Origin of the sequence: Telmatospirillum siberiense (assembly GCF_002845745.1) — a bacterium.
GTDB classification, from domain to species: Bacteria; Pseudomonadota; Alphaproteobacteria; order Rhodospirillales; family Magnetospirillaceae; genus Telmatospirillum; species Telmatospirillum siberiense.
The window spans coordinates 1-50,850 of record NZ_PIUM01000042.1; the positions used below are offsets into that span (position 1 = coordinate 1).

At 62.0% G+C, this 50,850-nt stretch carries 56 protein-coding genes and 3 tRNA genes; 54 read left to right on the plus strand and 5 right to left on the minus strand.

The window, feature by feature from the left end; genetic code table 11:
* The first annotated feature begins 195 nt into the window (after nt 1-195).
* The 53 genes from CWS72_RS24425 (at nt 196) to CWS72_RS24685 (ending at nt 45,514) form a co-directional block, all read left to right on the plus strand.
* Nucleotides 196-281, plus strand: a tRNA-Tyr gene (locus CWS72_RS24425).
* A gap of 42 nt (nt 282-323) precedes the next feature.
* A tRNA-Gly gene (locus CWS72_RS24430) sits at nt 324-397 on the plus strand.
* A 52-nt stretch (nt 398-449) separates the two neighbouring features.
* Entirely contained in the window at nt 450-1,640 is a 1,191-nt protein-coding gene (tuf, locus tag CWS72_RS24435; protein WP_101253277.1) for an elongation factor Tu, read from the plus strand.
* A gap of 98 nt (nt 1,641-1,738) precedes the next feature.
* Nucleotides 1,739-1,814 (plus strand) — tRNA-Trp (locus CWS72_RS24440).
* 54 nt (nt 1,815-1,868) lie between these two features.
* Nucleotides 1,869-2,066 (plus strand): preprotein translocase subunit SecE, encoded by a 198-nt coding sequence (secE, locus tag CWS72_RS24445; protein WP_101253278.1) that lies wholly within the window; start codon nt 1,869-1,871, stop codon nt 2,064-2,066.
* Between the two features lie 2 nt (nt 2,067-2,068).
* Nucleotides 2,069-2,599 carry a transcription termination/antitermination protein NusG gene (gene nusG, locus CWS72_RS24450; protein WP_101253279.1) on the plus strand — a complete coding sequence of 177 codons (531 nt, stop codon included), beginning with the start codon at nt 2,069-2,071 and terminating at the stop codon, nt 2,597-2,599.
* A gap of 149 nt (nt 2,600-2,748) precedes the next feature.
* Nucleotides 2,749-3,177 carry a 50S ribosomal protein L11 gene (gene rplK, locus CWS72_RS24455; RefSeq protein WP_101253280.1) on the plus strand — a complete coding sequence of 143 codons (429 nt, stop codon included), beginning with the start codon at nt 2,749-2,751 and terminating at the stop codon, nt 3,175-3,177.
* A 4-nt stretch (nt 3,178-3,181) separates the two neighbouring features.
* A complete protein-coding gene (gene rplA / locus CWS72_RS24460; RefSeq protein WP_101253281.1) occupies nt 3,182-3,874 on the plus strand; it encodes a 50S ribosomal protein L1 in 693 nt (230 codons plus the stop codon).
* Nucleotides 3,875-4,187: 313 nt separating this feature from the next.
* Nucleotides 4,188-4,706, plus strand: a complete 519-nt coding sequence (rplJ, locus tag CWS72_RS24465) for a 50S ribosomal protein L10 (protein WP_101253330.1) — start codon at nt 4,188-4,190, stop codon at nt 4,704-4,706.
* Nucleotides 4,707-4,754: 48 nt separating this feature from the next.
* The gene (gene rplL / locus CWS72_RS24470) at nt 4,755-5,132 is read left to right on the plus strand and encodes a 50S ribosomal protein L7/L12 (RefSeq protein WP_101253282.1); all 378 of its coding nucleotides are present in this window, start codon (nt 4,755-4,757) and stop codon (nt 5,130-5,132) included.
* 255 nt (nt 5,133-5,387) lie between these two features.
* Nucleotides 5,388-9,557 (plus strand): DNA-directed RNA polymerase subunit beta, encoded by a 4,170-nt coding sequence (gene rpoB, locus CWS72_RS24475; RefSeq protein WP_101253283.1) that lies wholly within the window; start codon nt 5,388-5,390, stop codon nt 9,555-9,557.
* 73 nt (nt 9,558-9,630) lie between these two features.
* Nucleotides 9,631-13,806 carry a DNA-directed RNA polymerase subunit beta' gene (gene rpoC, locus CWS72_RS24480; protein ID WP_101253284.1) on the plus strand — a complete coding sequence of 1,392 codons (4,176 nt, stop codon included), beginning with the start codon at nt 9,631-9,633 and terminating at the stop codon, nt 13,804-13,806.
* Nucleotides 13,807-14,305: 499 nt separating this feature from the next.
* Complete coding sequence (rpsL, locus tag CWS72_RS24485) at nt 14,306-14,677, plus strand: 30S ribosomal protein S12 (RefSeq protein WP_101253285.1); 372 nt, start codon at nt 14,306-14,308, stop codon at nt 14,675-14,677.
* Between the two features lie 12 nt (nt 14,678-14,689).
* Nucleotides 14,690-15,160 (plus strand): 30S ribosomal protein S7, encoded by a 471-nt coding sequence (gene rpsG / locus CWS72_RS24490; RefSeq protein ID WP_101253286.1) that lies wholly within the window; start codon nt 14,690-14,692, stop codon nt 15,158-15,160.
* A gap of 24 nt (nt 15,161-15,184) precedes the next feature.
* Nucleotides 15,185-17,263, plus strand: coding sequence for an elongation factor G (gene fusA / locus CWS72_RS24495; protein WP_101253287.1), 2,079 nt, complete (start codon nt 15,185-15,187; stop codon nt 17,261-17,263).
* A 31-nt stretch (nt 17,264-17,294) separates the two neighbouring features.
* Nucleotides 17,295-18,485, plus strand: coding sequence for an elongation factor Tu (gene tuf, locus CWS72_RS24500; protein ID WP_101253277.1), 1,191 nt, complete (start codon nt 17,295-17,297; stop codon nt 18,483-18,485).
* Nucleotides 18,486-18,562: 77 nt separating this feature from the next.
* Nucleotides 18,563-18,871, plus strand: coding sequence for a 30S ribosomal protein S10 (gene rpsJ / locus CWS72_RS24505; protein WP_101253331.1), 309 nt, complete (start codon nt 18,563-18,565; stop codon nt 18,869-18,871).
* Nucleotides 18,872-18,881: 10 nt separating this feature from the next.
* Nucleotides 18,882-19,628: a 50S ribosomal protein L3 gene (rplC, locus tag CWS72_RS24510; RefSeq protein WP_101253288.1), complete on the plus strand. Its 747-nt coding sequence runs from the start codon at nt 18,882-18,884 to the stop codon at nt 19,626-19,628.
* Nucleotides 19,629-19,633: 5 nt separating this feature from the next.
* Nucleotides 19,634-20,254 (plus strand): 50S ribosomal protein L4, encoded by a 621-nt coding sequence (rplD, locus tag CWS72_RS24515; RefSeq protein ID WP_101253289.1) that lies wholly within the window; start codon nt 19,634-19,636, stop codon nt 20,252-20,254.
* Nucleotides 20,251-20,559 carry a 50S ribosomal protein L23 gene (locus CWS72_RS24520; RefSeq protein ID WP_101253290.1) on the plus strand — a complete coding sequence of 103 codons (309 nt, stop codon included), beginning with the start codon at nt 20,251-20,253 and terminating at the stop codon, nt 20,557-20,559. The genes rplD and CWS72_RS24520 overlap by 4 nt, the downstream gene beginning before the upstream one ends.
* 4 nt (nt 20,560-20,563) lie before the next feature.
* Entirely contained in the window at nt 20,564-21,394 is an 831-nt protein-coding gene (gene rplB / locus CWS72_RS24525; protein WP_101253291.1) for a 50S ribosomal protein L2, read from the plus strand.
* 11 nt (nt 21,395-21,405) lie between these two features.
* Complete coding sequence (gene rpsS, locus CWS72_RS24530) at nt 21,406-21,684, plus strand: 30S ribosomal protein S19 (RefSeq protein ID WP_101253292.1); 279 nt, start codon at nt 21,406-21,408, stop codon at nt 21,682-21,684.
* A 4-nt stretch (nt 21,685-21,688) separates the two neighbouring features.
* The gene (rplV, locus tag CWS72_RS24535) at nt 21,689-22,084 is read left to right on the plus strand and encodes a 50S ribosomal protein L22 (RefSeq protein WP_101253293.1); all 396 of its coding nucleotides are present in this window, start codon (nt 21,689-21,691) and stop codon (nt 22,082-22,084) included.
* Nucleotides 22,084-22,782 carry a 30S ribosomal protein S3 gene (gene rpsC / locus CWS72_RS24540; RefSeq protein WP_101253294.1) on the plus strand — a complete coding sequence of 233 codons (699 nt, stop codon included), beginning with the start codon at nt 22,084-22,086 and terminating at the stop codon, nt 22,780-22,782. Before rplV ends, rpsC begins: the two co-directional genes overlap by 1 nt.
* Before the next feature lie 17 nt (nt 22,783-22,799).
* Nucleotides 22,800-23,219 (plus strand): 50S ribosomal protein L16, encoded by a 420-nt coding sequence (gene rplP / locus CWS72_RS24545; protein ID WP_101253295.1) that lies wholly within the window; start codon nt 22,800-22,802, stop codon nt 23,217-23,219.
* Nucleotides 23,220-23,221: 2 nt separating this feature from the next.
* The gene (gene rpmC, locus CWS72_RS24550; RefSeq protein WP_101253296.1) at nt 23,222-23,422 is read left to right on the plus strand and encodes a 50S ribosomal protein L29; all 201 of its coding nucleotides are present in this window, start codon (nt 23,222-23,224) and stop codon (nt 23,420-23,422) included.
* A 13-nt stretch (nt 23,423-23,435) separates the two neighbouring features.
* Nucleotides 23,436-23,681 (plus strand): 30S ribosomal protein S17, encoded by a 246-nt coding sequence (gene rpsQ / locus CWS72_RS24555; protein WP_101253297.1) that lies wholly within the window; start codon nt 23,436-23,438, stop codon nt 23,679-23,681.
* Nucleotides 23,682-23,718: 37 nt separating this feature from the next.
* Complete coding sequence (gene rplN / locus CWS72_RS24560) at nt 23,719-24,087, plus strand: 50S ribosomal protein L14 (protein WP_101253298.1); 369 nt, start codon at nt 23,719-23,721, stop codon at nt 24,085-24,087.
* On the plus strand, nt 24,084-24,404 hold the full coding sequence (gene rplX, locus CWS72_RS24565; protein ID WP_241911880.1) for a 50S ribosomal protein L24: 321 nt from the start codon (nt 24,084-24,086) through the stop codon (nt 24,402-24,404). The genes rplN and rplX overlap by 4 nt, the downstream gene beginning before the upstream one ends.
* A 14-nt stretch (nt 24,405-24,418) precedes the next feature.
* Nucleotides 24,419-24,961, plus strand: a complete 543-nt coding sequence (gene rplE, locus CWS72_RS24570) for a 50S ribosomal protein L5 (RefSeq protein WP_199175956.1) — start codon at nt 24,419-24,421, stop codon at nt 24,959-24,961.
* Between the two features lie 25 nt (nt 24,962-24,986).
* Entirely contained in the window at nt 24,987-25,292 is a 306-nt protein-coding gene (rpsN, locus tag CWS72_RS24575) for a 30S ribosomal protein S14 (RefSeq protein WP_101253301.1), read from the plus strand.
* A 12-nt stretch (nt 25,293-25,304) separates the two neighbouring features.
* Nucleotides 25,305-25,700, plus strand: coding sequence for a 30S ribosomal protein S8 (gene rpsH, locus CWS72_RS24580; RefSeq protein WP_101253302.1), 396 nt, complete (start codon nt 25,305-25,307; stop codon nt 25,698-25,700).
* 12 nt (nt 25,701-25,712) lie between these two features.
* Entirely contained in the window at nt 25,713-26,246 is a 534-nt protein-coding gene (gene rplF / locus CWS72_RS24585; RefSeq protein WP_101253303.1) for a 50S ribosomal protein L6, read from the plus strand.
* A gap of 9 nt (nt 26,247-26,255) precedes the next feature.
* Nucleotides 26,256-26,618 carry a 50S ribosomal protein L18 gene (gene rplR, locus CWS72_RS24590; RefSeq protein WP_101253304.1) on the plus strand — a complete coding sequence of 121 codons (363 nt, stop codon included), beginning with the start codon at nt 26,256-26,258 and terminating at the stop codon, nt 26,616-26,618.
* 14 nt (nt 26,619-26,632) lie between these two features.
* Nucleotides 26,633-27,262 (plus strand): 30S ribosomal protein S5, encoded by a 630-nt coding sequence (gene rpsE / locus CWS72_RS24595; protein ID WP_101253305.1) that lies wholly within the window; start codon nt 26,633-26,635, stop codon nt 27,260-27,262.
* Between the two features lie 5 nt (nt 27,263-27,267).
* The gene (gene rpmD, locus CWS72_RS24600; protein ID WP_101253306.1) at nt 27,268-27,474 is read left to right on the plus strand and encodes a 50S ribosomal protein L30; all 207 of its coding nucleotides are present in this window, start codon (nt 27,268-27,270) and stop codon (nt 27,472-27,474) included.
* Nucleotides 27,475-27,485: 11 nt separating this feature from the next.
* Nucleotides 27,486-27,974 carry a 50S ribosomal protein L15 gene (gene rplO / locus CWS72_RS24605; RefSeq protein ID WP_101253307.1) on the plus strand — a complete coding sequence of 163 codons (489 nt, stop codon included), beginning with the start codon at nt 27,486-27,488 and terminating at the stop codon, nt 27,972-27,974.
* A 167-nt stretch (nt 27,975-28,141) separates the two neighbouring features.
* Nucleotides 28,142-29,485 (plus strand): preprotein translocase subunit SecY, encoded by a 1,344-nt coding sequence (secY, locus tag CWS72_RS24610; RefSeq protein ID WP_101253308.1) that lies wholly within the window; start codon nt 28,142-28,144, stop codon nt 29,483-29,485.
* Between the two features lie 4 nt (nt 29,486-29,489).
* Complete coding sequence (locus CWS72_RS24615; RefSeq protein ID WP_101253309.1) at nt 29,490-30,149, plus strand: adenylate kinase; 660 nt, start codon at nt 29,490-29,492, stop codon at nt 30,147-30,149.
* 98 nt (nt 30,150-30,247) lie between these two features.
* Entirely contained in the window at nt 30,248-30,625 is a 378-nt protein-coding gene (gene rpsM / locus CWS72_RS24620; protein ID WP_101253310.1) for a 30S ribosomal protein S13, read from the plus strand.
* 1 nt (nt 30,626) lies between these two features.
* Nucleotides 30,627-31,019, plus strand: a complete 393-nt coding sequence (gene rpsK, locus CWS72_RS24625; protein ID WP_101253311.1) for a 30S ribosomal protein S11 — start codon at nt 30,627-30,629, stop codon at nt 31,017-31,019.
* 112 nt (nt 31,020-31,131) lie between these two features.
* Nucleotides 31,132-32,148 (plus strand): DNA-directed RNA polymerase subunit alpha, encoded by a 1,017-nt coding sequence (locus CWS72_RS24630; RefSeq protein WP_101253312.1) that lies wholly within the window; start codon nt 31,132-31,134, stop codon nt 32,146-32,148.
* A gap of 123 nt (nt 32,149-32,271) precedes the next feature.
* On the plus strand, nt 32,272-32,694 hold the full coding sequence (gene rplQ / locus CWS72_RS24635; RefSeq protein WP_101253313.1) for a 50S ribosomal protein L17: 423 nt from the start codon (nt 32,272-32,274) through the stop codon (nt 32,692-32,694).
* Between the two features lie 156 nt (nt 32,695-32,850).
* Entirely contained in the window at nt 32,851-34,260 is a 1,410-nt protein-coding gene (locus tag CWS72_RS24640) for a Do family serine endopeptidase (protein ID WP_101253314.1), read from the plus strand.
* Between the two features lie 288 nt (nt 34,261-34,548).
* The gene (locus CWS72_RS24645) at nt 34,549-35,850 is read left to right on the plus strand and encodes a replication-associated recombination protein A (RefSeq protein ID WP_101253315.1); all 1,302 of its coding nucleotides are present in this window, start codon (nt 34,549-34,551) and stop codon (nt 35,848-35,850) included.
* A gap of 30 nt (nt 35,851-35,880) precedes the next feature.
* The gene (locus CWS72_RS24650) at nt 35,881-36,879 is read left to right on the plus strand and encodes an RluA family pseudouridine synthase (protein ID WP_101253316.1); all 999 of its coding nucleotides are present in this window, start codon (nt 35,881-35,883) and stop codon (nt 36,877-36,879) included.
* A complete protein-coding gene (locus CWS72_RS24655; RefSeq protein WP_101253317.1) occupies nt 36,876-37,649 on the plus strand; it encodes a hypothetical protein in 774 nt (257 codons plus the stop codon). The genes CWS72_RS24650 and CWS72_RS24655 overlap by 4 nt, the downstream gene beginning before the upstream one ends.
* Nucleotides 37,650-37,752: 103 nt before the next feature.
* Nucleotides 37,753-38,430 (plus strand): HAD-IA family hydrolase, encoded by a 678-nt coding sequence (locus CWS72_RS24660; RefSeq protein ID WP_101253318.1) that lies wholly within the window; start codon nt 37,753-37,755, stop codon nt 38,428-38,430.
* Nucleotides 38,430-40,637: an AsmA family protein gene (locus tag CWS72_RS24665; RefSeq protein ID WP_101253319.1), complete on the plus strand. Its 2,208-nt coding sequence runs from the start codon at nt 38,430-38,432 to the stop codon at nt 40,635-40,637. Before CWS72_RS24660 ends, CWS72_RS24665 begins: the two co-directional genes overlap by 1 nt.
* A gap of 31 nt (nt 40,638-40,668) precedes the next feature.
* Nucleotides 40,669-41,385 carry an ATP12 family chaperone protein gene (locus tag CWS72_RS24670; RefSeq protein ID WP_101253320.1) on the plus strand — a complete coding sequence of 239 codons (717 nt, stop codon included), beginning with the start codon at nt 40,669-40,671 and terminating at the stop codon, nt 41,383-41,385.
* A gap of 91 nt (nt 41,386-41,476) precedes the next feature.
* On the plus strand, nt 41,477-43,009 hold the full coding sequence (locus CWS72_RS24675; RefSeq protein WP_101253321.1) for an acyl-CoA carboxylase subunit beta: 1,533 nt from the start codon (nt 41,477-41,479) through the stop codon (nt 43,007-43,009).
* Nucleotides 43,010-43,174: 165 nt separating this feature from the next.
* On the plus strand, nt 43,175-45,169 hold the full coding sequence (gene accC, locus CWS72_RS24680) for an acetyl-CoA carboxylase biotin carboxylase subunit (RefSeq protein WP_101253322.1): 1,995 nt from the start codon (nt 43,175-43,177) through the stop codon (nt 45,167-45,169).
* A 51-nt stretch (nt 45,170-45,220) separates the two neighbouring features.
* The gene (locus CWS72_RS24685; RefSeq protein ID WP_101253323.1) at nt 45,221-45,514 is read left to right on the plus strand and encodes an acylphosphatase; all 294 of its coding nucleotides are present in this window, start codon (nt 45,221-45,223) and stop codon (nt 45,512-45,514) included.
* On the opposite strand, the gene CWS72_RS24690 is transcribed toward CWS72_RS24685, so the two are convergent.
* The 5 genes from CWS72_RS24690 to CWS72_RS24710 form a co-directional block, all read right to left on the minus strand.
* Nucleotides 45,500-46,267: an amino acid ABC transporter ATP-binding protein gene (locus CWS72_RS24690; RefSeq protein WP_101253324.1), complete on the minus strand. Its 768-nt coding sequence runs from the start codon at nt 46,265-46,267 to the stop codon at nt 45,500-45,502. The two genes, CWS72_RS24685 and CWS72_RS24690, sit on opposite strands and share 15 nt — an antisense overlap.
* Nucleotides 46,251-46,904, minus strand: coding sequence for an amino acid ABC transporter permease (locus CWS72_RS24695; RefSeq protein WP_101253325.1), 654 nt, complete (start codon nt 46,902-46,904; stop codon nt 46,251-46,253). The genes CWS72_RS24690 and CWS72_RS24695 overlap by 17 nt, the downstream gene beginning before the upstream one ends.
* Before the next feature lie 13 nt (nt 46,905-46,917).
* On the minus strand, nt 46,918-47,580 hold the full coding sequence (locus tag CWS72_RS24700) for an amino acid ABC transporter permease (protein ID WP_101253326.1): 663 nt from the start codon (nt 47,578-47,580) through the stop codon (nt 46,918-46,920).
* 66 nt (nt 47,581-47,646) lie between these two features.
* Nucleotides 47,647-48,444 carry a transporter substrate-binding domain-containing protein gene (locus CWS72_RS24705; protein ID WP_101253327.1) on the minus strand — a complete coding sequence of 266 codons (798 nt, stop codon included), beginning with the start codon at nt 48,442-48,444 and terminating at the stop codon, nt 47,647-47,649.
* Between the two features lie 557 nt (nt 48,445-49,001).
* A complete protein-coding gene (locus tag CWS72_RS24710) occupies nt 49,002-49,901 on the minus strand; it encodes an alpha/beta fold hydrolase (protein WP_101253328.1) in 900 nt (299 codons plus the stop codon).
* Between the two features lie 149 nt (nt 49,902-50,050).
* Between CWS72_RS24710 and CWS72_RS24715 the strand changes: the two genes are divergently transcribed.
* Nucleotides 50,051-50,850: LysR substrate-binding domain-containing protein (locus tag CWS72_RS24715; protein WP_158240807.1), on the plus strand; the 800-nt coding region annotated here is incomplete at its 3' end.

Consider the following 50,850-nt stretch of genomic DNA (forward strand, 5'->3'; position numbering starts at 1 on the left):
GTGCGGGGGGGCGGGGGCGGCTCATTCCTTAACCTCATCGTGAGTGGAGCAACTGGGGACCTAATACACCCGTTCCTTACCTAAGCACTGTCCGGGATGTAAACCTGTCTTTTAACTTCTCTTTTGCGGTTGACAATAGCATCCAAATCCTCTTAGTTCCGTCTTCCCGTCGCACCGGCTAGCCGAGGCGGCAGTGGAGGGGTGGCCGAGCGGTCAATGGCAGCAGACTGTAAATCTGCCGACGAATGTCTACGTTGGTTCAAATCCAACCCCCTCCACCATACTTCTCTTGTCGAGCCATTTGGTGCGGCAAGCCGAATTCGGCGGGTGTAGCTCAATGGTAGAGCCCCAGCCTTCCAAGCTGGTTGTGCGGGTTCGATTCCCGTCACCCGCTCCATCGACGAGTTTTTTTGTATTTGGCCGTATAGAAACCGAGACGGATTTGACAAATGGCGAAGGCAAAGTTTGAGCGGACGAAGCCGCATTGCAACGTCGGCACCATCGGCCACGTTGACCATGGTAAAACCTCGCTGACCGCTGCGATCACCAAGGTGTTGGCAGAGACCGGCGGCGCGACCTTCACGGCGTACGACCAGATCGACAAGGCGCCGGAAGAGAAGGCGCGTGGTATCACGATTTCGACGGCGCACGTCGAATACGAGACCCAGAACCGTCACTATGCGCACGTCGACTGCCCCGGTCACGCCGATTATGTGAAGAACATGATCACCGGCGCGGCGCAGATGGACGGAGCGATCCTGGTGGTTTCGGCGGCCGACGGCCCGATGCCGCAGACCCGCGAGCACATTCTGCTGGCCCGTCAGGTCGGCGTGCCGGCGCTGGTCGTGTTCATGAACAAGATGGACATGGTCGACGATCCGGAACTGGTGGAATTGGTCGAGCTGGAGCTCCGCGAGCTTCTGTCGTCCTATGATTTCCCCGGCGACGAGATTCCGATCGTCAAGGGCTCGGCGCTCTGTGCGTTGGAAGACCGCGAGCCGGCGCTGGGCCGCGAGGCGATCCTGGAGCTGATGAAGGCGGTCGACGCCTACATTCCGCAGCCGGAGCGCCCGAAGGACCGTCCGTTCCTGATGCCGATCGAGGACGTTTTCTCGATCTCGGGTCGCGGCACGGTGGTGACGGGCCGTGTCGAGCGTGGCGTGGTCAAGGTCGGTGAGGAAGTCGAGATCGTCGGTATCAAGCCGACGGTGAAGACGACGGTGACCGGCGTTGAAATGTTCCGCAAGCTCTTGGACCAGGGCGAGGCCGGCGACAACATCGGCGCGCTGCTGCGCGGCACCAAGCGTGAAGACGTCGAGCGCGGCCAGGTTCTGGCGGCTCCCGGGTCGATCACGCCGCACACGAAGTTCAAGGCCGAGGCCTATGTGCTGACGAAGGAAGAGGGCGGTCGTCATACTCCGTTCTTCACCAACTATCGTCCGCAGTTCTACTTCCGGACCACGGACGTGACCGGGACGGTCGATCTTCCCGAAGGCACCGAAATGGTGATGCCGGGCGACAACGTGTCGATGGTGGTGACGCTGATCGCCCCGATCGCCATGGACGAAGGTTTGCGCTTCGCCATCCGCGAAGGCGGTCGTACCGTCGGCGCCGGCGTGGTTGCGTCGATCATCGAGTAAGTATATAACGCGTGGCTCGCCATGCCGAGAGGTGTGGCGTCGCCATCGAGATCCATCCCCGCCGTCGTTCCCAATCGGAGCGGCGGCGCCTTGGGTCTAGGAGTGTAGCTCAACTGGTAGAGCACCGGTCTCCAAAACCGGGGGTTGGGGGTTCGAGCCCCTCCACTCCTGCCACTCTTGGTCGGGTCCGGCGATGAAACGACGAGCCGTGCAGGTAAACGAGTAGTTATGGCAAAGATCAATCCAGGCCTGTTTCTCCGCCAAGTACGGCAGGAAGTTGTCAAGGTTACGTGGCCGTCACGCAAGGAAACCACCATTTCCACCGGAATGGTTTTCCTCATGGTGGTCCTTGCCTCTGTGTTTTTTCTGCTCGTTGATCAATTCTTCGCCTATGCCGTCAAATTGATTTTTGGGCTGGGAGCCTGACCATGGCCCATCGCTGGTATGTGATTCACGTTTATTCGGGATTCGAGAAAAAGGTTGCTCAGTCGATCCGTGAGCAAGCCGACCAGAAAGGTTTGGCCGAGCGTTTCGACCAGATCCTGGTGCCGGTCGAGGAAGTCGTCGAGGTTCGTCGCGGCGCCAAGGTCAATACCGAGAGGAAGTTCTTCCCCGGTTATGTCCTGGTGAAGATGGACCTGAACGACGAATCCTGGCATCTGGTCAAGGATACGCCGAAGGTTACCGGTTTCCTGGGGGGCAAAGGCCGTCCATCGCCGATTACCGACGCCGAAGCCGAGCGCATCATGAAGCAGGTGCAGGAAGGTATCGAGCGTCCGAAGCCTTCGATCACCTTCGAGGTGGGCGAGCAGGTCCGGGTTTCCGACGGGCCCTTCACCTCCTTCAACGGTTTGGTCGAGGAAGTCGACGAGGAGAAGGCCCGCCTCAAGGTGGCCGTGTCGATTTTCGGCCGTTCGACGCCGGTCGAACTGGAATATTCGCAAGTCGAGAAGCTTTAGCGTTTTTTCCGTCCCACCCTGTTTCCTAGAAAGAAGCAGAGTGGGTGGATAATTGCCACCGACGCACACCGGGGTGTGGGTGGTCAATAGGGGCGGGAGGCCAGCCATGGCCGGACCGCCCACCCGGCTGATATGAACCGAGGTATGAAATGGCAAAGAAAATCGTCGGCTTTATTAAGCTGCAAGTTCCGGCCGGCAAGGCCAATCCTTCGCCGCCGATCGGTCCCGCGCTCGGTCAGCGCGGTCTGAATATTATGGAATTCTGCAAGGCGTTCAACGCGCAGACTCAAGGTCTCGAGCCCGGCATGCCCATTCCGGTGGTGATCACCGCCTATGCCGACCGCACCTTCTCCTTCATCACCAAGACGCCCCCGGTGTCCTACTTCCTCAAGAAGGCCGCCAATCTGCAAAAGGGCTCGCAGACCCCCGGCAAGGGAACGGTCGGCAAGGTGACGATGGCGCAGATTCGCGAGATCGCCGAGAAGAAGATGCAGGATTTGAACGCCAATGACGTCGAGGCGGCTTCCGCCATGCTCGTCGGCTCCGCCCGTTCCATGGGCCTTCAGGTAGTGGAGTGAGACGATGTCGGTAGGTAAGCGCCTCAAGTCCGCTTATGCGGGAATCGACCGTGAGAAGTTCTATCCTCTCACCGACGCCGTGAAGCTCATCAAGACCAGCGCCGCGGTCACCAAGTTCGACGAGACCATCGAGATCGCGCTCAATCTGGGCATCGATCCCCGTCACGCCGACCAGATGGTGCGTGGCGTCGTCGATCTGCCGAACGGCACCGGTAAGACGATCCGCGTCGCCGTCTTCGCCAAGGGCGCCAAGGCCGACGAGGCCAAGGCCGCCGGAGCCGACCTCGTCGGCGCCGAGGAACTGGCCGAGGAAGTGCAGGGCGGCAAGATGGACTTCGACCGCTGCATCGCCACTCCGGACATGATGGGTCTGGTCGGTCGGCTGGGTAAGGTGCTGGGCCCCCGTGGCCTGATGCCGAACCCGAAGCTCGGCACCGTCACCCAGAACGTCGGTGAGGCCGTGAAGGCAGCCAAGGGCGGGCAGGTTCAGTTCCGCGCCGAGAAGGCCGGAATCGTGCATGCCGGCGTCGGCAAGGCGAGCTTCAGCGAAGAAGCCCTGGTGGCCAACATCAAGGCTTTCGTCGACGCCATCAACAAGGCCCGTCCGGCGGGAGCCAAGGGCACCTACCTTGAGAAGGTGTCCGTGAGCTCGACCATGGGCCCGGGCGTCAAGCTCGATATCGGCAGCTTGGCGTAGTTCGAGGCTTTGAAATTCCCGGTTTCCGTTTAAAGCGGAGACCGGGTGGCCGCCGGGCTTCGGCCGGGCGGTCACTACCTGTCCGAGACTGCTGGTGCTTGCCGGTTCGCCGGAAGCTTGAAGGGAAACCGCCCGCATAGACAGAGTCGAACCGTTTCCGAAATCCCGTTTGGGCGATCGGCCACGGCTTGAATTCTGGGACAGGCCAACCGGTGCCGCTTTGGCGGACGAGGTTCGCCCCGTTCGGCGAAGTGGGACCTAGGCGAAGTTGTCGAGGGGCTTGATGCCTTTCGGCACTTTTACGGAGACCAACGTGGACCGCAAAGAAAAATCTGAGCTGGTCGCAGCGTTGCACGAGAAGTTCGTCGAGGCCGGTGTGGTCGTCGTCACCCATAACAATGGGTTGACGGTGGCCGAGATCACCGCGCTGCGTCGGCAAATTCGTGACGCTGGTGCCAGTTTCAAGGTGACTAAGAACCGGCTCACGCGTCTCGCCCTGGCGGGCACGAAGTTTGAAGGCATTGGCAATCTGTTCACTGGTCCGACGGCGATAGCCTATTCGAAGGATCCGGTGGCGGCGGCCAAGGCCGTTTCGAATTTCGCCAAGGGCAACGATAAGCTCGTCATCTTGGGCGGTGCTTTGGGCGACAACGTGCTGAGTGTGGAAGGCGTGCAAGCGCTGGCCACTCTGCCGTCGCTCGATGAACTGCGCGCCAAGTTGCTGGGCATGATCCAAACCCCCGCTACGCGTATCGCCGGTGTGCTGCAGGCCCCGGGCGGACAAATCGCCCGTGTCATCAGTGCCAAGGCGAAAAAGGACGAGGCTGCTTGAAGCCCTCTATACAATCCCGGAAACAAGCCTTATCTGGAGTAAGTTACAATGGCTGATCTTGCCAAATTGGTTGACGACCTTTCCGCTTTGACCGTTCTCGAAGCGGCCGAGCTTTCGAAGTTGCTTGAAGAGAAGTGGGGTGTCTCCGCCGCCGCTCCGGTCGCCGTCGCGGCCGTTGCCGGTGCCGCCGCTGCTGCCGCTCCCGCCGAAGAAAAGACCGAGTTTGACGTGATCCTCGCCGATGCCGGCGACAAGAAGATCAACGTCATCAAGGAAGTGCGCGCGATCACCGGTCTGGGCCTGAAGGAAGCCAAGGACCTGGTCGAGGCCGCTCCGAAGCCGGTCAAGGAAGGCGTCAACAAGGACGAAGCCGAGAAGATCAAGAAGGTTCTTGAAGAGGCCGGTGCAAAGGTCGAGGTTAAGTAAGATCGCTTCACAGCGTCTTCAGACAAAGGTCGGGAGGCGGCGGATGCATTTGCTCCGCCGCACCCCGGCCTTATGTCGCTTGTTCAAAGACTGCGTTTCCGCCTCTTTTCAAGGCGGCCGGACCGGAACCGGTCCGAACGATTGGTTTTGAAATTTATGACATCCCCGGCGCCCTTGGGCGTTCCGGGGATGGCCCCGCCGAGAGGCGGGGCTGATATCACGGGACTCTAACCGACGAGTTTACGAGGAGCGGCAATGGCTAAATCCTATACGGGACGGAAGCGTGTCCGTAAGAACTTCGGGCGCATTCCTTCGGTCGCACCGATGCCCAACCTGATCGAGGTGCAGAAAAGCTCCTACGATCATTTCCTACAGATGGATACGGCCCCGGAAACCCGTGGCAACGTCGGCTTGCAGGAAGTGTTCAAATCGGTTTTCCCGATCAAGGACTTCTCTGAGCGCGGCACCCTGGAATTCGTCAAGTACGAACTGGAGCAGCCGAAATACGACGTCGAGGAATGCCAGCAGCGCGGCATGACTTTCGCGGCGCCCTTGAAGGTGACCCTCCGCCTGGTGGTGTGGGACGTCGACGAGGAAACCGGCGCACGGTCCATCCGTGACATCAAGGAGCAGGACGTCTACATGGGCGACATGCCCCTGATGACGGCCAACGGCACCTTCGTCATCAACGGGACCGAGCGCGTCATCGTCTCGCAGATGCACAGAAGCCCCGGCGTCTTCTTCGATCACGACAAGGGCAAGACCCATTCGTCGGGCAAATATCTGTTTGCCGCCCGGGTCATTCCCTATCGCGGCTCCTGGCTCGATTTCGAGTTCGACGCCAAGGACATGGTCTATGTCCGCATCGATCGTCGGCGCAAGCTGCCGGTGACCACGCTGCTCTACGCTCTCGATTCGCTGGCGACCGCGAAGCTGCGCGAGGAGGCCGGCACCAAGGTGCTCGATCACAGCCTCGTGCGGGGCATGTCCTCGGAAGAGATCCTCAATTATTTCTACGAGACCACCATCTTCACCTATGGTGCCCAGGGCTGGAAGACGGTGTTCGACGGCGAGCGCATGAAGGGCGCCAAGCTGACCAGCGACCTCATCGATGCCAAAACCGGCAAGGTGGTGGCCGAGGTCGGCACCAAGATGACGCCGCGCACGGCCAAAAAGCTGAAGGAAGCCGGACTGACCGAGATCGTCGTGGCCATCGAGGACCTTGTCGGTTCCTATGTGGCGCAGGACATCATCAACGAGCAGAGCGGCGAGATCTTCTGTGAAGCCGGCGATGAACTGACCGCGGCCCTTTTGGCCGATCTCGAAAAGGCCGGCGTGGTCGAGCTGCCGGCGCTGGCCATCGACCATATCAACGTCGGCCCTTACATCCGCAACACTCTGGCGGCCGATAAGAATACTTGCCGCGAAGAAGCCCTGATCGACATTTACCGCGTCATGCGTCCGGGCGAGCCGCCGACCCTGGAGACCGCCGAGGCGCTGTTCAAGGGCCTGTTCTTCGATAGCGAACGCTACGACCTGTCGGCCGTCGGCCGCGTTAAGATGAACTCGCGTCTGGCCTTCACCGACGTTCCGGACACCATCCGCACGCTCAGGAAGGAAGACATCCTGGGGGTCATCAAGGTGCTGACCGACCTCAAGGACGGCCGGGGCGAGATCGACGACATCGACCATCTGGGTAACCGCCGCGTCCGTTCGGTGGGCGAACTGATGGAGAACCAGTATCGGCTGGGTCTGCTCCGCATGGAGCGCGCCATCCGTGAACGCATGTCCTCGGTCGACATCGATACCGTGATGCCGCACGACCTGATCAATGCCAAGCCGGCAGCGGCGGCGGTTCGCGAATTCTTCGGCTCCTCCCAGCTTTCGCAGTTCATGGACCAGACCAACCCCTTGTCGGAAATCACCCACAAGCGGCGCCTGTCGGCCCTCGGGCCCGGCGGTCTGACCCGCGAGCGCGCCGGCTTCGAGGTGCGCGACGTGCATCCGACCCATTACGGACGGATCTGCCCGATTGAGACGCCGGAAGGCCCGAATATCGGTCTGATCAACTCTCTGGCCACCTATGCCCGGGTCAATCAGTACGGCTTCATCGAGAGCCCCTACCGTCGCGTCGTCGACGGCAAGGTGACCGACGAGGTCTTGTATCTGTCGGCCATGGAAGAGGGCCGCTACACCATCGCTCAGGCCAACGCGCCGCTGAACGAGGAAGGCGGCTTCATCGAGGATCTGGTCAGTTGTCGCCGCAGCAGCGACTTCGTGCTGGTTCCCTCGGCGGAGATCGACTTCATCGACGTTTCGCCGAAGCAGCTGGTGTCCGTGGCCGCGGCGCTCATTCCGTTCCTTGAGAACGATGACGCCAACCGCGCTCTCATGGGCTCCAACATGCAGCGTCAGGCCGTGCCGCTTCTGCGGGCGGAAGCTCCGCTGGTCGGCACCGGCATGGAACAAGCCGTGGCGCGCGATTCGGGTGCCGCCATCGCGGCCCGCCGTCCCGGCGTGGTCGATCAGGTGGACGCCACCCGCATCGTCATCCGCGCCACCGAGGAAACGGTGGCCTCGGCTTCCGGCGTCGATATCTACAACCTGCTGAAATTCCAGCGTTCGAACCAGAACACCTGCATCACCCAGCGTCCGCTGGTGAAGGTGGGCGACTATGTCTCGAACGGCGACATCATCGCTGACGGACCCAGCACCCAATTGGGCGAGTTGGCCCTGGGCCGTAACGTGTTGGTCGCCTTCATGCCCTGGAACGGCTACAACTTCGAGGACTCCATCCTCATCTCCGAGCGCATCGTGCGCGATGACGTCTTCACCTCGATCCATATCGAGGAGTTCGAGGTCATGGCCCGCGATACCAAGCTCGGCCAGGAGGAAATCACCCGCGACATTCCCAACGTCGGTGAGGAGGCCCTGAAGAATCTTGACGAGGCCGGTATCGTTTACATCGGTGCCGAGGTGAAGCCGGGCGATATCCTGGTCGGCAAGGTGACGCCGAAGGGTGAAAGCCCGATGACCCCGGAAGAGAAACTGCTCCGGGCCATTTTCGGTGAAAAGGCCTCGGACGTCCGTGATACCAGCTTGCGTCTGCCCCCGGGTGTCGCCGGCACGATCGTCGAGGTCCGCGTGTTCTCGCGCCGCGGCGTCGAGAAGGACGAGCGCGCGCTCGCCATCGAGCGGGCCGAAATCGAGCGTTTGGCCAAGGATCGGGACGACGAACGGCTGATTCTGGAGCGGTCCTTCTACGACCGTCTGAAGAATCTGTTGGTCAGCCAGATCGTGGTCAATGGCCCGAAGGGCTTGAAAGTGGGCGCTCCGCTCACCGAAGAGATCCTGGCCAGCGCGCACCAGAGCCAGTGGCGCGGCATCGCCATCGAGAACGATGCGGTGATGGGCGATATCGAATCCCTGAAGCGGTCGTTCGACGAGGGTGTCGACCGTCTGCAGAAGCGCTTCGAGGACAAGGTCGAGAAGCTGCAGCGGGGCGACGAGCTCCCGCCCGGCGTGATGAAGATGGTCAAGGTCTTCGTTGCGGTGAAGCGCAAGCTGCAGCCGGGCGACAAGATGGCCGGACGTCACGGCAACAAGGGCGTGATTTCGCGCATCATGCCGGTCGAGGACATGCCTTATCTTGAGGATGGCCAGGCGGTCGACATCGTGCTCAATCCTTTGGGCGTGCCTTCGCGCATGAACATCGGACAGATCCTCGAGACCCATCTGGGCTGGGCGTCGTCCAACCTCGGCCGGCAGATCGGCGAGATGGTCGATGGCATCAAGCGGCAGGTGGAGACCATGGGCAACCTGCGTGATCGTCTCGAGGACATCTACGGCGTGAAGAACTACCAGGAGGACATTGCCGATCTCTCGGACAAGGAAATCCTGGAGATGGGCGAGAACCTCCGGCCCGGCGTGCCGATGGCGACGCCGGTCTTCGACGGAGCGCGCGAGCCCGACATCGTGACCATGCTGGAAAAGGCCGGATTGGCCTCCTCCGGTCAGGTCTCCCTGGTGGACGGACGTACCGGCGAGCAGTTCGATCGTCAGGTTACCGTCGGCTACATCTATATGTTGAAGCTGCACCATCTGGTCGACGACAAGATCCATGCCCGGTCCATCGGTCCATACTCGCTGGTCACCCAGCAGCCGTTGGGCGGCAAGGCGCAGTTCGGCGGTCAGCGTTTCGGCGAAATGGAGGTCTGGGCTCTCGAAGCCTATGGTGCCGCCTATACGCTGCAGGAAATGCTGACGGTGAAGTCGGACGACGTATCGGGTCGTACCAAGGTCTACGAGGCCATCGTCCGCGGCGACGATACCTTCGAGGCCGGTATCCCCGAATCGTTCAACGTGCTGGTCAAGGAACTGCGCTCGCTCGGTCTCAATGTCGAATTGAACCAGCGCAGCTACTAATTCAGGCGGACGGGAGGGCCTCATTCGAGGCTCTCCCACCCTTCAAGAGGCCCAGAGCGGGAGAGTCAAGCTCATGAACGAATTGATGAAGATCTTTGGTCAAGCCAGCGGCACGCAGGCCTTCGACCAGATCCAAATCGCCATCGCCAGCCCGGAGCGTATCCGTTCCTGGTCCTACGGCGAGATCAAGAAGCCTGAAACCATCAATTACCGGACCTTCAAGCCGGAGCGCGACGGTCTGTTCTGCGCCCGCATCTTTGGCCCGATCAAGGACTACGAATGCTTGTGCGGCAAGTACAAGCGCATGAAATATCGCGGCATCATCTGCGAAAAGTGCGGCGTCGAGGTGACGCTCGCCAAGGTGCGCCGCGAGCGCATGGGCCATATCGAATTGGCCTCGCCGGTGGCGCATATCTGGTTCCTGAAATCCCTGCCCAGCCGTATCGGTCTTCTGATCGACATGACGCTCAAGGATCTGGAGCGCATTCTTTATTTCGAGAACTATGTCGTCACCGAGCCGGGTCTGACGCCCCTAAAGCTGCATGAGCTCCTTTCCGAGGAGCAATATCAGCGGGCGGTCGACGAATATGGCGAGGACAACTTCTCGGCCGGTATCGGCGCCGAGGCCATCCGCATCATGCTGGAGGCCATCGACCTGCATACCGAGAATGAGCGGCTGAAGGTCGAACTGCGAGAGACGACCTCGGAAGCCAAGCGCAAGAAGCTGGTCAAGCGCCTCAAGCTGGTCGAGGCGTTCCTCGAATCCGATTCCCGCCCCGAATGGATGATCCTTGAGGTGATTCCGGTCATTCCGCCGGAGCTGCGCCCCCTGGTTCCGCTGGACGGCGGCCGGTTCGCCACGTCGGATCTGAACGATCTGTACCGCCGCGTCATCAACCGTAACAACCGTCTGAAGCGCCTCATCGAGTTGCGCGCCCCCGACATCATCGTGCGCAACGAGAAGCGCATGTTGCAGGAGGCGGTCGACGCCCTGTTCGACAACGGCCGTCGCGGCCGTGCGATCACGGGGGCCAACAAGCGTCCGCTGAAGTCGCTTTCCGACATGCTGAAGGGCAAGCAGGGCCGCTTCCGTCAGAACCTGCTCGGCAAGCGCGTCGACTATTCCGGCCGCTCGGTGATCACCGTCGGGCCGGAGCTCAAGCTGCATCAATGCGGTTTGCCCAAGAAGATGGCGCTGGAGCTGTTCAAGCCCTTCGTCTATTCGAAGCTTGAGCTGTACGGCATGGCCACCACCATCAAGGCCGCCAAGCGCATGGTCGAGAAGGAACGCCCCGAGGTGTGGGACATCCTCGAAGAGGTGATCCGCGAGCACCCGGTGATGCTGAACCGCGCGCCGACGTTGCACCGCTTGGGCATCCAGGCCTTCGAGCCCACCCTGATCGAAGGCAAGGCCATCCAACTGCATCCGCTGGTCTGCACCGCCTTCAATGCCGACTTCGACGGCGACCAGATGGCCGTCCATGTGCCGCTTTCGCTGGAAGCCCAGTTGGAAGCCCGTGTGCTGATGATGTCGACCAACAACATCCTCTCGCCCGCCAACGGCAAGCCGATCATCGTGCCGTCCCAGGATATCGTTCTCGGTATCTACTACATCACCATGGAGCGTCCCGGCGAAGTGGGCGAAGGCATGACCTTCTCCCATGTCGGCGAGATCCAGCAGGCGCTGGATGCCAAGGCCGTCAGCCTGCATGCGAAGGTCAAGTGCCGCTACAAGACGGTCGACGAGAATAACAACCCGATCACCGTCCGGGTGGAGACCACGGCTGGCCGCATGCTGCTCTCCGAGGTGCTGCCGCGTCATCCGAAGGTGCCCTTCTCGCTGATCAACCGGCTGCTGACCAAGAAGGACATCCAGAACGTCATCGATATCGTCTACCGCCATTGCGGTCAGAAGGAGACGGTGATTTTCGCCGACCGCATCATGGGGTTGGGTTATGCCCACGCCTGCCGCGCCGGCATTTCCTTCGGCAAGGACGATCTGGTCATCCCGACCTCCAAGAAGGCCATGGTGGGTGAGACAGAGACCCAGGTGAAGGAATACGAGCAGCAGTACCAGGACGGCCTGATCACCCAGGGCGAGAAATACAACAAGGTGGTCGACGCCTGGTCGAAGTGCACCGACGACGTGGCTGACGCCATGATGAAGGAAATCAGCACGCCGAAGCCCGGCAAGCCGATCAACTCGGTCTATATGATGGCTCATTCCGGCGCTCGCGGTTCGGCGGCCCAGATGAAGCAGCTCGCCGGCATGCGCGGCCTGATGGCCAAGCCCTCGGGCGAAATCATCGAAACGCCGATCATCTCGAACTTCAAGGAAGGCCTCACCGTTCTGGAGTACTTCAACTCCACCCACGGTGCCCGTAAGGGTCTGGCCGATACCGCGTTGAAGACGGCCAACTCGGGTTATCTGACCCGTCGTCTGGTCGACGTCGCCCAGGACGCCATCATCGTCGAAGAGGATTGCGGCACGACCCGCGGCCTCACGGTGACTCCGGTGGTGGACGGCGGCGAGGTCATCGCCACGCTGGGCGAGCGTATCCTCGGACGCACCGCGTCGCGTCCGGTGATCAATCCGGCGACCGGCGAGACCATCTGCGACGCCGGCGACCTGATCGACGAAAGCCTGGTGGAAATCATCGAGGCGGCCGGGATCGAGAGCGTCGGTATCCGTTCGGTCCTGACCTGCGAGGCCGAAACCGGAACTTGCGCGGCCTGCTACGGCCGTGACCTGGCCCGCGGTACCAAGGTCAACGTCGGCGAGGCGGTCGGCGTTATCGCCGCCCAGTCGATCGGCGAGCCCGGCACCCAGTTGACCATGCGTACCTTCCATATCGGCGGTGCGGCGCAGCGTGGCGCCGAACAGTCGAGCATCGAATCGGCCTTCGAGGTCAAGGTTCAGATCCTCAACCGCAGTGTCGTCGTCAATTCCGCCGGCCAGACCGTCGTGATGTCGCGAAATTGCGAAATGGTGCTGACCGACGCCAACGGCCGTGAGAAGGCCCGCCATCGTGTGCCCTATGGCGCCCGGTTGCTGGTCGATGATGGACAAATGGTGGCCAAGGGAACCAAACTCGCCGAGTGGGATCCCTTCACCCTGCCGATCCTCACCGAACGCGAAGGTATCGCCAACTACATCGATCTGGTGGAGGGCCTGTCGGTCCGCGAGGTGCTCGACGAGGCGACCGGCATCACCAGCAAGGTGGTGGTCGACTGGAAGCAGCAGCCGCGCGGTTCCGATCTTCGTCCTAGGATCACGCTGCGCGACGAGACGGGGGAGATCATCCAGCTCGGCAACGGCCTGGAAGCCCGCTACTTCATGTCGGTGGACGCCATCCTGTCCGTCGAGAACGGTCAGCAGGTCAACGCCGGTGACGTGTTGGCCCGCATCCCGCGCGAATCGTCGAAGACCCGTGACATCACCGGTGGTCTGCCACGCGTCGCCGAACTCTTCGAGGCCCGCAAGCCGAAGGATCACGCGATCATTTCCGACATCGACGGTCGTGTCGAATTCGGAAAGGATTACAAGTCCAAGCGCCGCATCCTGGTGGTGCCGGAGGACGGAGATCCGATCGAATATCTGATCCCCAAGGGCAAGCATATCTCCGTGCAGGAAGGCGATTACGTCCGCAAGGGCGATCCGCTGATGGACGGTAATCCCGTGCCGCACGACATCTTGAAGGTGTTGGGCGTCGAGGCGCTGGCCAACTATCTCATCAACGAGATCCAGGAGGTCTATCGTCTGCAGGGCGTGAAGATCAACGACAAGCACATCGAGGTGATCGTTCGCCAGATGCTGCAGAAGGTTGAGATCACCGACGGCGGCGACAGCACCTTCCTGGTCGGCGAGCAGATCGACCGCCATGATTTCGAGGCGGAGAACAACAAGGTGATCAAGGAGCAGGGACGCCCGGCTACCGGCAACCCGGTTCTGCAGGGTATCACCAAGGCGAGCCTGCAGACCCATTCCTTCATCTCCGCGGCGTCGTTCCAGGAAACGACCCGCGTGCTGACGGAGGCTGCCGTCTCCGGCAAGATCGACAGCCTGATGGGCTTGAAGGAGAACGTCATCGTCGGCCGCCTGATCCCGGCGGGAACCGGTGCGGTGATGAACCGTATGAAGGAGGTCGCCGCCAAGCGCGACCGCGAGCTGCAGGGACCGGAAGGGGAGCAGGAGAGCGCGACCCCAGCCCTCGCCAGCAGCGAAGCGGCACCGCCTCCGGCGGAGTAGGTCAACACCGGTCGGTGGCTTCGGGATGGGGCGTGCGATCTATCGCCCCGGTCCTGGTGGTTCCAGATCGTCGGTTGAAATACCGGAAGGGCTCCCGTCATCGGCGGGGGCCCTTTTCCGTTCCGCGGGTGGGGTGATCGGGCTAAAATCGAAGGACCCAGGAAAACTGCGCCCCCCGGGTTCTTGGGCGAATATAAAGTTACTGGAATATCCTTCTATTGGACGTATTAATTCTCCAATTGTGATCATTGCGAAATTTCACTAAAGAATCGCAATGCGATATAGAATCGCTTGACGGGTTGCCGAGCCGTCCCTATTATCCGGCCCTCTCGAAGAGCTGGTGGTAGGTGAGCAGCCTAGACGCTGCTTCTTCGAACTCTCGAACCACATTCGAAACGCCGGACGGGTCGGCGTTAGACACCCGAAATAAGCCCCGGACGCCTTGGGCTCCGAAGGGTGTTTTTTATTGTTGCGCCTACCTTGGCAAAGGAAATGATGTATGCCGACGATTAACCAGTTGATCCGCAAGCCGCGCGAGCCAGAGGTGGAGCGCAATAAGGTTCCGGCTCTCCAGGCCTGTCCGCAGAAGCGCGGTGTCTGCACGCGCGTCTATACGACCACTCCGAAGAAGCCGAACTCGGCACTTCGTAAGGTGGCCCGTGTGCGTCTGACCAATGGTTTCGAAGTCACCAGCTACATCCCCGGTGAAGGCCATAACCTTCAGGAACATTCCGTGGTGATGATCCGCGGCGGCCGCGTCAAGGATCTTCCCGGCGTTCGTTACCACATCATCCGCGGCACACTGGATACCCAGGGTGTGAAAGACCGTCGTCAACGCCGTTCGAAGTACGGCGCCAAGCGTCCGAAGTAAGGATAATCGACCATGTCTCGTCGTCACGCCGCTCTTAAGCGCGAAGTTCTGCCCGACGCCAAATATGGCGATATCGTGCTGACCAAATTCATGAATTGCCTGATGTTCGACGGTAAGAAGTCGAACGCCGAAGCCATCGTCTATGGCGCTCTCGAGCAGGTCGAGAAGAAGCTCGGCCAGGATGCCTTGACGGTGTTCCATACCGCTCTCGACAATGTGAAGCCCTCCCTTGAGGTTCGCTCCCGTCGTGTCGGCGGCGCCACCTACCAGGTGCCCGTGGAAGTGCGGACCGACCGTCGGCAGGCTCTGGCCATCCGCTGGTTGATCGACAATGCCCGCAAGCGCGGCGAGACCACCATGGTCGACCGTCTCTCGGGTGAGCTTTCGGATGCCGCCAACAATCGTGGCGCCGCCGTCAAGAAGCGCGAAGATACGCATCGTATGGCGGAGGCCAATAAGGCCTTCTCCCATTATCGCTGGTAATCAGTTCAGATTACGGGAAGCAAAATGGCACGCCAAACCCCCCTCGATCGTTATCGCAATATCGGCATCATGGCCCACATCGATGCCGGTAAGACGACGACGACCGAGCGGATCCTCTACTACACCGGAAAGTCCTATAAGATCGGCGAAGTGCACGAAGGCACCGCCACCATGGACTGGATGGAGCAGGAGCAGGAGCGGGGGATCACCATCACTTCGGCCGCGACCACGGCGTTCTGGCGCGACCACCGCATCAACATCATCGACACGCCCGGCCACGTCGACTTCACCATCGAAGTCGAGCGGTCCTTGCGCGTCCTTGATGGCGCGGTGACGGTGTTCGACTCGGTGGCCGGCGTCGAGCCGCAGTCCGAGACGGTGTGGCGTCAGGCCGACAAATATGGCGTGCCGCGCATTTGCTTCGTCAATAAGATGGACCGTATCGGCGCGAATTTTTATCGCTGCGTCGACATGATCAAGGATCGCCTGGGCGCCCGCCCGCTGGTCCTTCATCTGCCGATCGGCGAGGAAGCCGAATATGCCGGGCTCGTCGACCTCGTCCGCAATACCGCGGTCATCTGGAAAGACGAAAGCCTGGGCGCCGAATTCGAAGATCGTCCGATCCCGGACGATCTGGTCGAAAAGGCCGCGCAATATCGTCACGATCTCCTTGAAATGGCCGTCGAGATGGACGACGCCGCCATGGAAGCCTATCTCGACGGCAAGGAGCCTGACGAAGAGACGCTGAAGCGGTGCATCCGCAAGGGCACCATTGCGATGTCCTTCGTGCCCGTGCTGTGCGGATCGGCCTTCAAGAACAAGGGCGTTCAGCCGCTGCTGGACGCCGTCGTCGATTATCTGCCGGCGCCGCTCGATATTCCCGCCATCAAGGGTGTCAAGGCCGGCACTGAGATCGAGATCGCCAAGCACGCCACCGACGACGAGCCTTTCGCCGGCTTGGCCTTCAAGATCATGAACGACCCCTTCGTGGGTTCGCTGACCTTCGTGCGCATCTATTCGGGCATCGTCGAGGCCGGGACCTACATTCAGAACACGGTGAAGGACAAGCGCGAGCGCGTCGGCCGCATGCTGCTGATGCACGCCAACTCCCGTGAGGAAATCAAGGAAGCCCGCGCCGGCGATATCGTCGCCTTCGCCGGCCTGAAGGACACCACCACGGGCGATACGCTGTGTTCGCCGGATGACTTGGTCATCCTGGAGCGCATGGAGTTCCCCGAGCCGGTCATCGAAGTCGCCGTCGAGCCGAAAACCAAGGCCGACCAGGAAAAGATGGGCATGGCTCTGGCGCGCTTGGCCGCCGAGGATCCGTCCTTCCGCGTGACCTCCGATGCCGAGTCGGGCCAGACGGTGATCAAGGGGATGGGCGAGCTTCATCTCGAAATCATCGTCGACCGCATGAAGCGCGAGTTCAAGGTCGAGGCCAATGTCGGTGCGCCGCAGGTGGCGTATCGCGAGACCATCTCGAAGACCTATGAATGCGACTACACCCATAAGAAGCAGACCGGTGGCTCGGGACAGTTCGCCCGCGTCAAGATCCGCTTCGAGCCGAACGAGGCCGGGGCCGGCTTCTCCTTCACCAACGCCGTCGTCGGCGGAACGGTACCGAAGGAATATGTCCCCGGCGTCGAAAAGGGACTGCGGTCGTCGATGGAGAACGGCGTGTTGGCCGGTTTCCCGATGGTCGATTTCAAGGCCACGCTTTATGACGGCGCCTACCATGACGTCGACTCCAGCGTGCTCGCCTTCGAAATCGCCGCCCGCGCCGCTTTCCGCGAAGGCATCGCCAAGGCCGGTCCGAAGCTCCTCGAGCCGATGATGAAGGTCGAGGTGGTGACGCCGGAAGAATACATGGGTGACGTCATCGGCGACCTGAACAGCCGTCGCGGTCAAGTCAACGGCATGGACAGCCGTGGCAACGCCCGTGTCATCGAGGCGATGGTGCCGCTGGCCAATATGTTCGGCTATGTGAATACCCTGCGCTCGATGAGCCAGGGGCGCGCCCAATACAGCATGCACTTCGATCACTATTCCGAAGTGCCGGCAAATGTGTCCGAAGAAATCCGCGCCAAGCTGGCCGGCTGACCTCATTGGATTGAAGACGGAGTTTTGACAAATGGCCAAGGCAAAGTTTGAGCGGACGAAGCCGCATTGCAACGTCGGCACGATCGGCCACGTTGACCATGGGAAGACCTCGCTGACCGCTGCGATCACCAAGGTGCTGGCAGAGACCGGCGGCGCGACCTTCACGGCGTACGACCAGATCGACAAGGCGCCGGAAGAGAAGGCGCGTGGTATCACGATTTCGACGGCGCACGTCGAATACGAGACCCAGAACCGTCACTATGCGCACGTCGACTGCCCCGGTCACGCCGATTATGTGAAGAACATGATCACCGGCGCGGCGCAGATGGACGGAGCGATCCTGGTGGTTTCGGCGGCCGACGGCCCGATGCCGCAGACCCGCGAGCACATTCTGCTGGCCCGTCAGGTCGGCGTGCCGGCGCTGGTCGTGTTCATGAACAAGATGGACATGGTCGACGATCCGGAACTGGTGGAATTGGTCGAGCTGGAGCTCCGCGAGCTTCTGTCGTCCTATGATTTCCCCGGCGACGAGATTCCGATCGTCAAGGGCTCGGCGCTCTGTGCGTTGGAAGACCGCGAGCCGGCGCTGGGCCGCGAGGCGATCCTGGAGCTGATGAAGGCGGTCGACGCCTACATTCCGCAGCCGGAGCGCCCGAAGGACCGTCCGTTCCTGATGCCGATCGAGGACGTTTTCTCGATCTCGGGTCGCGGCACGGTGGTGACGGGCCGTGTCGAGCGTGGCGTGGTCAAGGTCGGTGAGGAAGTCGAGATCGTCGGTATCAAGCCGACGGTGAAGACGACGGTGACCGGCGTTGAAATGTTCCGCAAGCTCTTGGACCAGGGCGAGGCCGGCGACAACATCGGCGCGCTGCTGCGCGGCACCAAGCGTGAAGACGTCGAGCGCGGCCAGGTTCTGGCGGCTCCCGGGTCGATCACGCCGCACACGAAGTTCAAGGCCGAGGCCTATGTGCTGACGAAGGAAGAGGGCGGTCGTCATACTCCGTTCTTCACCAACTATCGTCCGCAGTTCTACTTCCGGACCACGGACGTGACCGGGACGGTCGATCTTCCCGAAGGCACCGAAATGGTGATGCCGGGCGACAACGTGTCGATGGTGGTGACGCTGATCGCCCCGATCGCCATGGACGAAGGTTTGCGCTTCGCCATCCGCGAAGGCGGTCGTACCGTCGGCGCCGGCGTGGTTGCGTCAATTATTGAGTGATTTCCGCGATTAGTAATGGCATAAACCCCGGCTCCGCCCGTTGATGGGCGGAGCCGGTGGAAGAACTGGACGAGAAAATGGACAGTCAAAACATTCGCATCCGCTTGAAGGCGTTCGATCATCGCGTGCTGGACCAGTCCACGCGTGAGATCGTCAACACCGCCAAGCGCACGGGTGCGCAGGTGCGTGGGCCGATTCCCCTGCCCACCCAGATCGAGAAGTTTACCGTGAACCGTTCGCCCCACATCGATAAGAAGTCGCGCGAGCAGTTCGAAATCCGTACGCATAAGCGGCTCCTGGACATCGTCGATCCGACGCCCCAGACCGTCGATGCGTTGATGAAGCTGGATCTCGCCGCCGGCGTCGATGTCGAGATTAAGTTGTAAGGAATAGACGATGCGATCCGGTCTCATCGCCCAGAAGGTCGGCATGACCAGAATCTTCACCGAGGACGGCACCCACGTGCCCGTCACCGTGCTGAAGGTCGACACCGTTAAGGTGGTCTCGACCCGCTCTGAGGAAAAAGACGGCTATACGGCCGTGCAGTTGGGTTATGGCCTTTCGAAGGTCAAGAACGTGAACAAGGCTCAGCGCGGCCAATTCGCCGTTGCCAAGGTCGAGCCCTCCAAGAAGGTCGTGGAATTCCGCGTCACTTCCGACGCTCTGCTTGAAGTCGGGACCGAACTTTCGGCCTCCCACTTCGTTGCCGGGCAGTATGTCGACGTGACCGGCACCACCATCGGCAAGGGCTTCGCCGGCGGTATGAAGCGGCACAACTTCCGTGGCCTCGAAGCGTCACACGGCGTGTCCGTGTCGCACCGCTCGCATGGTTCCACCGGTCAGCGCCAGGATCCCGGCAAGGTCTTCAAGGGTAAGAAGATGGCCGGGCACATGGGCGATGTCCAGGTGACCACGCAGAGCCTCACGGTGGTTTCCACCGACGAGGCCCGCGGCCTGATCCTGGTCAAGGGAGCCATTCCCGGTTCCCAGGGCGGTTGGGTGCTGGTGCGCGATGCCGTGAAAAAGGCGTTGCCCGCCGGTGTTCCGTTCCCCGCCGGGATCAAGTCGGCAAGCGCCCTGCCTGCCCAACCCGCCACCGAAGCCGCTCCGGCCGCCGACGGCGCCGAAGCGCAGAAGGATTGAGCGCGATGAAGATCGACGTCGTTAATCTCGAAGCCAAGAACGTCGGCTCCATTGAGCTGGCCGACGAGGTGTTCGGGGTCGCGGTCCGCCGCGACATCCTGGCCCGCATGGTGAATTATCAGCTCGCCAAGCGCCGGTCGGGAAACCACAAGACCAAGCAGATTTGGGAAGTCTCCGGGACCACCAAGAAGCCCTATAACCAGAAGGGCACCGGTCGCGCCCGTCAGGGATCCTTGCGCAGCGCGCAGTTCCGTGGCGGCGGGGTGATCTTTGGCCCGGTGGTGCGCTCCCATGCGCATGACCTGACCAAGAAGGTCCGCGTTCTGGCCCTCAAGGTGGCTTTGTCCTCCAAGGCGGCTGACGGCAAGCTGGTCGTTCTCGACAAGGCCACGGCCGAGTCGCCGAAGACCAAGGCCCTGGCCGCGCAGCTTTCGAAGCTCAACTTGGCCAACGCCCTGTTCATCGATGGTGCCGAGCTGAACGTGAACTTCGCGCTCGCCTCCCGCAACATCCCCTTCATCGACGTGCTGCCGAGCCAGGGAGCCAACGTCTATGACATTCTGCGGCGCGACACCCTGGTCCTGACCACGGACGCCGTTCAGGCCCTGGAGGCCCGACTGAAATGAAGATGGCGCAGATCAGCAAGGCGCGGGCCTACGACATCGTTCGCTCGCCGGTGATCACCGAAAAGGCGACGCTCGCTTCGGAACACAACCAGGTCACCTTCCGCGTGCCGCTCGACGCCTCCAAGGGCGAGATCGCCGCGGCGGTTGAAGCCGTGTTCAGCGTCAAGGTGACGGCGGTCAACACGCTTCGCCAGCTGGGCAAGACCAAGCGGTTCAAGGGTTTTGTCGGCAAGCGCAGCGACTACAAGAAAGCGATCGTGTCGCTGGCCGAAGGTCAGTCGATCGACGTGACGACGGGGGTCTGAGGCAATGCCGCTAAAAAGTTTTAAGCCGACGACGCCGAGCCAGCGCCAGCTGGTTATCGTCGATCGTTCCGATCTGTGGAAGGGCAAGCCCGAGAAGTCGCTGACCGAAGGTCTGCGCTCCCAGGGCGGGCGCAACAGCACCGGTCGCGTGACCGTCCGGTTCCGTGGCGGCGGGCACAAGCGCCGCTATCGCCTGATCGATTTCAAGCGGAACAAGTTCGATGTTCCGGCGACGGTCGAGCGTCTGGAGTATGATCCCAACCGCTCCGCCTTCATCGCCCTGGTGCGTTATGAAGACGGTCAGTTGTCCTACATCCTGGCGCCGCAGCGTCTGGCCGCCGGCGATCAGATCGTCGCCAGCGCGAAGGCCGATATCAAGCCGGGCAACGCGTTGCCGCTGAAGAACATTCCGGTCGGCACCATCGTCCACAATGTGGAGATGAAGGCTGGCAAGGGCGGCCAATTGGCTCGTTCCGCCGGAACTTACGTCCAGCTGGTGGGCAAGGATCAGGGTTACGCCCAGATCCGTCTGGCCTCCGGTGAGCTCCGCATGGTCCGTGGCGAATGCATGGCGACCATCGGCGCGGTGTCCAACCCCGACCAACAGAACATCAACCTGGGTAAGGCTGGCCGTTCTCGTTGGCTGGGCCGCCGTCCGCATGTCCGCGGCGTGGCCATGAACCCCGTCGACCATCCGCATGGTGGTGGCGAGGGACGCACTTCGGGAGGCCGTCATCCGGTCACTCCGTGGGGCAAGCCGACCAAGGGCAAGAAGACTCGCAACAACAAGAAGACGGATCAGCTGATCATGCGCCGTCGCCAGCAGACTAAGTAAAGGAGGGACGTGTGGCTCGTTCCGTTTGGAAAGGTCCCTTCGTCGACGGCTTCCTTCTCAAGAAGGCTGAGAAGGCGCGGTCTTCGGGACGCAACGAAGTAATCAAGATTTGGTCGCGGCGTTCGACAATTCTTCCGCAGTTCGTCGGTCTGACTTTTGGCGTGCATAACGGCCAGAAGTACATTCCGGTGCTGGTGACGGAGAACATGGTCGGCCATAAGTTCGGCGAATTCTCGCCGACTCGCACCTACTACGGCCATGCCGTGGACAAGAAGGCGAAGAGGAAGTAAGGCCATGAGCAAGAAAACCGCTCCGCGCGATTTGGCGGACAATGAGGCTCAGGCCTTCGCCGCCACTATCCGTACCAGCCCGCGCAAGCTCAACCTTGTGGCGCAGTCGATCCGCGGCCTCAAGGCCGAGGCCGCCCTGGCTCAGTTGACCTTCTCTCGGCGCCGTATCGCGCAGGACGTCAAGAAGGTGTTGCAGTCGGCCATCGCCAATGCCGAGAACAACCATCAGCTCGACGTCGATCGTCTGGTGGTCGCCGAGGCGTTCGTCGGCAAGGCCATGGTGATGAAGCGCTTCAGCGCCCGTGCCCGTGGTCGTGTCGGTCATATCGTGAAGCCGTTCAGCAATTTGACGGTGATTGTTCGCGAACGCGAAGAAAGCGTTGGCGAGGAGAAGGCGTAATGGGTCAGAAAGTCAATCCGATCGGGCTTCGCCTCGGCATTAACCGGACCTGGGATTCCCGCTGGTACGCCGACGATGATTACGCCAAGTTGCTTCACGAGGATTTGAAGCTGCGCGAGTTTCTGCGTGGCAAGCTGGTCCAGGCGGGCGTCTCTCGCGTCGTCATCGAGCGTCCGGCCAAGAAGGCCCGGGTGACCATCCACACCGCCCGTCCGGGCGTGGTGATCGGTAAGAAGGGCGCGGACATCGAGGTGTTGCGCAAGGCGCTCTCCAAGATGACCGGCAACGAGGTGCATCTCAACATCGTCGAGATCCGCAAGCCGGAACTGGACGCCCAGTTGGTCGCCGAGAACATTGCCCAGCAGCTCGAACGCCGCGTCGCTTTCCGCCGTGCCATGAAGCGGGCCGTGCAGGGCGCCATGCGCCTGGGCGCCCAGGGCATCCGGATCAACTGCTCCGGCCGTCTGGGCGGGGCTGAGATCGCCCGCATGGAATGGTATCGCGAAGGCCGCGTGCCGCTTCACACCCTGCGCGCCGACGTCGATTACGGCGTGGCCACCGCCAAGACGACCTATGGCACCTGCGGTGTCAAAGTGTGGGTCTTCAAGGGCGAGATCATGGCGCATGATCCGATGGCGCAGGACAAGCGCGCCCTCGAGGGGCAACCGACGACGTCCCGCGAAGCCGCTGGGCGCTAACACGAGAGTGACCGGAAATGCTTAGTCCGAAACGTACGAAATACCGCAAAGCGCACAAGGGCCGTATCCACGGCCTGGCCAAGGGCGGTTTCGAATTGAACTTCGGCGCCTATGGCCTGAAGGCTCTTGAGCCGGAGCGCCTGACCGCGCGCCAGATCGAGGCCGCTCGTCGCGCGCTGACCCGCCACATGAAGCGCCAGGGGCGTGTGTGGATCCGGATTTTCCCGGATCTGCCCGTGTCGACCAAGCCTGCCGAAGTCCGCATGGGTTCCGGTAAGGGTGCGCCGGAATATTGGACGGCGCGTGTGGCGCCTGGCCGGATCATCTTCGAGGTGGACGGCGTGGCCGAGGATATCGCTCGCCAGGGCTTCGCTCTGGCCGCCGCCAAGCTGCCGATCAAGACCAAGTTCGTGCAACGCTTGGCTGGGGAGGCTTGATCATGGTAAAAGCCGCCGACTTGAAGACGAAGACTGCCGATCAGTTGTCCGAGCAGCTCGTCGAGTTGAAGAAAGAACAATTCAATCTGCGTTTCCAGCGGGCCTCTGGCCAGTTGGAGAACACCGCCCGGGTGCGTCAGGTGCGCCGCGAGATCGCGACCATCAAGACGATCCTCGGCGAAAAAACCCGCGCCGCGGTTTAGGAGGTTTTGAACGATGCCTAAGCGCATTCTGCAGGGTGTGGTGGTCTCCGACGCCATGGACAAGACCGTCGTCGTCCGTGTCGAGCGGCGTGTCATGCACCCCGTTTATAAGAAGTTCATTCGGCGCTCGAAGAAGTACAGCGCCCATGATGAGACCAACAGCGCCAAGGTCGGCGATGTCGTGCGGATCGAAGAGTGCCGCCCGATTTCGAAGAACAAGTGCTGGACGGTAATCGCTGACGACGCGGTCCAGGCCTAACGGCCCGGTTCGCAAAGTCTGAGGAAAGGAAGAGCATATGATCCAGATGCAAACCAACCTGGACGTCGCCGATAATTCGGGTGCCCGCCGGGTGCAGTGCATCAAGGTCCTTGGTGGCTCCCACCGCACCATCGCCAATGTCGGCGATGTGATCGTCGTCTCGATCAAGGACGCGATCCCGCGGGGCCGCGTCAAGAAGGGCGACGTTCACCGTGCGGTGATCGTGCGTACCGCCAAGGAGATCCGTCGTCCCGATGGCTCGGCCATCCGGTTCGACCGCAATGCCGCCGTGCTGATCAACAAGCAGGGCGAGCCGATTGGCACCCGCATCTTTGGCCCGGTGACCCGTGAGCTCCGCGCGAAGAAGTACATGAAGATCATCTCCCTGGCGCCCGAGGTGTTGTGATGGCCGCGAAGGTGAAGAAGGGCGATCAGGTTGTCGTGATCGCCGGCAAGGACAAAGGCAAGAAGGGCGAAGTTCTTCGCGTTCTGCCTCAGGATAATCGCCTCGTCGTTCAGGGCGTCAATGTGCTGACCAAGCACTCGAAGCCCTCGATGACCAGTCAGGGCGGTTTGGTCAAACTTGAAGGCGCCATTCACGTTTCGAACGTCGCGCTGGTCGATCCCAAGAGCAACGAGGCCACCCGCGTCGGCTTCAAGACCCTCGAGGATGGACGCAAGGTCCGCATCGCCCGTCGTTCGGGCGAGCAGATCGATCGCTAAGGGAGCTTATGACCATGGCCGCGCGTTTGCGTGAACATTACGATAACGTCGTGAAGAAGGGTCTGCAGGAGCAGTTCAAGTATCAGAACCCCCTGCAGGTTCCTCGTCTCGAAAAGATCGTCATCAACATGGGCGTCGGTGAAGCCGCCCAGGATGCCAAGAAGATCGAAGGTGCCATCGCCGATCTGACCGCCATTGCGGGACAGAAGCCGGTGGTGACCCGGGCGAAGAATTCCATCGCCGGCTTCAAGCTGCGCGAAAATCAGGTGGTTGGCTGCAAGGTGACCTTGCGCAAGGACCGCATGTACGAATTCCTCGACCGTTTGATCACTATCGCCCTGCCGCGCGTGCGCGACTTCCGGGGTGTCAACGGCAAGAGCTTCGACGGTCGGGGTAATTATGCCCTGGGCCTTAAGGAACAACTGGTGTTCCCGGAGATCAACTACGACCGCGTCGATCGCGTGCGTGGTATGGACATCGTGTTCGTGACGACGGCCGATTCGGACGAGGAGTGCAAAGCTCTCCTCAAGGCATTCGACATGCCTTTCGTCGCTTAAAGCCGGTTGGAAAGAAAGTAAGGCAATGGCAAAAACTAGCTCCGTTGAGCGCAACAAGAAGCGCGAGAAGCTGGCCAAGCAGTACGCGAACCGCCGCGCTAAGCTGAAGGCCGTCCTGATGAACCAGAGTGTGACCCTTGAAGAACGCTTCGAGGCCGCGCTGAAAATGGCAGAGTTGCCGCGTAATTCTTCGGCCACCCGCGTTCGCCTGCGTTGTGCGGTGACCGGTCGTCCGCGCGGAAACTACCGCAAATTCAAACTATGCCGTATCCAGCTGCGGGAACTTGGCTCCAAGGGCCAGATCCCCGGTATGGTTAAGTCGAGCTGGTAGGAGACGTCGAAGATGATGACCGATCCCCTTGGGGATATGCTGACGCGTATTCGCAATGGTCAAATGGCCAAGAAGGCCAAAGTGACCGCGCCAGCGTCCCGTCTCCGTGCCAACGTGCTCGAGGTTTTGAAGCGCGAAGGTTATATCCGCGGTTATTCGGAAGCCGAGCAGCGTACCGGCGTGTCTGAGCTGACCATCGAGCTCAAGTATCACGAAGGCGCTCCGGTGATCCGTGAGATCTCCCGCGTTTCCAAGCCGGGCCGCCGGGTCTATTCGAGGATCAAGGATCTGCCGAAGGTGTCCAATGGTTTGGGCATCTCGATCCTCTCGACGCCCCGCGGTGTGATGTCCGATGCCGAGGCCCGCGCTGCCAATGTTGGCGGCGAGGTCCTCTGCCAAGTGTTCTAGGAGCGCTCCGAGATGTCGCGAGTCGGTAAATATCCGGTGGTGGTGCCAAACGGCGTCACCGTCACCGTCTCAGGGGCCGAGGTTTCCGTGAAAGGCAAGTTGGGCGTTTCGGCGCTGCAGATTGTCGACGACGTGGAAACCACCCTGGACGGAAACCACGTGTGGGTGAAGCCGAAGGCTGAAACCAAGCGCGCCCGCATGATGTGGGGCACCACGCGCGCCCTGATCAACAACATGGTCAAGGGTGTCTCGGAAGGCTTCACCGTCAATCTGGAGATCAACGGCGTCGGCTACCGCGCGGCTGTGCAGGGCAAGGTTCTGCAGCTGCAGCTCGGTTTCTCCCATGACGTGAACTATCCGATCCCCGATGACGTGACCATCAAGTGCGAGAAGCCCACCAGCGTCTCGATCACTGGGAAGGATCGTCAGAGGGTCGGCCAGATCGCCGCCGAGATCCGTGCGTATCGTGGCCCCGAGCCTTACAAGGGCAAGGGCGTCAAGTACGAGACTGAAACCATCCTCCGCAAGGAAGGTAAGAAGAAGTAGGGCCGCGCCATGTTGTCGCCGAAAGATCTTTTCCTGCGCCGCCAGCAGCGCAACCGCATCGCTCTTCGCAAGAAGGCTGGTGGTCGTCCGCGCCTGTCGGTGTTCCGTTCGTCCAAGCATATCTATGCTCAGATCATCGATGACGTGAAGGGCACCACTCTGGCGGCCGCCTCGTCACTTGAGACCGAGCTCAAGAGCGCGCTGAAGACGGGTGCCGATTCCGCCGCTGCAGCCAGTGTCGGCAAGCTGATTGCCGAACGGGCCGTCAAAGCCGGCATCACCGAGGTGGTGTTCGACCGCGGGGGTTATATTTATCATGGTCGGGTCAAGGCCCTGGCCGATGCCGCTCGCGAGAGCGGGCTGTCGTTCTAAAGGGGTCATAAAAAATGGCACGTACACCGAACGCTGAGCGTGGCGAACGGCCGAGCCGCGGTGAACGCGGCGAAAGGTCGGACCGGGGTCGCGGTCGCAATTCCGATAACCAATCCAATCGGGAAGAAAGCGATATCGTCGACAAGCTCGTCCATATCAACCGCGTTGCCAAGGTGGTCAAGGGCGGTCGTCGCTTCGCCTTTGCCGCGCTGGTCGTGGTGGGCGATGAGAAGGGCCGCGTCGGTTATGGCTCGGGCAAGGCTCGTGAGGTGCCGGAGGCGATCCGTAAGGCAACCGATCAGGCCAAGCGCAACATGATCCGTGTCGCGTTGCGCGAAGGCCGGACGCTCCATCATGACGCCTATGGTCATTTCGGCGCCGGACGAGTGGTCTTGCGCGCGGCTCCCTCGGGTACCGGCATCATCGCCGGCGGTCCGATGCGCGCCGTGTTCGAAACCATGGGCGTGCAGGATGTGGTGGCCAAGTGCATCGGCACCTCCAACCCGCACAACATGATCAAGGCGACGTTCGACGCCTTGGTCAATGTGTCCAGCCCCCGCGCCATTGCCGCCAAGCGCGGCAAGAAGGTGGGCGAGATCGTCGGTCGCCGCGATGGCGCGGCCGCCGTAGCCGCCAAGGAGTGATCGGTATGGCCAAGAAGACCGCCGCAGCCGCCGCGACGACCGTCAAGGTGACTCAGATCGGCAGCCCGATCGGCCGTCCCGCCGATCAGGAGGCGACGTTGATCGGACTTGGGCTCAATAAGCTGCACCGGAGCCGCGAGCTGGAGAATACCCCTGCCGTGCGTGGCATGATCGCCAAGGTGCGCCATCTGCTGCACGTCGAAGAGGCGTAAAGGAACTGAAGATGAAACTGAACGATCTTCGCGATAACGCCGGCGCCCGCAAGGTGCGTCTGCGCGTCGGCCGAGGCATCGGTTCCGGCAAGGGCAAGACCGCCGGTCGCGGTGTCAAGGGTCAGTCGTCGCGCACCGGCGTCGCCATCAACGGCTTCGAAGGCGGCCAGATGCCGATTTATCGGCGCTTGCCGAAGCGTGGCTTCAAGAACATATTCCGGTTGGAATATGCCGAGGTCAACCTCGACCGCCTGCAGACGGCCATCGACGACGGCAAGCTGGCCGCCGCCGAGACCATCACCGGCGAAAAGCTGGTGGCGGCGGGTGTCATCTCGCAGTTGAAGAGCGGCGTTCGGCTGCTCGGACGGGGCGAGTTGAAGAGCAAGGTGACCATCGAGGTCTCCGGCATCACCGAAGGCGCGAAGGCCGCGGTGGAGAAGGCCGGTGGGTCGGTGGTGGTGCTGGCGGCCAAGAAGCCGGCGCCCGAAACGGCCGCCTGAGGGCGGTAGCGGTTTCCGACTTTTCTTCGAAAGACCGGACGATCCCAACGCCCGAAATCCGGGCGTTGGGTGAAACGGTCTACCAACTCGTCGAATTGTGGTAAGAAGCTGACGCGTTCGACATGCGTCGAAATTCGAGATTTAACCACTAGGGTCCGGAGAACGGCATGGCATCCGCCGCCGAGCAGCTCGCAGCCAATTTGAATTTAGGTGTTTTCGCCAAGGCGACCGAGCTCAAGAAGCGCATTTGGTTCACCTTGTCCGCATTGATCGTCTATCGCCTGGGGACGTGGATTCCCGTGCCCGGCATCGATCCCCACGTTTTGGCCGAAGTGTTCAACCAGACGGGCGGCGGCATCCTGGGTATGTTCGACATGTTCGCCGGTGGCGCGCTGTCGCGTATGACCATCTTCGCGCTGAACATCATGCCGTACATCTCGGCCTCGATCATCATGCAGTTGATGACGACCGTCGTGCCGTCCCTTGAATCGCTGAAGAAGGAAGGCGAGCAGGGCCGCAAGCGGATCAATCAATATACCCGCTACGCCACGGTGATCATCGCCGCGGTGCAGGCCTATGGTATCGCCGTCGGCCTTGAGAGCATGACCGCCCGTGGCGGCGCGGCCGTCTTCGATCCGGGCCTGTTCTTCCGCTTCACCACGGTGGTGACGCTGGTCGGCGGCACCATGTTCCTGATGTGGCTGGGCGAGCAGATCACCGCCCGCGGTGTCGGTAACGGCACCTCGCTGATCATTTTCGCCGGCATCGTCGCCAATCTGCCCCGCGCCATCGTCAGCACCCTCGAATTGGGTCGCACGGGCGCGCTTTCCGCCGCCTTGATCCTTTTCCTTATTTTCATGGGCGTCGGTGTCGTCGCGCTGATCGTCTATGTCGAAAGGGCGCAGCGGCGGATCATCATCCAGTATCCGAAGCGCCAGGTGGGCAATAAGGTCTATGGCGGCGAGGCATCGCATCTGCCCTTGAAGCTGAACACCTCGGGCGTGATTCCTCCGATTTTCGCCAGCTCCATCCTGCTGATGCCGATCACGGCCGCCGGCTTCGCGGCTGGCAACGGGCCGGAGTGGCTGGGCACGGTGACGGCTCTCCTGGGACGCGGGCAGCCGCTTTATATGGCGCTCTATCTCGGGCTGATCGTATTCTTCGCCTTCTTCTACACCGCAGTCGTCTTCAATCCGGTGGACACCGCGGACAATCTGAAGAAACATGGCGGCTTCGTTCCGGGGATCCGGCCGGGCAAGAACACCTCGGATTATCTCGATTTCGTTCTGACGCGTCTGACGGTGATCGGTGCCGCCTATCTGGCGGGTGTCTCCATTCTGCCGGAGATCCTGATCAGCCGGTTCTCGGTGCCCTTCTATTTCGGCGGCACCAGTCTGCTGATCGTGGTGACGGTTACCATGGATACGGTGGCGCAGATTCAATCGCACTTGCTGGCGCATCAATATGAAGGCCTGATCAAGAAGGCTAAATTGCGGGGCAGGAGAGGCTAAAGAAATGCGGCTGATTTTGTTGGGTCCGCCGGGCGGCGGCAAGGGTACACAGGCGAAGCGGCTCCAGGACGATTACGGACTGGTCCAGTTGTCGACCGGTGACATGCTTCGCGCCGCGGTGGCTTCGGGAAGCGAGATCGGAAAGAAGGCCAAGGCGGTCATGGCGGCCGGGCAACTGGTCTCCGACGAGATCGTCGTCGGCATCATTTCCGATCGTATCCGTCAATCCGACGCCCAACGGGGATTCATCCTCGACGGATTCCCGCGAACGGTGGCCCAGGCCGAGGCTCTCGACGTCATGCTGGGCGAGCAGGGGCTCGCCATCGACGCCGCGATCGAAGTTCAGGTGCCCGATCAGTTGATCGTGGAGCGGATTACCGGCCGCTTCACCTGCGCCAAATGCGGCGCGGGCTATCACGACAAGTTTCAGCGTCCGAAGACCGATGGTCGATGCGACGTCTGCGGCGGCAGCGAATTCACGCGCCGCGCCGACGATAACGCCGAAACCGTCCGGTCGCGTCTGGACGCGTACCACGCCCAAACGGCGCCTTTGCTTCCGTTTTACCAGAAGAAAGGCGTCCTGAAGGTAGTCGACGGCACCCTGCCGATCGCGGAGGTGACCCAGCGGCTAAAGGATATCGTAGAAGGTGTATCGGTCAGTTGACAGGGCAATGAATCGCCCTATAATCGCGCACCTTCGGATTCCCGGCTGCGAGCTGGGCGTTTCGTCTTGTTTGTTTTGAGTTGAAGGAGTAACCAGCCTTGGCGCGTATCGCTGGCGTTAACATCCCGACCAATAAGCGGGTGCTGATCGCGCTGACCTATATTCATGGGATCGGCCGCGCCAAAGCGCAGCAGATCATCGATAAGGTCGGCATTCCGGAGGCAAAGCGGGTCAACCAGCTTTCCGACGACGAGGTCTTGAAGATCCGTGAGTTGATCGATCACGAATATCATGTCGAGGGCGACCTGCGGCGTGAAGTTGCGATGAACATCAAGCGATTGATGGATCTGGGCTGCTATCGCGGTCTGCGTCATCGTCGCGGCCTGCCCGTGCATGGTCAGCGCACTCACACCAATGCCCGTACCCGCAAGGGTCCGGCCAAGCCGATCGCCGGCAAGAAGAAGGTTACGAAGTAATATGGCTAAGGCAGCTGCTCAGCGTCCGCGCCGGCGCGAACGCAAGAACATCACCTCTGGCGTGGCTCACGTGAATGCCACGTTCAACAATACGATGATCACCATCACCGATGCGCAGGGTAACGCCATCGCTTGGTCGTCGTCGGGCATGCAGGGGTTCAAGGGCTCTCGGAAGTCCACTCCTTATGCGGCCCAGGTTGCCGCCGAGGACGCCGGCCGCAAGGCCGCCGAACACGGCATGCGTACCCTCGAGGTCGAGGTGAAGGGTCCCGGCGCCGGTCGCGAGTCCGCGTTGCGCGCTTTGCAGACTGTCGGTTTTGCCATTACGTCGATCCGTGACGTAACGCCGATCCCGCACAACGGTTGCCGTCCGCGCAAGCGTCGCCGGGTCTGAGGCCTATCGCGATTTTCCCTGGCGCGCCGCCGGTCCCAAAATGGGCCGGCGGTCGTGTCGTTGCAGAGAACACGGCGCTCATCTGCCGTTCTGAAGCCAAGAGGTCACGCTCGTGATTCAACGTAACTGGCAGGAACTGATCAAACCGAACAAGCTCCAAATCGAGAGCGGTGCCAACGCGGCGCGTAGCGCCACGGTGGTCGCCGAGCCTTTGGAACGCGGGTTCGGCCTCACTCTGGGTAACGCCCTGCGGCGTGTGTTGTTGTCCTCGCTGCAAGGTGCGGCGGTGACGGCCATTCACATCGAAGGCGTCCTCCACGAGTTCTCCTCGATCCCCGGCGTGCGGGAAGATGTCACGGACATCATCCTCAACATCAAGACGCTGGGCCTTCGCATGCATGGCGAGGGACCGAAGCGGATGACGCTGCGCGCCACCGGCGCCGGCGAAGTCACCGCCGGCATGATCGAATCCGGTCATGACATCGAGATCATGGATCCCGAACTGGTTCTGTGCACCCTCGATGAAGGCGCCACGCTCACCATGGAGCTGACGGTCGAGTCCGGGAAAGGCTATGTGCCGGCCTCGCAGAACCGTCCCGAGGATTCGCCGATCGCCCTCATCCCGATCGACGCGATTTTCTCGCCGGTCCGGAAGGTGGCCTATAAGGTCGAGAATACCCGCGTCGGACAGGTCACCGACTATGACAAGCTGTCCATGGTCATCGAGACCAACGGGGCGGTGACGCCGGAAGACGCCGTGGCCCTGGCCGCGCGTATCCTGCAGGACCAATTGCAGCTTTTCATCAATTTCGAGGAGCCGCAGGCGGTTACCGAGGAAGAGAAGAAGGACGAGCTGCCGTTCAACAAGAACCTTCTGCGCAAGGTCGACGAACTGGAACTGTCCGTCCGTTCGGCCAACTGCCTGAAGAACGACAACATCATCTACATCGGCGATCTGGTCCAGAAGACCGAGGCGGAGATGTTGCGGACCCCCAACTTCGGCCGCAAGTCGTTGAACGAAATCAAGGAGGTGCTGTCCCAGATGGGCCTGCATCTCGGTATGGAAATTCCCAATTGGCCGCCTGAGAATATCGAAGAGCTGGCCAAGAAGCTGGAAGAGCCCTACTGATCTGATGATGGCGCCGGCGGTTAAGCCGGCGTCATTCCATTCTCCCCGCCGTGCACGGTGTTCGTGGCGGCGGGTTGTTTGTATCGGCGTCGTGCGCGACGCCCAACCAGAGGAGAGAGCATTATGCGTCACGGTATGAGCGGTCGTAAGCTGAATCGCACGAGCACGGCTCGCAAGGCTTTGTTCAGCAGCCTGGCCCACGCTTTGATCAAGCACGAGCAGATCAAGACCACCCTGCCCAAGGCCAAGGATCTGCGTCCGATCGCCGAAAAGCTCATCACTCTGGGCAAGCGCGGTGATCTGCACGCCCGGCGCCAGGCGATCGCGGTTCTTCGGGACGAAAAGATCGTCGGCAAGCTGTTTTCGACCATTGCCGAGCGTTACAAGACCCGCAACGGCGGATATACCCGGGTGCTGAAGGCCGGCTTCCGCTACGGCGACTCCGCTCCGATGGCGATCATCGAGCTGGTCGACCGCGATGTGGCGGCCAAGGGCCTGGACAGCGGCCCGGTGGAAATCTCCACCGAGGAAGAAACCGCGGAATAAGTCTCGCGACCATTCCGATCGAAAAGCAGAGGCAGCCTCCAAAAGGCTGCCTCTTTGCTTTTCTCCGGCCCCGGGCCGGGCCTAAGCCGGGGTGATTATTTTCCCCAAGCGCCTTTGTGCTATAGTCCGCCGATCTCTGTTTCGAGCGGATTTTCCATGCCCAGTCGCAGCCTGTTTTTCTTTCTCGCCCTCGTCGTTCTGATTGCGCAAGCCGTCGCCGGTCCGGCCCTGGCCCAGGCGGTGCCGCAATCGCGCGAGCAGGTGCAGTTGAGTTTTTCGCCGGTGGTCAAGCAGGTGGCGCCGGCCGTGGTGAATATCTATACCCGGCGGGTGGTGCGCACCGTTTCGCCGATGTTCGCCGATCCCTTCTTCCGTCAATTCTTCGGTCATCAGATGGGATTGCCTCAGGAGCGGGTGCAGCGGTCCCTGGGCTCCGGCGTCATCGTCAAATCGGATGGAACGGTGGTGACCAACAATCACGTCGTGCGCGATTCCGATGAAATCACCGTTGTGCTGTCCGACCGGCGCGAGTTCGAAGCCACCCTGGTCGGCGCCGACGAACGGACCGATCTTGCCGTTTTGAAGATCAATGCCGGCAATCAGCCGCTGCCCTTCCTGCCGCAAGGCGATTCCGATGCCCTGGAAGTCGGGGATCTGGTTCTCGCCATCGGAAATCCGTTCGGGGTCGGGCAGACGGTGACCATGGGCATCGTCTCCGCCCTTGCCCGCACGGCGGTCGGCGGCGCCGACGTCCGGTCCTTCATCCAGACCGACGCGGCGATCAATCCCGGCAATTCCGGCGGTGCGCTGGTCGATCTGCAGGGACGGTTGATTGGCATCAACAGTGCCATCTTCTCGTCCGGCGAAGGGGGCGGGTCGATCGGCATCGGCTTCGCCATTCCCTCGACCATGGTCAAGGCGGTGCTGACCAATATCGCCAGCGGCGGCAAGGCGGTGCGGCCCTGGCTCGGCGCCAGCGGACAGGCGGTGACCGCCGAAATGTTCCAGGCGCTGAAGCTCAACCGACCCTACGGGGTGCTGGTTAACGGCGTGCAGCCGGGAAGCCCAGCCGAACAGGCGGAGATCAAGGTGGGTGACGTCATCCTGGCGGTGAACGGTCACGAGATCGACGATCCGGAGGGGTTACGCTTCAGAATCGCCACCCTGACCGTCGGCACGCCCACCCAATTGACCTTGTCGCGCAACGGGCAGGAACGATCCGTCAGCCTCACCTTGCGTCCGCCGCCGGAGACGCCGCCGCGCGACACCAGCGAGGTTAACGGTCAAAATCCCTTCACCGGCGCGACGGTGGCCAATATGAATCCGGCTCTCGCCGAGGAACTGGGACTTGAAAGGGTTGATGGGGGCGTCACCATCATCAAGGTCAAGCGGGGTACGATCGCCAGCCGTCTGCAGTTCCAACCGGGGGACGTGATCGTCAAGCTCAATGGGCAGCCCATATCCTCGGTGAGCGATCTCAAGGCGCGTCTGGCGGCTCCCGCGCCCCGATGGGCGATCGCCATCAGGAGAGGCGGCGAGACCTTCACCCTGACGGTGGGAGAGTAAGGCTGTGTGTGCCGGAACGGGACGAAGCACTTCTTCGGTGGCACCGGCGTCTCGGATAAGGGAAATATCCCTCGCCCCTTGCGGGAGAGGGGGTGAGCGAAGCGAGTGGGGTGAGGGGACTTACGCGCGGGAGCGCGGAAAAAGTGTGCGAAAACAAACAAGTCTTTATGTCGCGCAGACGCGCGCACCCCTCACCCGGCCGCTAAAGCGGCCACCCTCTCCCACAAGGGGCGAGGGTTTATCCGACAATAATCCGGGAGTCCATCGGGGGCGAGGGCTTCAGCCAGCATGACCGGATTGTTCGAGAGCCAGGCGCCACGCCCCTTGGCCGACAGGTTGCGGCCGAAACTGCTGGCCGAGGTTGTCGGACAAGATCATCTGGTCGGGACCGAGGGCCCGCTGGCTCGCATGCTGGGTCAGGGGCGGTTGTCGTCGGTCGTGCTCTGGGGACCGCCCGGCTGCGGCAAGACCACCATCGCCCGCTTGCTGGCCGAGCAGACCGATCTCGTCTTCGAACCGTTGTCGGCGGTCTTTTCCGGCGTCGCCGATCTGCGCAAGATTTTCGACGCGGCGGCGAAGCGGCGGGCCATGGGGCAGGGAACCCTGCTTTTCGTCGACGAGATCCACCGGTTCAATCGCGCCCAGCAGGATGGCTTCCTGCCTTATGTCGAGGACGGAACGGTGATCCTGGTCGGCGCCACCACGGAAAATCCGTCTTTCGAACTGAACGCGGCCTTGCTGTCGCGCGTGCAGGTGCTGGTTTTGCGCCGTCTCGACGACGAGGCTTTGGAGAAATTGTTGCGTCGGGCCGAAGAGGTTACCGGCCACGCCCTTCCTGTCGATGAAAACGCCCGGGAGGCGCTGCGGGCGATGGCCGACGGCGATGGCCGCTATCTGTTGAACATGGCCGAACAGGTCTTCGCCCTGACGCCCGAACATCCGCTTGATGTCAAGGCCTTGGCCTCCGCCGTGCAGAAAAGGGCGCCGCTTTACGACAAGGCCCAGGAAGGCCATTACAATCTGATCAGCGCCCTTCACAAATCCTTGAGGGGATCGGACACCGACGCCGCCCTCTACTGGATGGCCCGCATGCTGGCCGGTGGCGAGGATCCGCTTTTCATCGCCCGGCGGTTGACCCGTTTCGCCATTGAGGACATCGGATTGGCCGACCCCCAGGCGGTCCAGCAGGCACTGGCCGCCTGGGACGTCTATGAACGGCTGGGCAGCCCGGAAGGCGAACTGGCCCTGGCCCAGTTGGTTATCTATCTCGGGACCGCTCCGAAATCGAACGCCGCCTACCGCGCCTACAATTCCGTGATAAAAGTGGCGCGCGAAACCGGATCGCTGATGCCGCCCATGCATATCCTGAACGCCCCGACCCGCATGATGAAGGAAATGGGCTACGGAAGCGGCTATGTTTATGATCACGATACCGTCGACGGTTTTTCCGGGCAGAATTACTTTCCGGAAGGCATGGCGCGGCGAACCTTCTATGATCCGGCGGAACGCGGCTTCGAGCGCGAGATTCGGAAGCGGCTTGATTATTGGGACAAACTGCGTCGCCGCAAGGTCGACGCCAAAGACGAGTAGGACTCCAAAACGGTGGGTGATCAGCCAAACATGACCGCGGTGCAGACCTTGGCGGTGAGCGACGACGAGGCTGAAATCCGCTTGGACCGATGGTTCAAGCGGCGGTTCCCTCAGGTCGGACATGCTCTGCTGGAACGTCTGCTGCGAACCGGTCAGGTCCGGATCGACGGCAAGCGTGCCAAATCCAACCAGCGGCTGGAGGTCGGTCAGACGATTCGCGTTCCCCCCCTGGCCGATACGCCGGCGCCCGCGGCCTCGGTGCGGCCGGCGGTCAGCTTCAGCGAGGCGGACGCCCGTGCCCTGCGCGATGCCGTTCTCTACAAGGACGCGGACGTCCTGGTGTTGAACAAGCCGGCCGGTCTCGCCGTCCAGGGCGGCACCAACATGGAGCGCCACCTGGATGGCATGCTCGATCTGCTGACGTTCGAGGCCTCGGAGCGGCCGCGGCTGGTCCACCGGCTGGACAAGGATACCAGCGGGGTCCTGCTGTTGGCCCGCAATGCCACCGCCGCGGCGAAACTGGCGGCGGGCTTCCGTAGCCGGGCCGCCCGTAAATGTTACTGGGCTCTGGTCGTCGGCGTGCCCAAATATCCCCAGGGCCGTATCGATGCGCCGCTTGCCAAGATGGCCGGGCGGATGGGTGACAAGGTGGCTGTCGACGAGGAGGATGGCCGTCACGCCGTCACCTACTATCGGATCGTCGACCGGGCCTTGAAAAAGGCGGCTTGGCTGGAACTGGAGCCGAGGACGGGCCGGACCCATCAGCTTCGCGCCCATTGCGCCTTGTTGGGGACGCCCATTCAGGGCGACGGAAAATATGGCGGTCAGGAGGCCTATCTCACCGGTCAGGGGGTCAGCAAGAAATTGCATCTGCATGCCCGCGCCATCGAGGTGCCTCATCCGCGCAAGGGGGTGATTCGCGTCACTGCGCCGCTGCCCGAGCACATGCAGGCTAGCTTCTCTTTTTTCGGATTCGATCAGGGCGCCGCCGGCGATCCCTTTCTGGCTTTCGAGGAGGACCAGTCATGAGTGCCGCCGGTCGTGCAGAAATGCATCGTGTCGTCGACCGCCTGCTGGCGGATTTTCTTCGTCTGGTCGCCGAGCGGCATCGAGGCGCGCCGGTCGACGGGGAGCAATTGCGCGAGGCCGCCCAGTCCTTCGCCGCTTCTCCGCAATTGAATAATCTGCTGTCTGAGGCCCATCAGCGGTTTATGGTCTCGGCCGAGATGGAATTGATCCGCCAACGGCGCGGGGATCCCTTCCAGCGATTGCTGGCGCATCCCTTCAGTGATCTTTTCGCCGACGGCAGCCTGTCGCGAGATATTCTCAGTAACTATTTTTCTTTTCTGCATCTGGTGCTGGGTGATGCCCGCGACACCTTGACGGAACACTGCAACACCATCCTGCGCGAATTGAAGACGCCCGACAGCCTGGCCTTTTCCTGGGACAGTTTCTACGAGGACATCCGGGCGAAACTGATCCTGTGGACGGTGTTGGCGCGGATCGCCGAAAGTTTCCGCCGTTTCGATGCCCGCCGCGACTGGTTCATCGGCCTGATGCAGCATCGCCCCCAGGCGATCAGCATCTCGGCCAACTCCTTCGTGCCGCGCCCGCAGGCCGAGGATCCGCAAATTTTCGGCGTCGAAGAATTCAAAATCATGTTCGCCGCGCTTTTCCGTCCGTTGCGAGGGATGTCCCGCTCCGATGCGCTGGCCTTCGAGCGGCATTTCAAGGCGACGGCGGAGCATGTGTTCGGCGCCCTGTTGAACGAACTCGAGGCCGCCGGCGCTCCTCTTTGATCATGCCACCGCCGTGCCGACCGTTCGGGTGAGGTGACGCCCCGGCGATGACAGGCCGTTTCGTTCGGACTAAACTGCAGCCAATCATAAAAAACGGGCATTCATGACCTCTCTTCCCCGCCTAGCCGTTTTCGACGTCGACGGAACTCTGATCGATAGTCAGCACAACATCGTCGCCGCCATGGGTTTGGCCTTCCGCGCGCAAGGGTTGGAGGAGATGACCGCCACCGCCGTGCGGCGTATCATCGGGCTATCCCTGGTCGAAGCCGTCGCCCGGTTGCGTCCCGACCTGCCTTCCAGCCGGCACGAGGCGATCGCCCAAAGCTACAAGGACGCCTTCTTCACCCTGCGCTCGCGCCCCGATCATACCGAGCCGCTTTTCCCCGGCGCCGCCGAAGCGCTCGCCCTGCTGGAGGCCGACAACTGGCTGCTCGGCATCGCCACCGGAAAATCGCGGCGGGGGCTTCTCTCGATGATCGAGCGGCACGGTCTGCAGGGGCGTTTCGTGACCTTGCAGACCGCCGATGGAAATCCCGGCAAGCCACATCCGGCGATGGTGCTTCAAGCCATGAGCGAGGCCGGCGTCGAGGCGGAGAACACCGTGATGATCGGCGATACCTCCTTCGATATGCAAATGGCCCGGGCGGCGCGGGCTCGCGCGGCGGGTGTCGTTTGGGGCTATCATCCCCCCGGAGATTTGCTGGAGGCCGGCGCCGAGACGATGATCGAGGACTTCAAAGGGTTGCCGGTCGCCCTGAACGCCCTGCTGGAGAGACGGTGATGCGCCTGGGAACCATCCTCAAGCTGGCCAGTATCGGCGCCATCGCGTTGATCATCGCTTTGGTAGCGGTGGTGAAGTCCATCGACGTCAACGACTACCGCGGCGTTCTGACGAAAGCAGCCAAGGCCGCCACCGGTCGCGATTTGGCGATCCATGGCAAATTGTCGCTCAAACTGTCGCTGACCCCGGCCTTGATCGCCGAGGACGTCACCCTGTCCAACGCGGCCTGGGGCAGCCGGCCCGACATGATCCATCTGCAGCGGTTGCGGGCGGATATCGGTCTGCTGCCGTTGCTGGTTCGCGAAGTCCGCCTCAGCCGTCTGCAATTGCATGGGCCGGAAATCCTTCTGGAGCGCAATGCCGCCGGCAAGGCCAACTGGGAGTTCGGCACGGAAGTTTCGGCCGCGGTGCCGGCCGTCGAATCCGCGGCGACGCCGACCACCTTCAAGATCGGCCAGGTGTCCATCGACCACGCGCGGATCATCTACCGCGACGCCAGGTCGGGACGGGACGAGACGCTGGTGATCGAACAACTGACGGCCGACGCCGATACCCTGGCCGCTCCGATCGGGTTGCATGCCGGTGGTGCCTGGAACGGGCAGCATTTTGAAATCAGCGGCGTTCTCGGCTCGATGAATTCGCTGCTTACGCCGGCCAAGCCCTACATGGTCAAGTTGAAGGCGGTTCTTCCCGGGGTCGTCGCCACCACCAACGGGACGGTGAGCACCGGCAAGAATGGGATCCCGGTGTTGGCCCTGCAGGTCTCTGCCGATGCGACCGAACTGGCCGAGGCCGTCAAAATGGTTGGCCTGGGGCTGCCGCAACTGGGCGCCGCCCGCGTGTCGCTGGGGGTGGTCGGCCCCGTGTCGTCGCCAAGTCTGGTCAATATCGACGCCGCCTTGGGGCGCCGCGACATCGTGGCGCTGACCGCCAAGGGCAATATCAAGGCGCCGATGACCGGTGAGGGCGTCGACCTCTTGCTGTTCGTCGAAGGGGAGAGTCTGGCGGGGCTCAATCGCGGCGGCGAACTGGTATCGCCGCCGGTCGGTCCGGTCAAAGGGTTCGCCCATTTGACCGATATCGATGGCGGATGGCGTCTCGCCGATCTCAAGCTCGGCCTCGGCCACAGCGATCTGTCGGGTGACGTGGCATTGCGCGTTCGCGGTCCCCGGCCCTCCGTCGAAGCGCATCTCACCTCGAGCGTAGTGGATTTCGGCGAGCTGACCGGCGGAAGAACCGAAGTGGCGAAGCCGAAAACCGAGGCGAGCCGCCTTTTTCCCGATGACGCGCTGCCGCTGTCCTGGCTGACCATGACCGATGCCTCGGTCGCCTGGAAGATCGATCGGCTGGTGAGCGAAGGGCTGAACATTCAGCAGGTTTCGCTTTCCCTGTCCGACAATAACGGCAAGCTGCTGGTGACGCCCGACGTCGGCGCCCTGGCGGGGGGGAAGGCCAACGGCTCCCTGAGCGTGGACGCCTCCGGCAAGGTGGCCGCCGTGCGTCTGACGCTGGACGCCGACAAAGTGGTCATGGGGGATTTGCTGAAAGCCTTCAACGTCAGCCAGAACATCCATGGGGCGCGAACCGCCCTGCATCTGACGTTCAAGGGGAACGGCAACAGCGTGCGCGCCATTATGGCGAGGGCTTCCGGCGAGGTTTCCCTGGTGGTCGACAAGGGGACCATCGACGATGCCTATGCCGACGTGGTGGCGCTCGACCTGCTTCGTCAGGTGGCGCCCTGGACCCAGCAGAAGAACACGCAGATGCAATGCCTGGTCAGCCGGTTCTCCGTTGCCGACGGCATGGCGCATAGCGAGGGATTGCTCTTCGATACCGACGCCATGACGGTCAGCGGGCAGGGCAGCGTCAATCTCGCCAACGAACTGCTGGATCTGACCGTGGCGCCCAAGCCCAAGGATGCCAGTCTGATCAGCATGGCGCTGCCGCTCGATATCGGCGGCACGCTGCTTCATCCGACGGTCACGCCCAACCGGGGGGCCATCGTCAAGGGCGTGGCCGGCGTGGCCGGCGCCATCGCCCTGGGGCCGCTCGGCATCTTGGTGCCTCTGGTCAGCGCCGGCAGTGACGACGGCAACGCCTGTCTGGCCGCGATCAATCAGGCCAAGAAACCGGTGCCGTCACCGAAGAAGGGGGGCGCCAAGGGACCTGCCGCCGAGATCGGGAAGGCCTTGCAGAAGCTTTTCTGATTTTGGACACTCTCATGCGGATGGGACGGCGATGAAGCGTTTCTATACCGAGGCGGCGGTCATGCCGCATGGCGAGGGGCTGGCCATCGCGCTGGACGGCAAGGCCGTGCGGACGCCGGCCGGGCAACTGCTTCTGGCGGGTCACGCCGATCTGGCCGAGGCGATCGCCGCGGAATGGCGCGGCCAGGGCGAGGAGATCCTTCCCCACAGCATGCCGCTCTGCCAGTTGCTCAGCACCGCGCTCGATCGGGTGATCCCCAATCGTTTCGTCATCGTCGAGCAATTGATGAATTATGCGGGCACCGATCTCCTGTGCTATCGCGCCGAATCCCCCCGGGATCTGGTGGAACGGCAGGAACGGGTGTGGCAGCCGTTGATCGATTGGGTCCTGGTCGCCTTCGGCGTGGAGATGCAGGTGACCCGAGGGGTCATTCCGATATCGCAGCCGACCGAGGCGATCGCCGCATTGGAGAATACCGTCGCCGGCTACGATCCCTTGCGACTCACCGCCCTGCAAAGTGCCGTTCCCGCCACGGGGTCGCTGGTCCTGGGGCTCGCCCTGGTGGAGGAGCGCTTGACGGCCGAGGAGGCCTTCGCCATTTCCCAGCTCGATGAGACATATCAAACGGAATTGTGGGGCGAGGATCCCGAGGCGGCGCGCGCGCGCGCAGCTTTGCGACGCGATATTGCCGCCGCATCCCGCTTTCTTGAATTATCCGTTCGTAAAGATATGCAATTAGGTCATTAAGATAGCAAAACGCTGGATTGCTGCAGCGCCAGATGATATCTCCGATCCCTGACCTGTTGAAAGGGTTTAAGAGACCAAAACGGGGGAGTGTATGACCGAGATCATTCGGCAGTTGCAGAATGCGCGGGCCGGCGCGCGGGCCGGCGGTGGCATCAAGCGGATCGAATCGCAGCATCAAAAAGGTAAATTGACGGCGCGCGAGCGTATCGAATTGTTTCTCGATGCCGATACCTTCGAAGAGTGGGACATGTTCGTCGAACATCGGTGTCACGACTTCGGAATGGGCGAGCAGCAGATTCCCGGCGATGGCGTGGTGATCGGCTACGGCACCGTCAATGGCCGCCTGGTGTTCGTGTTTTCCCAGGATTTCACCGTCTTCGGCGGTTCGTTGTCGGAGGCCCATGCCGAAAAAATCTGCAAGATCATGGACCAGGCCCTGAAGGTCGGCGCCCCGGTCATCGGCCTGAACGATTCCGGCGGAGCCCGCATCCAGGAAGGTGTCGCTTCTCTCGCCGGTTATGCCGAAGTGTTCCAGCGCAATGTGATGGCGTCGGGCGTGATTCCGCAGATCTCGCTGATCATGGGGCCCTGCGCCGGCGGCGCCGTCTATTCGCCGGCCATGACCGACTTCATCTTCATGGTCAAGGACAGCTCCTACATGTTCGTCACCGGTCCCGAGGTGACCAAGACGGTGACCCATGAGACGGTGAGCGCCGAGGAACTGGGCGGCGCGGTGACCCATACCAGCCGGTCTGGCGTGGCCGATCTCGCCTTTGAAAACGATGTCGAAGCCTTGTTGCAACTCCGGCGATTCGTCGATTTCCTGCCGGCCAACAATCGCGAGAAGCCGCCGGTGCGGCCGACCAGCGATCCGGCCGATCGGATCGAGCCCAGCCTGGACACCCTGATTCCCGAAAACGCCAATCGTCCCTACGACATGAGCGAATTGATCTTGAAGGTCGTCGATGATGGTGACTTCTTCGAGGTGTCACCGGCTTTCGCCGGCAATATCATGACCGGCTTCGCGCGCATGGAAGGCCAGACCGTGGGCATCGTCGCCAATCAGCCGATGGTGCTGGCCGGTTGCCTGGATATCGATTCCAGCCGCAAGGCGGCGCGGTTCGTCCGCTTTTGTGACTGCTTCAACATCCCGATCATCACTTTCGTCGACGTGCCCGGCTTCCTGCCCGGAACGGCGCAGGAATATGCCGGGATCATCAAGCATGGGGCAAAACTGCTTTACGCCTATGCCGACTGCACCGTGCCCAAGGTGACGGTGATCACCCGCAAGGCCTATGGCGGCGCCTACGATGTGATGAGCTCAAAGCATTTGAGGGGCGACGTCAATTTCGCCTGGCCGACGGCGGAGATCGCCGTCATGGGCCCGAAGGGCGCGGTGGAGATCATCTTCCGCAACGATATCGGCGATCCGCAGAAAATCGCCGAGAGGACCGAGGAATATCGGCGGAAGTTCGCCAATCCCTTCGTGGCCGGTCATCGCGGCTTCATCGACGACGTCATTCGCCCGCACGCCACGCGTCAGCGCATTTGCCGTTCGCTCGCCATGCTGCGCGACAAGAAGGTCGAAAATCCCTGGCGCAAGCACGGCAACATTCCGCTGTGATGTGAATAGCCGAAAATTAATCACCAAGGCACGAAGGAACACGATCCAGTTATTGATTTCGCCGAAAATGGAAAATTGGTCCATTTGATCGTTTTTTTTGTGCCTTGGTGTTTTGGTGGTTCAAAAAGTCGAGAGTTGTCACCAGAACTTCTGGGTGAGGGTTTGATGTTCAAGAAAATACTGATCGCCAATCGTGGGGAAATCGCCTGCCGGGTCATCAAGACCGCCAAGAAGATGGGTATCGCCACGGTGGCCGTCTATTCGGATGCCGACAAGGATGCATTGCATGTGCAGATGGCCGACGAGGCCGTGCATATCGGTCCGCCGCAGTCGGCCCAATCCTATCTGCTGATCGAAAAAATCGTCGAGGCTTGCCGGGAGACCGGCGCGGAAGCCGTCCATCCGGGGTACGGCTTCCTGTCGGAAAAACGTGAGTTCCAGGAGGCGCTGGCCGCCGCCGGAGTGACGTTCATCGGACCGGACGGCCACGCCATTTTCGCCATGGGCGACAAGATCGAATCGAAGAAGCTGGCCAAGGCGGCGGGCGTCAGTTCGGTTCCCGGTTTCCTGGGCGTGATCAAGGATGCGCAAGAGGCGGTGACCATCGCCCGCGAGATCGGCTATCCGGTGATGATCAAGGCTTCGGCCGGCGGCGGCGGCAAGGGCATGCGTCTGGCCAGGAACGACCAGGAGGCGGCGGAAGGTTTCATCTCGGCGACCAACGAGGCCAAGTCGTCCTTCGCCGATGACCGCGTCTTCATTGAGAAATATATCGAGAATCCCCGCCATATCGAGATCCAGGTCCTGGGCGATTCCTTCGGCAATGTGATCTATCTGGGCGAACGGGAATGTTCGATCCAGCGGCGCCACCAGAAAGTGATCGAGGAGGCCCCCAGCCCCTTCCTGACGGCCGCCGTCAGGAAGGAAATGGGGGAACAGGCGGTGGCCCTGGCCAAGGCGGTGGATTACAAGTCCGCAGGCACGGTCGAGTTCATCGTCGATGCGCAGCGCAATTTCTATTTCCTGGAAATGAACACCCGTCTGCAGGTCGAGCATCCGGTCACCGAACTGGTCACCGGTCTCGATCTCGTCGAATGGATGATCCGGATCGCCGCCGGGGAGCCGCTCACCATCAAGCAAAAGGACGTCAAGGTGCGCGGCTGGGCGTTGGAGGCCCGCGTCTACGCCGAGGATCCGTTCCGCAATTTCCTCCCCTCGATCGGTCGTCTGACGCGCTATCTGCCGCCCCAGGAAAACGACAATGTGCGGGTCGATACCGGCGTCTATGAGGGCGGCGAGATCTCGATGTATTACGATCCGATGATCGCCAAGCTGTGCACCTATGCGCCGGTGCGCGAACTGGCCATCAGCCATATGCGTCAGGCACTGGACCAGTATTTCATCCGCGGGCTCAACCACAACATTCCGTTCCTCGCCGCCTTGATGGCCCATCCGCGCTTCGTGCGGGGCGAGCTCACCACCAATTTCATCGCCGAGGAATATCCCAAGGGCTTCGGCGCCGCCGATCTGCCGGTCGAGGACCCCCGTCTGTTGGTGGCCGTCGCCGCCTTCGTGCATCGTCGTCAGGTCGAGCGGGAGGCCTCTCTGTCCGGACAGATGCCGGGCCGCGAGAAAAAGATCGGTGGCGATTGGGTGGTGAAGTTCGGCGGCACCAACTACCCTTACGCGATCCGGCCTATCGAGGGCGGATATGCCCTGGAAATGGGAGGGCCCACGGTCAGCGTGCTATCCAACTGGGACATCGGCCAGCCGTTCTTCCGTGGTGTGGTGAAGGATGACAACGATCATCAGGTGGTGGTGCAGATCGATCGCCATGGCGTCGGCTATCGGCTGTTCCACGCCGGCAGCCGCGCCGACGCCGTCGTCCTGTCGCCGCGGGCGGCGGAACTGGCCGCGCTGATGCCGGTCAAGGCGGCGCCGGACATGTCGCAATATCTGCTGTCACCGATGCCGGGACTTCTGGTGTCGCTGGGCGTCGCCGAAGGCCAGGACGTCAAAGCCGGCGAGGTGCTGGCGGTGGTCGAGGCGATGAAGATGGAGAACATCCTGCGGGCCGAACGGGACGGCACGATCGCCAAGGTGCACGCCAATCCCGGCGAGAGCCTGGCCGTCGACCAGAAGATCGTCGAATTTGCGTGAGGCAGGGGGATGGCGCAATCCGTCTCCCGGCTATCGGATGCGGATTAAGCCATGGCCGACAGTCTGACCCTCCGCGTGATCATCGAAGGCCGCGTCCAAGGCGTGTGGTTTCGCGGATGGACGATCCAGGAGGCGGGGCGTCGCGGACTGGACGGATGGGTGAGGAACCGTTCGGACGGCAGCGTCGAGGCGCTGTTTTCCGGACCGCCCGAAGCGGTCGCGGCCATGGTCGAGGCTTGTCGGCAAGGCCCGCCGTCGGCCCGTGTCTTCTCGCTGAGCCAATGGCCGGCCGAGGCGCCGGCGGAGAAGGGCTTTCGCCCCTTGCCGACGTCAGTCGTGGAGTGAGGACAGGAACTGTTTGAGTTCGGGCGTGCGGGGCGAGCCGAACAACTCCTCCGGTGGTCCCATCTCATGGACCCGTCCTTGGTGCATGAAGATGACCCGGTCGCTGACCTTGCGGGCGAAGTTCATTTCGTGGGTGACCATCAACAGGGTCATGCCCTCCTGCGCCAGCAGTTCAACCACCCTTAACACCTCTCCGACCAATTCCGGATCGAGCGCCGAGGTGATCTCGTCGCACAGGAGGACCGCCGGATCCATGGCCAGCGACCGGGCGATGGCGACCCGCTGCTGCTGTCCGCCCGACAATTGATCGGGCATGGCGTCGAATTTGTCGGCCAGGCCGACGCGCTCGAGCAGCGTCCTGGCCCGTTCCGCGGCCTCGGTTTTCGATCGCTTCTTCACCAGCGTCGGAGCCAGCATGACGTTGCGTCCGACGCTCAAATGCGGAAACAGGTTGAAGCTTTGGAAGATCATGCCGACATGCTGGCGCAGTTCGCGCATGGCGGTCGGACTTTCGTGCAGGAGCTGCTTGCCGTCGACCCTGAGCGCGCCGTCATCGAAGGTTTCCAGGCCGTTGATGCAGCGCAGGAGCGTACTTTTCCCCGACCCGCTTTTGCCGATGATGGCAATCACCTCGCCCTGATGGACGTTGAGGTCGATTCCCTTGAGAACTTCGACCTCACCAAAGGATTTGCGCAGAGCCGTGATCTCGACGACGAGACGGCTGCCGGGCGCGTTGTCAATGGCGGGGACCATAGGTTTTCCTCTCGAGATACCTGGCGGTCAGGCTGACCGGGAAGCACAGGGCAAAATACAGCAGGGCGACGAAACCGAAGACGGTGAAGGGTTTGAAGGTGGTGTTGGAGATCATGGTGCCGGCTTTCGTCAGTTCGACGAAGCCGATGACCGAGGCGAGCGCCGTTCCCTTGATGACCTGGACCAGGAACCCAACGGTGGGGGCGATGGCCACGCGGGTGGCCTGCGGCAGGATGACGTAGCGCATCTGTTCCACGAAGGAAAGGGCAAGCGAGCTCGATGCCTCCCACTGCCCCTTGGGGACGGAGGCCACGCAGCCGCGCCAGATTTCGGTCAGGAAGGCGCTGGTATAAAGGGTGAGGGCGAGTGCCGCCGCCGTCCACGCCGAGACGTCGATGCCGAACAGCGCGATGCCGAAATAGGCGAGAAACAGTTGCATGAGCAGCGGCGTACCCTGAAAGAGCTGCACATAAAGCCCGATCAGGCGGTCGGTGACGCGCCCGCCGGCCAGGCGGGCGTAGAGCAGCAGGGCGCCGGTCAGCCCGCCGCCGATGAAGGCGACGAGCGACAGGGCTGCGGTCCAGCGCAGGGCCAGAAGCAGATTGCGCAGGATATCCCACAGCGAGAACTCGATCATGGCGCCCTCCTTCTCACCGGCCGAACAGGAGGCGGGGGCCCGCCCAGTTCAGGAATTTGCGCAAGACGACGGAGAGCGCCAGATATAGCAGGGCGGCCACGATGAAGGATTCGAAGGCGCGGAAATTGTTGCTTTGGATCAGGTTGGCGGCATAGCTCAGTTCCGGAACGGAAATCTGGCCGCAGACGGATGAACCCAGCATGACGATGACGATCTGGCTGACGGTTGCCGGCCACACTTTCTTGAGCGCCGGCGGCAGGACGACGCGGGTGAAAACCTGGAACGGCGTCAAGGCCAGGCTGACCGCGGCCTCGATCTGTCCCCGCGGCGTGGCCTCGACGCCCGCGCGGACGATTTCGGCGGCATAGGCGCCGAGATTGAGCACGATCGCGATGAAGGCGGCGGTTTCCGGCGAAAGCCTGACGCCGGCGACCGGCAGGCCGAAGAAAATGAAGAACAACTGCACGATGAACGGCGTGTTGCGGATCAATTCGATGTAGGCGCCGACGCCGAAGCGCACGGCGACCGGACCTTTGGCGCGCATCTGCGCGCAGAGGATGCCGAGCAGCATGCCGATCAGGGTGGCTACCGTGGTCAGGGCGATGGTCCAGGCAATGCCGTTGAGCAGCAGGGGCCATTGGCTGAGGACGGCTGCAAAATCCAGTTGTATGCGCATCTTGTTCCATGGCGGCCCGCCACCAGGCGGGCGGGCCTTATCCGGGAGAGTAAAGGGTGAGGTCGCTCAGAGCGGAAGATCGCCGGCGGCCCGGCCCAGCCATTTCTTGGACAGGGCATCCAACTCGCCGCTGTTCTTGGCGGCCAGGATGATCTCGTTGACCTTGGCCATCAGCGCGCTTTCGCCCTTGGCCACGCCGATGAAGCAGGGGCTTTCCTTGAGCAGCAATTTGAATTCGGCGGCGAGCTGCGGGTTCTTTCTGATCATATTGTCGGCGACCGCCGAACTGGTGGCCACCAGTTGGGTCTGTCCGGCGACGAAGGCGGCGATGGTCGCATTGTGATCTTCGAAGCGGCGGATCTGCACGTCCGTCGGCGCGACCTTGGTGAGTTCCTGATCCTCCATGGCCCCCCTGGTGACGCCCACCGTCTTGCCGGAAAGGTCGGCCCACGATTTGACCGGCAAGGACGCGGGGGCGAAGACGGCCTGGAAGAAGGGGGCGTAGGCGTGGCTGAAATCGATCACGGCTTCGCGTTCTGCATTCTTGCCGAGCGAGGAGATCACCAGATCGGCCTTGTGGGTCTGCAAGGCGGGGATGCGGTTGGCCGAGGTCACTGGCACCAGTTCCAGTTTCACGCCCATTTTCGAGGCGACCAGCGAGGCCATGTCGATATCGAGCCCCTGGGGCTTCATGTCGAGGCCGACGAAGCCGTAGGGGGGATAGTCGGTGGGAATGGCGATCTTGATGGTCTTGGTCTTGACGATGTCGTCGAGCGCGCTCTGCGCATGGGCGGAAGCCCCGGCCAGCATCATGCCGGCCGCTCCGGCCAGGGCGAGAATGAATTTGCGTTTGGACAACATCATCGGAAGTCTCCCATTTGGAACGGCGCGGCGAGGGACGTCACGGGTCCCGCCGCTTTTCTTCGGTGCGAAGACGTCTAGCAAGAGGCGGGCCAATGCGGAGATCCGCCCAAAGGCGGACTCTTTTCCCGCTCACGCCGGAACACCGGCGGGGACGTAGCATAAGCGCGAGGATTAAGAAAAATCTCCCCTCGCCCCTTGCGGGAGAGGGGACGAGTGGGGTGAGGGGACTTACGCGCGGGAGCGCGGAAAAAGTGTGCGGAAACAAACCAGTCCATATGTCGCGCCGACGCTAAGCCCCCCTCACCCGCTCGCTTAGGCTCGCCGCCCTCTCCCACAAGGGGCGAGGGCTTATCCGAGCGCCGATGGGCGTCCCTGAAGGATTGCTTCGTTTTTGGCTCGCGAACGACAGATTTTTCTCCACCGAAAAAAAGATGCGCGAATCCGGCAGCCCCTTGTGAGAGGGGAGGGAAACGTATCAAAAATTAGGCAATGGTCCTGGGGGGAACGCCCATCCCCTGGGCAATTCCCCCGCGCGACCGGTCGGCCGGGGAGGGCGCTCACAGCCCTCGGGCGATACCTTTTTCGAACTGCCCGGCAAGCAAGGGCGGTGTTTCCAGCATCGCGTAATGTCCCGCCTCGTGACTGACGGCGACTTCCAGATTGGGGAACAGGGGGGCCAGCAGGGTGCGGATCGAGTCCTCCCGATAGAGGGGAAGGTCATACATGCCGCAAACGGCGGTGATCGGCGTGGCGACGCCGCTGACCTCGGCGGCGACATCGGTGCCGGTGAACATCTTCAGATATCCCAGCATGGCGTCGCGGTTGGGGGCGCGTCTGGTCATCGCCAGCTTGCGCTCGATCCATCCCCGGCCATAGCGGGTGCCGCCACGGGCCATGATGGCGGCCCGTGCCGCGTCGTCGTCGTCGATGATGGCGGCAAGCTTCTTCATCGTCTCCGCGTCGGCGCGAAAGCCCGAGGCCGGGACCGGCGAGACGAGGACGACGCTTTTCAGCCGCTCACCGCCGATCTTCGCGACATATTGAGAGATCATGCCGGACATGGAATGTCCGACCAGATGGAAGCGGTGGTGTCCGTAGCTGTCCATCAGCCGAAGCACGTCGTCGGCCGCTTCGCGCAGCGAATAGGCGCCCGTTATCGGCTTGGAAAGCCCGTAGCCGCGCAAATCCGCGAAAATCCAGCGATATTTGTCCTCAGGCAGGAAGGGGAGCATCAGGTCGTAATTGGTGTGGTCGCCCATCCATTCATGAAGCACGATGACGGGTTCGGGACCGCTTCCGTGAAGCGTGTGGCCGAGCAGTTTCCTGTCGGCGGGAACCTCGCCGGTCGTCGTCTGCTCTCCCGGAGTGCTACAGGCGGCGACCGTGGCGGCGAGAAGGCCGGTCAGCACCGTGCGGCGGGTCAACCGGTCGTCGATGGGCATTGATTGTTTTTTCATGGATGTCCTCCCTTTCAATAAGGGTCCGAGACCAAACGTCTCTTTTTTATTTTGTCCAGACCCCGCAGCTGAGGAGTCAACTATCGGCGGCGCCTCATCATTGCTAAAATGATTTATTAGCCAGCTGATTATGCGCGATGGGTATGATCATGACCTGCCTGGATCTCGACAGCCTGAAGATATTCGTCGCGGTGGTGGAGGCTTCCAGCTTTTCCCGTGCCGCCGAGATGGTCGGGCGGACGCAGCCCGCCGTCAGCCGGCAACTGCTTCGTCTTGAGCAAAGTTTGGGGAAAACGCTGATTCTCCGTCGGCAGGGCAGCGTCCTGGGACTTACCGACGACGGACGGGAACTGCTGCCTTACGCGCGCAAGATCGTCGATCTGAACGACGCGGCCTATCGGGCGGTCGCCCAACCGATGGCGCTTGGCCGTGTTCGGCTGGGAGTGCCCGCCGATTTCATGGACACGGCCTTTCCCGGGGTTCTGCGCGCCTTTCAGCATGCCCATGGCGGTATCGAACTGGAGGTGGTCTCGGATGTTTCAGAACGCTTGCGGGAACGGGTGCGCCAGGGGCTTCTCGATCTCGCCTTTTTCAAAAGTCTTCCCGGCCGGGGCGAGGGGACGGTGGTCTCCAGGCAAGTCCTGCGATGGGTCGGTGGCGCCTCCGGCGGCGTTCCTACCGGCGAGGAGGCCGTGCCCCTGGTGCTGTTCCCCGAGGGGTGCGTGTTCCGGGCTCGAATTCTGGCGGCCTTGGAGGCCTCGGGGCGCTGTTGGCGGGTCGCCTATGTCTGTCCGTCTTTCGAAAGCGTGCTTGCCGCCATCCGCTCCGGGCTCGGCATCGGCGCCCTGCCGGCGGGTCCGATGACGCGGGATCTCGTCGATCTCGACGGCAATGGCCTGCCTGCTCCCGGCGATGTCGACATCGTGATGCAGATCGGTCGGGAGGGTGG

What these genes read in the sequence shown, in the direction of transcription:
- tuf (WP_101253277.1), top strand. Translation starts at nt 450, where the DNA reads ATGGCGAAGGCAAAGTTTGAGCGGACGAAGCCGCATTGCAACGTCGGC.
- secE (WP_101253278.1), top strand. Translation starts at nt 1,869, where the DNA reads ATGGCAAAGATCAATCCAGGCCTGTTTCTCCGCCAAGTACGGCAGGAA.
- nusG (WP_101253279.1), top strand. Translation starts at nt 2,069, where the DNA reads ATGGCCCATCGCTGGTATGTGATTCACGTTTATTCGGGATTCGAGAAA.
- rplK (WP_101253280.1), top strand. Translation starts at nt 2,749, where the DNA reads ATGGCAAAGAAAATCGTCGGCTTTATTAAGCTGCAAGTTCCGGCCGGC.
- rplA (WP_101253281.1), top strand. Translation starts at nt 3,182, where the DNA reads ATGTCGGTAGGTAAGCGCCTCAAGTCCGCTTATGCGGGAATCGACCGT.
- rplL (WP_101253282.1), top strand. Translation starts at nt 4,755, where the DNA reads ATGGCTGATCTTGCCAAATTGGTTGACGACCTTTCCGCTTTGACCGTT.
- rpoB (WP_101253283.1), top strand. Translation starts at nt 5,388, where the DNA reads ATGGCTAAATCCTATACGGGACGGAAGCGTGTCCGTAAGAACTTCGGG.
- rpoC (WP_101253284.1), top strand. Translation starts at nt 9,631, where the DNA reads ATGAACGAATTGATGAAGATCTTTGGTCAAGCCAGCGGCACGCAGGCC.
- rpsL (WP_101253285.1), top strand. Translation starts at nt 14,306, where the DNA reads ATGCCGACGATTAACCAGTTGATCCGCAAGCCGCGCGAGCCAGAGGTG.
- rpsG (WP_101253286.1), top strand. Translation starts at nt 14,690, where the DNA reads ATGTCTCGTCGTCACGCCGCTCTTAAGCGCGAAGTTCTGCCCGACGCC.
- fusA (WP_101253287.1), top strand. Translation starts at nt 15,185, where the DNA reads ATGGCACGCCAAACCCCCCTCGATCGTTATCGCAATATCGGCATCATG.
- tuf (WP_101253277.1), top strand. Translation starts at nt 17,295, where the DNA reads ATGGCCAAGGCAAAGTTTGAGCGGACGAAGCCGCATTGCAACGTCGGC.
- rpsJ (WP_101253331.1), top strand. Translation starts at nt 18,563, where the DNA reads ATGGACAGTCAAAACATTCGCATCCGCTTGAAGGCGTTCGATCATCGC.
- rplC (WP_101253288.1), top strand. Translation starts at nt 18,882, where the DNA reads ATGCGATCCGGTCTCATCGCCCAGAAGGTCGGCATGACCAGAATCTTC.
- rplD (WP_101253289.1), top strand. Translation starts at nt 19,634, where the DNA reads ATGAAGATCGACGTCGTTAATCTCGAAGCCAAGAACGTCGGCTCCATT.
- CWS72_RS24520 (WP_101253290.1), top strand. Translation starts at nt 20,251, where the DNA reads ATGAAGATGGCGCAGATCAGCAAGGCGCGGGCCTACGACATCGTTCGC.
- rplB (WP_101253291.1), top strand. Translation starts at nt 20,564, where the DNA reads ATGCCGCTAAAAAGTTTTAAGCCGACGACGCCGAGCCAGCGCCAGCTG.
- rplV (WP_101253293.1), top strand. Translation starts at nt 21,689, where the DNA reads ATGAGCAAGAAAACCGCTCCGCGCGATTTGGCGGACAATGAGGCTCAG.
- rpsC (WP_101253294.1), top strand. Translation starts at nt 22,084, where the DNA reads ATGGGTCAGAAAGTCAATCCGATCGGGCTTCGCCTCGGCATTAACCGG.
- rplP (WP_101253295.1), top strand. Translation starts at nt 22,800, where the DNA reads ATGCTTAGTCCGAAACGTACGAAATACCGCAAAGCGCACAAGGGCCGT.
- rpmC (WP_101253296.1), top strand. Translation starts at nt 23,222, where the DNA reads ATGGTAAAAGCCGCCGACTTGAAGACGAAGACTGCCGATCAGTTGTCC.
- rpsQ (WP_101253297.1), top strand. Translation starts at nt 23,436, where the DNA reads ATGCCTAAGCGCATTCTGCAGGGTGTGGTGGTCTCCGACGCCATGGAC.
- rplN (WP_101253298.1), top strand. Translation starts at nt 23,719, where the DNA reads ATGATCCAGATGCAAACCAACCTGGACGTCGCCGATAATTCGGGTGCC.
- rplE (WP_199175956.1), top strand. Translation starts at nt 24,419, where the DNA reads ATGGCCGCGCGTTTGCGTGAACATTACGATAACGTCGTGAAGAAGGGT.
- rpsN (WP_101253301.1), top strand. Translation starts at nt 24,987, where the DNA reads ATGGCAAAAACTAGCTCCGTTGAGCGCAACAAGAAGCGCGAGAAGCTG.
- rpsH (WP_101253302.1), top strand. Translation starts at nt 25,305, where the DNA reads ATGATGACCGATCCCCTTGGGGATATGCTGACGCGTATTCGCAATGGT.
- rplF (WP_101253303.1), top strand. Translation starts at nt 25,713, where the DNA reads ATGTCGCGAGTCGGTAAATATCCGGTGGTGGTGCCAAACGGCGTCACC.
- rplR (WP_101253304.1), top strand. Translation starts at nt 26,256, where the DNA reads ATGTTGTCGCCGAAAGATCTTTTCCTGCGCCGCCAGCAGCGCAACCGC.
- rpsE (WP_101253305.1), top strand. Translation starts at nt 26,633, where the DNA reads ATGGCACGTACACCGAACGCTGAGCGTGGCGAACGGCCGAGCCGCGGT.
- rpmD (WP_101253306.1), top strand. Translation starts at nt 27,268, where the DNA reads ATGGCCAAGAAGACCGCCGCAGCCGCCGCGACGACCGTCAAGGTGACT.
- rplO (WP_101253307.1), top strand. Translation starts at nt 27,486, where the DNA reads ATGAAACTGAACGATCTTCGCGATAACGCCGGCGCCCGCAAGGTGCGT.
- secY (WP_101253308.1), top strand. Translation starts at nt 28,142, where the DNA reads ATGGCATCCGCCGCCGAGCAGCTCGCAGCCAATTTGAATTTAGGTGTT.
- CWS72_RS24615 (WP_101253309.1), top strand. Translation starts at nt 29,490, where the DNA reads ATGCGGCTGATTTTGTTGGGTCCGCCGGGCGGCGGCAAGGGTACACAG.
- rpsK (WP_101253311.1), top strand. Translation starts at nt 30,627, where the DNA reads ATGGCTAAGGCAGCTGCTCAGCGTCCGCGCCGGCGCGAACGCAAGAAC.
- rplQ (WP_101253313.1), top strand. Translation starts at nt 32,272, where the DNA reads ATGCGTCACGGTATGAGCGGTCGTAAGCTGAATCGCACGAGCACGGCT.
- CWS72_RS24640 (WP_101253314.1), top strand. Translation starts at nt 32,851, where the DNA reads ATGCCCAGTCGCAGCCTGTTTTTCTTTCTCGCCCTCGTCGTTCTGATT.
- CWS72_RS24645 (WP_101253315.1), top strand. Translation starts at nt 34,549, where the DNA reads ATGACCGGATTGTTCGAGAGCCAGGCGCCACGCCCCTTGGCCGACAGG.
- CWS72_RS24650 (WP_101253316.1), top strand. Translation starts at nt 35,881, where the DNA reads ATGACCGCGGTGCAGACCTTGGCGGTGAGCGACGACGAGGCTGAAATC.
- CWS72_RS24655 (WP_101253317.1), top strand. Translation starts at nt 36,876, where the DNA reads ATGAGTGCCGCCGGTCGTGCAGAAATGCATCGTGTCGTCGACCGCCTG.
- CWS72_RS24660 (WP_101253318.1), top strand. Translation starts at nt 37,753, where the DNA reads ATGACCTCTCTTCCCCGCCTAGCCGTTTTCGACGTCGACGGAACTCTG.
- CWS72_RS24665 (WP_101253319.1), top strand. Translation starts at nt 38,430, where the DNA reads ATGCGCCTGGGAACCATCCTCAAGCTGGCCAGTATCGGCGCCATCGCG.
- CWS72_RS24670 (WP_101253320.1), top strand. Translation starts at nt 40,669, where the DNA reads ATGAAGCGTTTCTATACCGAGGCGGCGGTCATGCCGCATGGCGAGGGG.
- CWS72_RS24675 (WP_101253321.1), top strand. Translation starts at nt 41,477, where the DNA reads ATGACCGAGATCATTCGGCAGTTGCAGAATGCGCGGGCCGGCGCGCGG.
- accC (WP_101253322.1), top strand. Translation starts at nt 43,175, where the DNA reads ATGTTCAAGAAAATACTGATCGCCAATCGTGGGGAAATCGCCTGCCGG.
- CWS72_RS24685 (WP_101253323.1), top strand. Translation starts at nt 45,221, where the DNA reads ATGGCCGACAGTCTGACCCTCCGCGTGATCATCGAAGGCCGCGTCCAA.
- CWS72_RS24690 (WP_101253324.1), bottom strand. Translation starts at nt 46,267, where the DNA reads ATGGTCCCCGCCATTGACAACGCGCCCGGCAGCCGTCTCGTCGTCGAG.
- CWS72_RS24695 (WP_101253325.1), bottom strand. Translation starts at nt 46,904, where the DNA reads ATGATCGAGTTCTCGCTGTGGGATATCCTGCGCAATCTGCTTCTGGCC.
- CWS72_RS24700 (WP_101253326.1), bottom strand. Translation starts at nt 47,580, where the DNA reads ATGCGCATACAACTGGATTTTGCAGCCGTCCTCAGCCAATGGCCCCTG.
- CWS72_RS24705 (WP_101253327.1), bottom strand. Translation starts at nt 48,444, where the DNA reads ATGATGTTGTCCAAACGCAAATTCATTCTCGCCCTGGCCGGAGCGGCC.
- CWS72_RS24710 (WP_101253328.1), bottom strand. Translation starts at nt 49,901, where the DNA reads ATGAAAAAACAATCAATGCCCATCGACGACCGGTTGACCCGCCGCACG.